This is a genomic window from Pseudomonas sp. RW407 (assembly GCF_003176655.1).
In the GTDB taxonomy this organism is placed as follows: domain Bacteria; phylum Pseudomonadota; class Gammaproteobacteria; order Pseudomonadales; family Pseudomonadaceae; genus Pseudomonas; species Pseudomonas delhiensis.
This window is the reverse complement of record NZ_QGSL01000107.1, coordinates 373,025-415,334: the sequence shown is the minus strand read 5'-3', so window position 1 is coordinate 415,334 and position 42,310 is coordinate 373,025. Positions and strand designations below refer to the sequence as shown.

Annotated in this window: 36 protein-coding genes; 29 read left to right on the top strand and 7 right to left on the bottom strand. The window is 61.2% G+C overall.

Annotated features, from left to right (window positions below; translation table 11 throughout):
* The first annotated feature begins 88 nt into the window (after window positions 1-88).
* The 3 genes from map to dapC all read left to right on the top strand — a co-directional run bounded on the left by map (window position 89) and on the right by dapC (window position 4,924).
* On the top strand, window positions 89-871 hold the full coding sequence (gene map / locus DK254_RS25840; protein ID WP_109936107.1) for a type I methionyl aminopeptidase: 783 nt from the start codon (window positions 89-91) through the stop codon (window positions 869-871).
* 141 nt (window positions 872-1,012) lie between these two features.
* The gene (locus tag DK254_RS25835; RefSeq protein WP_109936106.1) at window positions 1,013-3,715 is read left to right on the top strand and encodes a [protein-PII] uridylyltransferase; all 2,703 of its coding nucleotides are present in this window, start codon (window positions 1,013-1,015) and stop codon (window positions 3,713-3,715) included.
* Window positions 3,716-3,727: 12 nt separating this feature from the next.
* Complete coding sequence (gene dapC / locus DK254_RS25830; RefSeq protein WP_109936105.1) at window positions 3,728-4,924, top strand: succinyldiaminopimelate transaminase; 1,197 nt, start codon at window positions 3,728-3,730, stop codon at window positions 4,922-4,924.
* A 282-nt stretch (window positions 4,925-5,206) separates the two neighbouring features.
* Here the strand turns inward: dapC and DK254_RS25825 are convergent, their stop codons facing one another.
* Window positions 5,207-6,868: a Na+/H+ antiporter gene (locus DK254_RS25825; RefSeq protein WP_109936104.1), complete on the bottom strand. Its 1,662-nt coding sequence runs from the start codon at window positions 6,866-6,868 to the stop codon at window positions 5,207-5,209.
* 189 nt (window positions 6,869-7,057) lie between these two features.
* Here DK254_RS25825 and DK254_RS25820 point away from each other — a divergent pair, with 189 nt between their 5' ends.
* The 4 genes from DK254_RS25820 to DK254_RS25805 all read left to right on the top strand — a co-directional run bounded on the left by DK254_RS25820 (window position 7,058) and on the right by DK254_RS25805 (window position 10,177).
* The gene (locus DK254_RS25820; protein ID WP_109936103.1) at window positions 7,058-7,408 is read left to right on the top strand and encodes an ArsC family reductase; all 351 of its coding nucleotides are present in this window, start codon (window positions 7,058-7,060) and stop codon (window positions 7,406-7,408) included.
* Between the two features lie 30 nt (window positions 7,409-7,438).
* Complete coding sequence (dapD, locus tag DK254_RS25815) at window positions 7,439-8,473, top strand: 2,3,4,5-tetrahydropyridine-2,6-dicarboxylate N-succinyltransferase (protein WP_109936102.1); 1,035 nt, start codon at window positions 7,439-7,441, stop codon at window positions 8,471-8,473.
* 82 nt (window positions 8,474-8,555) lie between these two features.
* Window positions 8,556-9,761, top strand: a complete 1,206-nt coding sequence (locus DK254_RS25810; protein WP_109936101.1) for an aminotransferase class V-fold PLP-dependent enzyme — start codon at window positions 8,556-8,558, stop codon at window positions 9,759-9,761.
* The gene (locus DK254_RS25805) at window positions 9,758-10,177 is read left to right on the top strand and encodes a SufE family protein (RefSeq protein WP_109936100.1); all 420 of its coding nucleotides are present in this window, start codon (window positions 9,758-9,760) and stop codon (window positions 10,175-10,177) included. The genes DK254_RS25810 and DK254_RS25805 overlap by 4 nt, the downstream gene beginning before the upstream one ends.
* A 277-nt stretch (window positions 10,178-10,454) precedes the next feature.
* On the opposite strand, the gene tcdA is transcribed toward DK254_RS25805, so the two are convergent.
* Window positions 10,455-11,273, bottom strand: a complete 819-nt coding sequence (gene tcdA / locus DK254_RS25800) for a tRNA cyclic N6-threonylcarbamoyladenosine(37) synthase TcdA (RefSeq protein WP_109936099.1) — start codon at window positions 11,271-11,273, stop codon at window positions 10,455-10,457.
* 215 nt (window positions 11,274-11,488) lie between these two features.
* On the opposite strand from tcdA, the gene DK254_RS25795 reads away from it, so the two are divergent.
* From DK254_RS25795 to DK254_RS25780, 5 genes are all read left to right on the top strand, one after another.
* Window positions 11,489-14,098: a glycosyltransferase gene (locus DK254_RS25795; protein WP_109936098.1), complete on the top strand. Its 2,610-nt coding sequence runs from the start codon at window positions 11,489-11,491 to the stop codon at window positions 14,096-14,098.
* Between the two features lie 337 nt (window positions 14,099-14,435).
* On the top strand, window positions 14,436-15,584 hold the full coding sequence (dapE, locus tag DK254_RS25790) for a succinyl-diaminopimelate desuccinylase (RefSeq protein WP_109936097.1): 1,149 nt from the start codon (window positions 14,436-14,438) through the stop codon (window positions 15,582-15,584).
* Entirely contained in the window at window positions 15,581-15,754 is a 174-nt protein-coding gene (locus DK254_RS34435; RefSeq protein ID WP_177412115.1) for a hypothetical protein, read from the top strand. The genes dapE and DK254_RS34435 overlap by 4 nt, the downstream gene beginning before the upstream one ends.
* Window position 15,755: 1 nt before the next feature.
* On the top strand, window positions 15,756-16,565 hold the full coding sequence (locus DK254_RS25785; RefSeq protein WP_109936096.1) for a putative RNA methyltransferase: 810 nt from the start codon (window positions 15,756-15,758) through the stop codon (window positions 16,563-16,565).
* Window positions 16,566-16,576: 11 nt separating this feature from the next.
* Window positions 16,577-16,960, top strand: a complete 384-nt coding sequence (locus DK254_RS25780) for a hypothetical protein (RefSeq protein WP_109936095.1) — start codon at window positions 16,577-16,579, stop codon at window positions 16,958-16,960.
* A 112-nt stretch (window positions 16,961-17,072) separates the two neighbouring features.
* Here the strand turns inward: DK254_RS25780 and DK254_RS25775 are convergent, their stop codons facing one another.
* From DK254_RS25775 to DK254_RS25755, 5 genes are all read right to left on the bottom strand, one after another.
* Window positions 17,073-17,282, bottom strand: coding sequence for a cold-shock protein (locus DK254_RS25775; protein ID WP_043249868.1), 210 nt, complete (start codon window positions 17,280-17,282; stop codon window positions 17,073-17,075).
* A gap of 387 nt (window positions 17,283-17,669) precedes the next feature.
* Window positions 17,670-18,641, bottom strand: coding sequence for a DUF4340 domain-containing protein (locus tag DK254_RS25770; protein ID WP_109936094.1), 972 nt, complete (start codon window positions 18,639-18,641; stop codon window positions 17,670-17,672).
* Window positions 18,642-18,651: 10 nt separating this feature from the next.
* Window positions 18,652-20,487 carry a Gldg family protein gene (locus DK254_RS25765; protein WP_109936093.1) on the bottom strand — a complete coding sequence of 612 codons (1,836 nt, stop codon included), beginning with the start codon at window positions 20,485-20,487 and terminating at the stop codon, window positions 18,652-18,654.
* A 10-nt stretch (window positions 20,488-20,497) separates the two neighbouring features.
* Window positions 20,498-21,232, bottom strand: a complete 735-nt coding sequence (locus tag DK254_RS25760) for an ABC transporter permease subunit (RefSeq protein ID WP_109936092.1) — start codon at window positions 21,230-21,232, stop codon at window positions 20,498-20,500.
* Window positions 21,229-22,152: an ABC transporter ATP-binding protein gene (locus tag DK254_RS25755; RefSeq protein WP_109936091.1), complete on the bottom strand. Its 924-nt coding sequence runs from the start codon at window positions 22,150-22,152 to the stop codon at window positions 21,229-21,231. Before DK254_RS25755 ends, DK254_RS25760 begins: the two co-directional genes overlap by 4 nt.
* A 301-nt stretch (window positions 22,153-22,453) precedes the next feature.
* Between DK254_RS25755 and plsB the strand changes: the two genes are divergently transcribed.
* The 17 genes from plsB to DK254_RS34920 form a co-directional block, all read left to right on the top strand.
* Complete coding sequence (gene plsB / locus DK254_RS25750) at window positions 22,454-24,946, top strand: glycerol-3-phosphate 1-O-acyltransferase PlsB (RefSeq protein WP_109936090.1); 2,493 nt, start codon at window positions 22,454-22,456, stop codon at window positions 24,944-24,946.
* Between the two features lie 196 nt (window positions 24,947-25,142).
* Window positions 25,143-25,610 carry a low molecular weight protein-tyrosine-phosphatase gene (locus tag DK254_RS25745; protein WP_109936089.1) on the top strand — a complete coding sequence of 156 codons (468 nt, stop codon included), beginning with the start codon at window positions 25,143-25,145 and terminating at the stop codon, window positions 25,608-25,610.
* A gap of 13 nt (window positions 25,611-25,623) precedes the next feature.
* Window positions 25,624-27,852 carry a polysaccharide biosynthesis tyrosine autokinase gene (locus DK254_RS25740; RefSeq protein WP_109936088.1) on the top strand — a complete coding sequence of 743 codons (2,229 nt, stop codon included), beginning with the start codon at window positions 25,624-25,626 and terminating at the stop codon, window positions 27,850-27,852.
* Between the two features lie 95 nt (window positions 27,853-27,947).
* The gene (rfaH, locus tag DK254_RS25735) at window positions 27,948-28,448 is read left to right on the top strand and encodes a transcription/translation regulatory transformer protein RfaH (protein ID WP_109936087.1); all 501 of its coding nucleotides are present in this window, start codon (window positions 27,948-27,950) and stop codon (window positions 28,446-28,448) included.
* Between the two features lie 410 nt (window positions 28,449-28,858).
* The gene (locus tag DK254_RS25730; RefSeq protein ID WP_109936086.1) at window positions 28,859-30,094 is read left to right on the top strand and encodes an oligosaccharide flippase family protein; all 1,236 of its coding nucleotides are present in this window, start codon (window positions 28,859-28,861) and stop codon (window positions 30,092-30,094) included.
* 2 nt (window positions 30,095-30,096) lie between these two features.
* Window positions 30,097-31,491 carry a bifunctional cytidylyltransferase/SDR family oxidoreductase gene (locus DK254_RS25725; RefSeq protein ID WP_218281455.1) on the top strand — a complete coding sequence of 465 codons (1,395 nt, stop codon included), beginning with the start codon at window positions 30,097-30,099 and terminating at the stop codon, window positions 31,489-31,491.
* Complete coding sequence (locus tag DK254_RS25720; RefSeq protein WP_109936085.1) at window positions 31,488-32,354, top strand: phosphorylcholine transferase LicD; 867 nt, start codon at window positions 31,488-31,490, stop codon at window positions 32,352-32,354. The genes DK254_RS25725 and DK254_RS25720 overlap by 4 nt, the downstream gene beginning before the upstream one ends.
* Window positions 32,351-33,568, top strand: coding sequence for an O-antigen ligase (locus DK254_RS25715; protein WP_146219647.1), 1,218 nt, complete (start codon window positions 32,351-32,353; stop codon window positions 33,566-33,568). Before DK254_RS25720 ends, DK254_RS25715 begins: the two co-directional genes overlap by 4 nt.
* Window positions 33,565-34,653 carry a glycosyltransferase family 4 protein gene (locus DK254_RS25710; protein WP_109936083.1) on the top strand — a complete coding sequence of 363 codons (1,089 nt, stop codon included), beginning with the start codon at window positions 33,565-33,567 and terminating at the stop codon, window positions 34,651-34,653. Before DK254_RS25715 ends, DK254_RS25710 begins: the two co-directional genes overlap by 4 nt.
* Window positions 34,650-35,465: a glycosyltransferase family 2 protein gene (locus DK254_RS25705; protein ID WP_109936082.1), complete on the top strand. Its 816-nt coding sequence runs from the start codon at window positions 34,650-34,652 to the stop codon at window positions 35,463-35,465. Before DK254_RS25710 ends, DK254_RS25705 begins: the two co-directional genes overlap by 4 nt.
* 49 nt (window positions 35,466-35,514) lie before the next feature.
* Window positions 35,515-36,930, top strand: a complete 1,416-nt coding sequence (locus DK254_RS25700) for an undecaprenyl-phosphate glucose phosphotransferase (RefSeq protein ID WP_109936081.1) — start codon at window positions 35,515-35,517, stop codon at window positions 36,928-36,930.
* Window positions 36,931-37,099: 169 nt separating this feature from the next.
* Window positions 37,100-37,372 carry a hypothetical protein gene (locus tag DK254_RS25695; RefSeq protein WP_089391546.1) on the top strand — a complete coding sequence of 91 codons (273 nt, stop codon included), beginning with the start codon at window positions 37,100-37,102 and terminating at the stop codon, window positions 37,370-37,372.
* A 139-nt stretch (window positions 37,373-37,511) separates the two neighbouring features.
* A complete protein-coding gene (locus DK254_RS25690; protein ID WP_177412114.1) occupies window positions 37,512-38,618 on the top strand; it encodes a polysaccharide biosynthesis/export family protein in 1,107 nt (368 codons plus the stop codon).
* Window positions 38,619-38,642: 24 nt separating this feature from the next.
* Window positions 38,643-39,302, top strand: a complete 660-nt coding sequence (locus tag DK254_RS25685; RefSeq protein ID WP_109936079.1) for a YjbF family lipoprotein — start codon at window positions 38,643-38,645, stop codon at window positions 39,300-39,302.
* Entirely contained in the window at window positions 39,299-40,066 is a 768-nt protein-coding gene (locus DK254_RS25680) for a capsule biosynthesis GfcC family protein (RefSeq protein WP_109936078.1), read from the top strand. The genes DK254_RS25685 and DK254_RS25680 overlap by 4 nt, the downstream gene beginning before the upstream one ends.
* Complete coding sequence (locus tag DK254_RS25675; RefSeq protein WP_109936077.1) at window positions 40,063-42,159, top strand: YjbH domain-containing protein; 2,097 nt, start codon at window positions 40,063-40,065, stop codon at window positions 42,157-42,159. Before DK254_RS25680 ends, DK254_RS25675 begins: the two co-directional genes overlap by 4 nt.
* Window positions 42,160-42,244: 85 nt before the next feature.
* Window positions 42,245-42,310: hypothetical protein (locus DK254_RS34920; RefSeq protein WP_256595931.1), on the top strand; the 66-nt coding region annotated here is incomplete at its 3' end.

The window sequence follows — 42,310 nt, the reverse complement described above, 5'->3', positions numbered from 1 at the left end:
CTCCAGCCTCCAGCCTCCAGCCCCATAGAGCCTGCCGCCCGTGAAAATGGTAAGCTATCGCTTTTGCCGTCCGCCCCAGGAAATCCCAATGACCGTCACCATCAAGACGCCCGAAGACATCGAGAAAATGCGCATCGCCGGCCGCCTGGCCGCCGAGGTGCTGGAAATGATCGGCGAGCACGTCAAGCCCGGGGTCACCACCGACGAACTGGACCGCATCTGCCACGACTATATAGTCAACGTCCAGCAGGCTATCCCCGCGCCCCTGAACTACAAGGGCTTCCCCAAGTCCATCTGCACCTCGATCAACCACGTGGTCTGCCACGGCATTCCCAACGAGAAGCCGCTGAAGGAAGGCGACGTCGTCAATATCGACGTCACCGTGATCAAGGACGGCTACCACGGCGACACCAGCAAGATGTTCTCCGTCGGCAAGGTCGCCGAATGGGCCGAGCGCCTCAGCCAGATCACCCAGGAATGCATGTACAAGGGCATCGCCCTGGTGAAGCCGGGTGCGCACCTGGGCGACATTGGCGAGGTGATCCAGAAGTACGCCGAGAAGAATGGCTTCTCGGTGGTGCGCGAGTACTGCGGCCACGGCATCGGCAAGGTGTTCCACGAAGAGCCCCAGGTGCTGCACTACGGCCGCGCCGGTACCGGCCTGGAACTCAAGGAAGGAATGATCTTCACCATCGAGCCGATGATCAACCAGGGCCGCCCGGAAACCCGCCTGCTGGGCGACGGCTGGACCGCCATCACCAAGGACCGCAAGCTTTCCGCCCAGTGGGAGCACACCGTGCTGGTGACCGCCGACGGCTACGAGATCCTCACCCTGCGCAACGACGAGAGCTTCCCGCGCACCAACGCGTGAGCGGCGTTTGCAATCTCGCCGACGGCTGGGTAGAACATAGAAAACCCGGCCCGGCACCAGCGCCGGGCCTGGCGCCACGCGCCCAGGCCCGGCCGGTCTCTTGCCCCTGCCCTCCCCCATCCCAGCATTAGGAAGGCCGCCATGCCGCAGGTGGATCCCGAGTTGTTCGACCGCGGGCAGTTCCAGGCGGAACTGGCCCTGAAATCCAGCCCCATCCCCGCCTTCAAGAAGGCCATCCGCCAGGCCAACGAGGTGCTGGACGCGCGCTTCAACGGCGGCCGCGACATCCGCCGGCTGATCGAGGACCGCGCCTGGTTCGTCGACCAGATCCTGCAGCAGGCCTGGCAGCGCCTGGACTGGAGCGAGGACGCCGACATCGCCCTGGTGGCGGTGGGTGGCTACGGCCGTGGCGAACTGCACCCGCACTCGGACATCGACATCCTGATCCTGCTCGACAGCGAGGACCAGGAAGTCTTCCGCGAGCCCATCGAGGGCTTCCTCACCCTGCTCTGGGACATCGGCCTGGAAGTCGGCCAGAGCGTGCGCTCGGTGGCCGAATGCGCCGAGGAGGCGCGCGCCGACCTGACGGTGGTGACCAACCTGATGGAATGCCGGACCATCTCCGGCCCCGACCACCTGCGCCTGCGCATGCTCGAGGCCACCGCCAGCAGCCAGATGTGGCCGAGCGGGCAGTTCTTCATGGCCAAGCGCAAGGAACAGATCCACCGCCACACCAAGTACAACGACACCGAATACAACCTGGAGCCCAACGTGAAGGGCTCCCCCGGCGGGCTGCGCGACATCCAGACCATCCTCTGGGTGGCCCGCCGCCATTTCGGCAGCCTCAACCTGCACGCGCTGGTCAAGGAAGGCTTCCTGGTGGAAAGCGAGTCCAGCGTGCTGGCCTCCTGCCAGGAGTTCCTCTGGAAGGTCCGCTATGCCCTGCACATGCTCGCCGGGCGCGCCGAGGACCGCCTGCTGTTCGACCACCAGCGGCGCATCGCCGGCATGCTCGGCTACCAGGACAGCGACGCCAAGCTGGCCGTCGAGCGCTTCATGCAGAAGTACTACCGGGTGGTGATGGCGGTCTCCGAGCTGAACGACCTGATCATGCAGCACTTCGAGGAGGTCATCCTGCGCGCCGGCGAAGGCGGCAATGTGACGCCGCTGAACAGCCGCTTCCAGGTCCGCGACGGCTACCTGGAGGTGACCAACGCCAACGTCTTCAAGCGCACCCCCTTCGCCCTCCTGGAAATCTTCGTGCTGATGGCCCAGCACCCGGAGATCAAGGGCGTGCGCGCCGACACCATCCGCCTGCTGCGCGACAGCCGGCACCTGATCGACGACGACTTCCGCCACGACATCCGCAACACCAGCCTGTTCATCGAGCTGTTCAAGTGCAAGGAAGGCATCCACCGCAACCTGCGGCGGATGAACCGCTACGGCATCCTCGGCCGCTACCTGCCGGAGTTCGGCCTGATCATCGGGCAGATGCAGCACGACCTGTTCCACATCTATACGGTGGACGCCCACACCCTCAACCTGATCAAGCACCTGCGCAAGCTGCAGCGCCCGGACATGGCCGAGAAGTACCCGCTGGCCAGCAAGATCATGGAGCGCCTGCCCAAGCCGGAGCTGATCTACCTCGCCGGGCTCTACCACGACATCGCCAAGGGCCGCGGCGGCGACCATTCGGAGCTGGGCGCGGTGGACGCCGAGCTGTTCTGCCAGCGCCACCAGTTGCCGCAGTGGGACACCCAGTTGGTCAGCTGGCTGGTGCAGAACCACCTGGTGATGTCCACCACCGCGCAGCGCAAGGACCTCTCCGACCCGCAGGTGATCTTCGACTTCGCCCAGCTGGTGGGCGACCAGACGCGCCTGGACTACCTCTATGTGCTCACCGTGGCCGATATCAACGCCACCAACCCGAGCCTGTGGAACTCCTGGCGCGCCAGCCTGCTGCGCCAGCTCTACACCGAGACCAAGCGCGCCCTGCGCCGCGGCCTGGAGAACCCGCTGGACCGCGAGGAGCAGATCCGCCAGACGCAGAGCGCGGCCATCGACATCCTGGTCCGCGACGGCATCGACCAGGACGACGCCGAGCAGCTCTGGAGCCAGCTGGGTGACGACTACTTCCTGCGCCACAGCGCCGCGGACGTGGCCTGGCACACCGAGGCCATCCTCCAGCACCCGCACGACGGCACGCCGCTGGTGCTGATCAAGGAAACCACCCAGCGCGAGTTCGAGGGCGGCACCCAGATATTCATCTACGCCGCCGACCAGCACGACTTCTTCGCCGTGACCGTGGCGGCGATGGACCAGTTGAACCTGAACATCCAGGACGCGCGGATCATCACCTCCACCAGCCTGTTCACCCTCGACACCTACATAGTGCTGGACGCCGATGGCGGCTCGATCGGCGACAATCCCCAGCGGATCGCCGAAATCCGCCAGGGCCTGGTGGACGCGCTGAAGAACCCCGACGACTACCCGACCATCATCCAGCGCCGCGTGCCCCGGCAGCTCAAGCACTTCGCCTTCGCGCCGCTGGTGACCATCTCCACCGACGCCTCGCGCCAGGTCAGCGTGCTCGAGGTCATCGCCCCCGACCGCCCGGGCCTGCTGGCGCGCATCGGAGGGCTGTTCCTGGACTTCGACCTGTCGGTGCAGAACGCCAAGATCGCCACCCTCGGCGAGCGCGTGGAGGACGTGTTCTACGTCACCGACGCGCACAACCAGCCACTCTCCGACCCGGACCTGTGCAAGCGACTGCAGGCAGCCCTGGTCGAACAACTGTCACAGGCCAACGGCCAGGAAACCGTTCCGGTCCGCATCAGCATCTGACGAGCGACTTACATGAACCCAGACCTCGACCTGCTCCAGCCCTACCCCTTCGAGAAGCTCCGCGCCCTGCTCGCCGGCGCCCAGCCACCGGCCGGGCTGCCGCACATCGCGCTGTCCATCGGCGAGCCCAAGCACCGCTCGCCCGCGTTCGTGGCCAAGGCCCTGGCCGACAACCTCGACCAACTGGCGGTATACCCGACCACCCTGGGCCTGCCGGCCCTGCGCGAAGCCATCGCCGCCTGGTGCGGGCGCCGCTTCGGCGTCCCCGCCGGCTGGCTGGACGCGGCGCGCCACGTGCTGCCGGTGAACGGCACCCGCGAGGCGCTGTTCGCCTTCACCCAGGCCGTGGTCGACCGCGGCCGGCAGGGCCTGGTGGTCAGCCCCAACCCCTTCTACCAGATCTACGAAGGCGCGGCCCTGCTGGCCGGCGCCCAGCCGCACTACCTGGCCTGCCGCGCCGGGAACGGCTTCAACCCGGACTTCGACGCGGTGCCGGCGGAGGTCTGGCAGCGCTGCCAGATCCTCTTCCTCTGCTCCCCGGGCAACCCCACCGGCGCGCTGGTGCCCATGGACACCCTGAAGAAGCTGATCGCCCTGGCCGACCGGTACGACTTCCTGATCGCCGCCGACGAGTGCTACAGCGAGCTGTACTTCGACGAAGGCAACCCGCCGCCCGGCCTGCTCAGCGCCTGCGCCGAGCTGGGCCGCTCGGACTTCGGGCGCTGCGTGGTGTTCCACAGCCTGTCCAAGCGCTCCAACCTGCCGGGCCTGCGCTCGGGCTTCGTCGCCGGCGACGCCGAGGTGCTGAAGAAATTCCTCCTCTACCGCACCTACCACGGCTGCGCCATGCCGGTGCAGACGCAACTGGCCAGCATCGCCGCCTGGCAGGACGAGGACCACGTGCGCGCCAACCGCGACCTGTACCGCGAGAAGTTCGACGCGGTGCTGGACATCCTCCAGGGCGTGCTCGACGTGCAGCGCCCGGACGGCAGCTTCTACCTGTGGGCGAAGACGCCCATCGCCGACACCGAGTTCTGCCGCGGCCTGTTCGACCAACAGCACGTCACCGTGGTGCCGGGCTCCTACCTGTCGCGCGAAGTGGACGGCGAGAACCCCGGCGCCAACCGCGTGCGCATGGCCCTGGTGGCCCCGCTGGCCGAGTGCGTGGAAGCGGCCGAGCGGATCAAGCGGTTCGTCCAGGCCAGATAACGCCCTCCCCGCCCCTGTAGGAGCGAGCTTGCTCGCGAACGGACCCGCAGCGGAGTCTGTTCGCGAGCAAGCTCGCTCCTACGAAGAGCCTCCTACGCCCAGGTCAACCTCGGAGCCGCCTGTAGCCAAGGCCAAACGGCGGATAACGCGGAGCGTTATTCGCCCTACGCCGAGCCCACCCTTGACGTAGGGCGTATAACCGTTCGCGGTTATACGCCGTTTCACCTGGGCTTCAGCCCGCGCCGTGGTCAAGCTCGAAGCCGCCTGCCGCCTGTAGCCGCCCTACACCCACCGCGCGGCCTTGCTGGTCAGCCAGGCCTCCTGGGAGTCCAGGTCGGCCAGCACCTTGCGCATGGTCTCGTCGTCCACCAGGTTCTCCCGGCGCAGGCGGTACAACTCCAGGCGCTGGGTACGCAGCGCCTTGATGCGCAGGGCCTGGTCGGCCACCTCCAGGCTGCGCGCGCGCTGCCGGGCCTCGGCGCTGTCCGGCGCCGGGTCCAGCTGCTGGCGGTACTCGGCCATCAGCCGCGCCTTCACCTCCGCCAGCCGCGTCGCCTCCTCGGCATCCACCTTCTCGCCGGCCGGCATTTCCTCCTTCTCCAGCATGTGGATGGCCGCCACCGCCGTGCGCCGCCATACCGAGCGGAACTCCAGCTCCGACTGGTCGTTGCTGGCCACCGGCAGGCCCTTGAGCAGGACCGGCAGGCCCAGGGTGGCCGCCAGCAGCGAGACCAGGATCACCCCGGCGGCGATGAAGATGATCAGGTCGCGCTGCGGGAAGGGCTCGCCACTGCCCAGCAGCAGCGGCACCGAGAGCACGCCGGCGAGGGTCACCGCCCCGCGCACCCCGCCCAGCGCCGAGATCGCCGACAGCCGCAGCACCGGCTCGCCGGGCTTGCCGCCCAGCTCGATGCCCCACCAGCGCTCGAAGCGCAGCGACAGCTTCCAGTAGCACCAGACCCAGGCGAAGCGCAGCAGGATCAGCACCGCGTACACCGCCAGCACGTAGAACAGCAGCAGCGAGGAACGCCACAGGCTGTCGCCGGCGTGGTGCGTCACCGACTTGAGGATGTCCGGCAGCTGCAGGCCCAGCAGCAGGAACACCACGCCGTTGAAGGCGAACTCCAGCATCGACCAGACGCTGCGGTTGAGCACGCGGGTGTTGGTCTGCCGCGGCAGCAGGTCGGTCCAGCTCTGCATCATGCCCGCCGCCACCGCCGCGAGAATGCCGGACACGCCGAACTCCTCGGCGACCATGTACACGGCGAACGGCAGCAGCAGCATCAGCACCACGTGGGTGGCCGGGTCGTCCCAGCCGCGGCGGATCATCCAGCCGCGGATGCGCCCCAGCAGCCAGCTCAGCACCACGCCGCAGGCCAGGCCGCCGATGGCCACGAGGAGGAAGCTGAGGCTGGCGTCGAGCAGCGAGAAGGCCCCGGTCATGGCCGCCGCGATGGCGAACTTGAAGGCCACCAGGCCCGAGGCGTCGTTCATCAGCGCCTCGCCCTGCAGCACGTGCATCAGCCGCCGCGGCAGGCGGTTCTGGGCGATGGCCGACACCGCCAGGGCGTCGGTGGGCGACAGCACCGCGGCCAGGGCGAAGGCGGCGGCCCAGGGAATCTCGGGAATCAGCAGGTGGATGAAGGCCCCGCCGCCGGCCACGGTGAACAGCACCAGGGCGAAGGCCAGCGTCAGGATCGGCCAGCGCATCTGCCAGAACTCGCCCTTGGGCATGCGCCAGCCGTCGGCGAACAGCAGCGGCGGGATGAACAGGAACATGAACAGTTCCGGGTCCAGCGCCACGTGCAACCCCAGGCTGGGCCAGGCCAGGATCGCCCCCGAGGCGATCTGGATCAGCGGCAGCGGCAAGGGCAGCAACTGCGCCACCAGGCGGGTGCCCCCGACCACCAGCAGCAGGATGAGCACGGTATACACGGTTTGCATCGACGATCTCCCGGTCGTCAGTTCGCGGCGCCACATTGAAACATCCAGAGATGCTTTCCATCAGCTCCCGGTCGAGCAATAGACTATTGCAATGACGAAAGGTCCGCCGCGCCTTCCCCGCCACCCGCAACTTCACGGGAAAATGGCATAATCCCGCGCTTGCCAAAGGAACGACGAGGAGCGCCGCCCGTGACCCAGCGGACCATCTACGGAATCAAGGCCTGCGACACCATGAAGAAAGCCCGCACCTGGCTGGAGGAACATGGCGTCGACTATGCCTTCCACGACTACAAGACTAGCGGAATAGACCGCGCGCACCTGCAGCAATGGTGCGCCGAGCACGGCTGGCAGACGGTCCTCAACCGCGCCGGCACCACCTTCCGCAAGCTCGACGAGGCGCAGAAGGCCGACCTCGACGAAGCCCGCGCCATCGAGCTGATGCTCGCCCAGCCGTCGATGATCAAGCGCCCGGTGCTCGACCTCGGCGACCGCACCCTGGTCGGCTTCAAGCCCGACGCCTATGCCGCTGCGCTGGCCTGACACCTTCCACCGTTTTTCGAGGAACCGCACATGTCCCAATCCCTGTTCAGCCTGGCCTTCGGCGTCGGCACCCAGAACCGCCAGGACGCCTGGCTGGAAGTCTTCTACGCGCAACCGCTGCTGAACCCGGCCGCCGAGCTGGTCGCCGCCGTCGCGCCGATCCTCGGCTACGAAGCCGGCAACCAGGCCATCGCGTTCAGCAACCAGCAGGCCTACCAGCTGGCCGACGCCCTGAAGACCCTGGCCCCGGCCCAGGCCGCGCTGCTCAACCGCCTGGCCGAGAGCCAGAAGCCGCTGGTCGCCACCCTGCTGGCCGAAGACGCGGCCCCCGCCTCCACCCCCGAGGCCTACCTGAAGCTGCACCTGCTCTCGCACCGCCTGGTCAAGCCGCACGGCGTCAACCTGTCGGGCATCTTCCCGCTGCTGCCGAACGTGGCCTGGACCAACATCGGCGCGGTCGACCTGGCCGAGTTGGCCGAGCTGCAACTGGAAGCGCGCCTGAAGGGCAAGCTGCTGGAAGTCTTCTCGGTGGACAAGTTCCCGAAAATGACCGACTACGTGGTCCCGGCCGGCGTGCGCATCGCCGACACCGCCCGCGTGCGCCTGGGTGCCTACATCGGTGAAGGCACCACCGTGATGCACGAAGGCTTCGTCAACTTCAACGCCGGTACCCAAGGCCCGGGCATGATCGAAGGCCGCGTCTCCGCCGGCGTGTTCGTCGGCAAGGGCTCGGACCTGGGCGGCGGCTGCTCGACCATGGGCACCCTGTCCGGCGGCGGCAACATCGTCATCAGCGTCGGCGAAGGCTGCCTGATCGGCGCCAACGCCGGCATCGGCATCCCGCTGGGCGACCGCAACATCGTCGAGGCCGGCCTGTACGTCACCGCCGGCACCAAGATCGCCCTGCTGGACGACCAGAACAACCTGGTCAAGGTGGTCAAGGGCCGCGAGCTGGCCGGCCAGCCGGACCTGCTGTTCCGCCGCAACTCCCAGACCGGCGCGGTGGAGTGCAAGACCAACAAGACCGCCATCGAGCTGAACGAAGCGCTGCACGCGCATAACTGACGAGCGGCGACAGGCTGCAGGCTGCAAGCGCCAGGCAAGAGCGCTTTTGCCTGCAGCCTGGGGCCTGCAGCCTGAGGCCAGCATGTCCATTCATTCCCCCTGGCGCTCCGCCTTCCCTGCCCTCGCCGCGCTGGCGGCCGAGGAGCAGACCTACCTGGACAGCGCCGCCACCGCGCAGAAGCCCCAGGCCATGCTCGATGCCCTGGCCGGCTACTACGCCAGCGGCGCCGCCAACGTGCACCGCGCCCAGCACCTGCCCGGCGAGCGCGCCACCCGCGCCTTCGAGGCGACGCGTACGCGCCTGGCGCACTGGCTGGATGCGGGCAGCCCGGAACAGCTGGTGTTCACCCATGGCGCCACCGAGGCACTGAACCTGCTGGCCTACGGCCTGGAGCCGCTGTTCGGCGAAGGCGACGAGATCGCCGTCAGCGCCCTGGAGCACCACGCCAACCTGCTGCCCTGGCAGCAACTGGCGCTGCGCCGCGGGGCGAAGCTGGTGGTGCTGCCGCTGGACGACCGCGGGGTAATCGACCTCGAGGTCGCCCGGCAACTGATCGGCCCGCGCACCCGGCTGCTGGCCGTCAGCCAGTTATCCAACGTACTCGGCACCTGGCAGCCCCTGCCGGAACTGCTGGCCCTGGCCCGCGCCCAGGGTGCGCTGAGCGTGGTGGACGGCGCCCAGGGCGTGGTCCATGGCCGCCACAGCCTGTCCGCCCTGGGTTGCGACTTCTACGTGTTCTCCAGCCACAAGCTCTACGGCCCCGAGGGCCTGGGCGTGCTCTGGGGCCGCACGGAGGCGCTGGCGCGCCTGCGCCACTGGCAGTTCGGTGGCGAGATGGTGCAGAACGCCGACTACCAGAACGCGCACTTCCGCCCGGCACCGCTGGGCTTCGAGGCCGGTACCCCGGCCATTGGCGCGGTGATCGGCCTGGGCGCCAGCCTGGACTGGCTGGCCCGCCAGGACGCCGCGGAGCTGGCCGCCCACGAGGCCGTGCTGCATGCGCAACTGCTGGCTGGCCTGCGCGCCCGCGACGGCGTGCGCCTGCTGGGCGAGCCCCAGGTGGCGCTGGCCAGCTTCGTGGTGCGGGACGTGCATAGCGCCGACCTCGCCCACCTGCTCACCGAACAGGGCGTGGCGGTGCGTGCCGGGCACCACTGCGCCATGCCGCTGCTCAAGCGCCTGGGCCTGCCCGGCGCCATCCGCGTCTCCCTGGGCCCGTACAACGACGGCACCGACCTGGAACGCTTCTTCCATGCCCTGGACGGCGCCCTGGAGCTGCTGCGATGAGCCTGCCCGAAGCTGCCCTCCAGGCGCTGGGGGCCTTCACCGGCCAGCCTTCCTGGGAACAGCGCGCGCGCCTGCTGATGCAGTGGGGCGACAAGCTGGAACCCCTCGCCGAGGAAGAGCGCAACGAAGCCAACCGCGTCCACGGCTGCGAAAGCCTGGTGTGGCTGGTGGCGGAGCAGCGCGATGGCGCCTGGCATTTCCGGGCGAGCAGCGATGCGCGGCTGTTGCGCGGGCTGATCGCGCTGCTGCTGGTGCGGGTGCAGGGATTGCCCGGCGAAGAACTGGCGCAACTGGACCTGGGGCAGTGGTTCAGCGACCTCGGCCTGGGCCGCCAACTCTCCCCGTCACGCAGCAATGGCTTGAATGCGGTGCTGAAACGGATGCAGGAGCTGATCGGTACACACCGCCGTTCGTAGGAGCGAGCTTGCTCGCGAACGGTATTCGCCGGCTATCAAAGTGCTGGCTGGTACATCGCCCCTCTCCCTAACCCTCTCCCTGAAGGGAGAGGGGACCGTTGGGCAGAGTCGGATATCTCGGTATTAGCCGGACACGAAACTGCAGGTTGAAACCATGCCTGCCCGTCGGCACGGATATACCCCCTCTCCCTTCAGGGAGAGGGCTGGGGAGAGGGTGCAGACTTCGACATCGCTCCGGAGCCGAGCTTGACGTCGCCATTCGCGAGCAGGCTCGCTTCTACAAGGGATTTCCAGCCGCGCTACGCTCCGAAGGCCGCCGCGCCCCCGCCACCAACTTATCCACAGCCCTCGCCGCCGCAGCCATGCCAAAGGTCGCCGTAACCATCATCACCGCCCCGAAACCACCCGCGCAGTCCAGCTTCACCCCTTCGCCGACGAAGCCCTTGGCCTGGCAGACGCTGCCGTCCGGCTTGGGGTAGCGCAGCTGCTCGGTGGAGAACACGCAGGGCACGCTGTAGTGGCGGCCCGGCGTGCGCGAGAAGTTGTAGTCGCGGCGCAGCAGCGAGCGCACCTTGGCCGCCAGCGGGTCGTTGAAGGTCTTGTTCAGGTCGGTCACCTGGACCTGGGTCGGGTCGACCTGGCCGCCGGCGCCGCCGGTGGTGACGATCTGGATCTTGCGCCGCTTGCACCAGGCGATCAGCGCCGCCTTGGCCGGCACGCTGTCGATGCAGTCGATGACGAAGTCCATGTCGGGGGTGATGCACTCGGCCATGGTCTCGCGGGTGACGAAGTCGGCCACCGCGTGGACCTTGCACGCCGGGTTGATGGCGCGGATGCGTTCGGCCATCACCTCCACTTTGGGCTTGCCCACGGCGCCGTCCAGGGCATGGACCTGGCGGTTGGTGTTGGTCACGCAGACGTCGTCCAGGTCGAACAGGGAAATCTCGCCGACGCCGCTGCGCGCCAGGGCCTCGGCCGCCCAGGAGCCGACACCGCCGATGCCGACCACCGCCACGTGGGCCGCGGCCAGGCGCTCCAGCCCCTGGGTGCCGTAGAGGCGGGCGATGCCCCCGAAACGCTGATCGTCCACTACCATCACAGTGTCTCCGCAAAAAACGCCCGGCATTCTATAGGAAGGCGGGCGCCAGGGCCGACCGAATTGACCCCCGGCAAGACCGCTGCCGGGCGCTGCTGACATTCTACGCCGGCCCCGGGGCGCCGGACGGGAGCTATACACCCAGGGGGGTGCGGGGTAGGATGCGCGCCGACCCGTTCCCGGCCCCGAAACACCGACAGGAACCCGATCGCTCCATGCCATCACGCAAATTCGGCCTCAACCTGGTCGTCCTGGTCGCCCTGGCCGCCCTGCTCACCGGCGTCTGGGCCCTGTACAACCGCCCGGTGAGCGCGCCGGACTGGCCGGAAAGCATCTCCGGCTTCTCCTTCTCGCCCTTCCGCCTGGACCAGAGCCCGCAGAGCGGCCGCTTCCCCAGCGACGAGGAAATCCGCTCGGACCTGGAGCTGGTCTCGCGGATGACCGAGAACATCCGTACCTACTCGACCAAGGGCAGCCTGGCCGACATCCCCTTCCTCGCCGAGGAGTACGGGATGCGCGTCAGCCTGGGCATCTGGATCAGCGCCGACGAGGCCGAGAACGAGGCGGAGATCGCCCGCGGCATCGAGATCGCCAACCGCTCGCGCAGCGTGGTGCGGGTGATAGTCGGCAACGAGGCGCTGTTCCGCCGCGAAGTCACCAAGGACCAGCTGATCGGCTACCTCGACCGCGTCCGCGCCGCGGTGAAGGTGCCGGTGACCACCGCCGAGCAGTGGCACATCTACGAGAAGTACCCGGAACTGGCCCGGCACGTCGACCTGATCGCCGCCCACGTACTGCCCTACTGGGAATTCGTGCCCATGCAGGACTCGGTGCAGTTCGTCCTGGAGCGCGCCCGCGACCTGCGCCTGAAGTTCCCGAAAAAACCGCTGCTGCTGGCCGAGGTCGGCTGGCCCAGCAACGGCCGCATGCGCGGCGGCGCCACCGCCACCCAGGCGGACCAGGCCATCTTCCTGCGCGAGCTGACCAACGCGCTGAACAAGAAGGGCTACAACTACTTCGTGGTCGAAGCCTTCGACCAGCCGTGGAAGTACACCGACGAAGGCTCGGTGGGCGCCTACTGGGGCGTGTTCAACGCCGCGCGCCAGCCCAAGTTCAACTTCCAGGGCCCGGTGGTGGCCATTCCCAAGTGGCGCGTGCTGGCCATCGCCTCGGTGGTGCTGGCGCTGCTCACCTTCACCCTGCTGCTGATCGACAGCAGCGCCCTGCGCCAGCGCGGGCGGACCTTCCTCGCCGTGGTCTCGTTCGTCTGCGCGTCCATCCTGGTGTGGATCGGCTACGACTACAGTCAGCAGTACAGCACCTGGTTCAGCATCACCGTCGGCGTGCTGCTGGGCATCGGTGCGCTGGGCGTGGTGATAGTGCTGTTCACCGAGGCCCACGAGCTGGCCGAGGCGGTGTGGACGCGCAAGCGCCGCCGCCTGTTCCTCCCGGTCACCGCGGCCGACGCCTACCGGCCCAAGGTCTCCATCCACGTGCCCTGCTACAACGAGCCGCCGGAGATGCTCAAGGAGACGCTGAACGCCCTGGCGAAGCTCGACTACCCGGACTTCGAGGTCCTGGTGATCGACAACAACACCAAGGACCCGGCGGTGTGGGAGCCGGTGCAGGCCCATTGCGAGCTGCTCGGCCCGCGCTTCCGCTTCTTCCACGTGGCGCCCCTGGCCGGCTTCAAGGGTGGCGCGCTGAACTACGCGCTGCAGTTCGTCGCGCCCGACGCCGAAGTGATCGCGGTGATCGACTCCGACTACTGCGTCGAGCCGGACTGGCTCAAGCACATGGTGCCGCACTTCGCCGACCCGCAGATCGCCGTGGTGCAGTCGCCCCAGGACTACCGCGACCAGCACGAGAGCACCTTCAAGCGCCTGTGCTACGCCGAGTACAAGGGCTTCTTCCACATCGGCATGGTCACCCGCAACGACCGCGACGCCATCATCGAGCACGGCACCATGACCATGGTCCGGCGCCAGGTGCTGGACGAGCTGAAGTGGGCCGAATGGTGCATCACCGAGGACGCCGAGCTGGGCCTGCGGGTGTTCGAGCGCGGCCTCTCGGCGGCCTACTTCGAACGCAGCTACGGCAAGGGCCTGATGCCCGACACCTTCATCGACTTCAAGAAACAGCGCTTCCGCTGGGCCTACGGCGCCATCCAGATCATGAAGCGCCACACCGACGCCCTGCTGCGCGGCCGCGGCCCGGACGGCAGCAAGCTGACCGGCGGCCAGCGCTACCACTTCGTGGCCGGCTGGCTGCCGTGGATCGCCGACGGCATGAACATCTTCTTCACCCTCGGCGCGCTGCTCTGGTCGGCGGCGATGATCATCGTGCCCAAGCGCGTCGACCCGCCGCTGCTGATCTTCGCGATCCTGCCGCTGACGCTGTTCGCCTTCAAGGTCGGCAAGATCCTCTTCCTCTACCGCCGCACCGTGGGCGTGAACCTGCGCGACGCACTGTTCGCCGCGCTGGCCGGGCTGTCGCTGTCGCACACCATCGCCAAGGCGGTGCTGTACGGCTTCGTCACCCGCTCAATCCCCTTCTTCCGCACGCCGAAGATGCGCTCCAGCCACGGCCTGCTGGTGGCCCTGGCGGAGGCCCGCGAGGAAGTGTTCATCATGCTCCTGCTGTGGGGCGCGGCCCTGGGCATCGTGCTGGTGCAGGGCGTGCCCAGCCCGGACCTGATGTTCTGGGTGGTGATGCTGCTGGTGCAGTCGCTGCCCTACCTGGCGGCGCTGATCATGGCCCTGCTCTCCTCGCTGCCGCGCCCACGCGAGGAAGAGGTGCTGAGCGGGTCCGAGCAGGTGGGTTGAGCACCGTGCCTCTGTAGGAGCGCGCCCTGCGCGCGAAATCGCGGGCAGGGCCCGCTCCTACAATCCGCCGTGAGGCACGGTATCCCCCTGTAGGAGCGGACTTTGTCCGCGATACCCGGCGGTTCCGGCGCGTTTCGCGGATAAGATCCGCTCCTACGCCACCCCACCGCACCATTCCCCTGTAGGAGCGCGCCCTGCGCGCGAAATCGCGGACAAGGTCCGCGCCACCCGACACAGCGCGCACGTTGTAGGCCCCGGTGCGACCGGACGACGCGCCGGCCCCGCGCTTTTGCTTTAAGATGTGCGCCTTTTCCGTTTCACCCTGGATGCCTTGCCCATGTCCCTGTCGCCGACCCTGGCCCTCGCCTGCGAGCTGATCCGCCGGCCCTCCGTCACCCCCGTCGATGCCGACTGCCAGCAGCTGATGATGCAGCGCCTGGCCGCCTGCGGCTTCGACCTGGAGCCGATGCGCATCGAAGAAGTGGACAACTTCTGGGCCCGCCGCGCCGGCCGCGACGGTGGCGCAGGCCCGGTGCTGTGCTTCGCCGGGCACACCGACGTGGTCCCCACCGGCCCCGAGCAGGCCTGGCAGCACCTGCCGTTCGACGCCCTGATCGACGCCGACGGCATGCTCTGCGGGCGCGGCGCGGCGGACATGAAGGGCAGCCTGGCGGCCATGATCATCGCCACCGAGCGCTTCGTCGCCGAGTACCCGGACCACCGCGGCAGCATCGCCTACCTGATCACCAGCGACGAGGAAGGCCCGGCCCAGCACGGCACCAAGGCCGTGGTCGAGCGCCTGCGCGCGCGCAACGAGCGCCTGGACTGGTGCATCGTCGGCGAACCCTCGAGCACCACCCTGGTGGGCGACGTGGTGAAGAACGGCCGCCGCGGCTCCCTCGGCGCCGTCCTCAGGGTACGCGGCGTACAGGGCCACGTGGCCTACCCGCACCTGGCGAAGAACCCCATCCACCTGGCCGCCCCGGCCCTGGCCGAACTGGCCGCCGAGCACTGGGACGACGGCAACGCCTTCTTCCCGCCGACCAGCTTCCAGATTTCCAACATCAACGGCGGCACCGGCGCCACCAACGTCATCCCCGGCGAGCTGGTGGTGGTGTTCAACTTCCGCTTCTCCACCGAATCCACCCCGGAGGGGCTGCAGCAGCGCGTCGCCGCCATCCTCGACAAGCACGGCCTGGACTGGCACATCGACTGGGCGCTTTCCGGCCTGCCGTTCCTCACCGAACCGGGCGAGCTGCTCGACGCCGTGGCCGCCAGCATCCAGGCGGTGACCGGGCGCAAGACCCAGCCCTCCACCTCCGGCGGCACCTCCGACGGCCGCTTCATCGCCACCCTGGGTACCCAGGTGGTCGAGCTGGGCCCGGTCAACGCCACCATCCACCAGGTCAACGAGCGGGTGCTGGCCAGCGACCTCGACCTGCTCAGCGAAATCTACTACCAGACCCTGGTGCGGCTGCTGGCATGAGCGACGTGAAGAAAGGCTTCTGCCTGGCCGCCACCCAACCCGACATCCCACCGCCGACGCCGGCCCCCGAGCGCCGCTACGCCCTGCGCAGCTACCAGCTCAACCTGCGCCAGCGCAGCCTGCCGCTGCTCACGGTGCTGAGCCCGCTGCGCACGGAGCGCAAGGACTGAAATGCTCACCTGCCCGATCTGCCAGGCGCCCCTGGAGCGCCTCGACAACGGCGTGAAGTGCCCCGCCGGGCACAGCTTCGACCGCGCCCGCCAGGGCTACCTGAACCTGCTGCCGGTGCAGCACAAGAAGAGCCGCGACCCGGGCGACAACGCCGCCATGGTCGAGGCCCGCCGCCAGTTCCTCGGCGCCGGCCACTACGCCCCGCTGGCCCGGCGCCTGGCCGAGCTTGCCGCCGAACGCGCGCCGGCGCGCTGGCTCGACATCGGCTGCGGCGAGGGCTACTACACCGCGCAACTGGCCCAGGCCCTGCCCGACAGCGACGGCTACGCCCTGGACATCTCCCGCGAGGCGGTGAAGGCCGCCTGCCGCCGCGCCCCGCAACTGACCTGGATGGTCGCCAGCATGGCCCGGGTGCCCCTGGCCGACGCCAGCTGCCAGTTGCTGGCCAGCGTGTTCAGCCCCATCGACTGGAACGAGGCGGCCCGCCTGCTGCCGGCCGGTGGCGGCGTGCTGCGCCTGGGCCCGGCCCGCGACCACCTGCTGGAACTGCGCCAGCGCCTGTACGACGAGGTGCGCGAGTACGTCGACGACAAGCACCTGGCCGACCTGCCGCCGAGCCTGGCCCTGGCCCATACGGAAAGCCTGAATTTCCGCCTGGCCCTGGACAGCCGCGAAGCCCGCGAGACACTGCTGGCGATGACGCCGCACGGCTGGCGGGTCAACCCGCAGCGCCGCGAGCGCATCCTCGCCGAGCCCTTCGAGGTCACGGTGGCGGTACGCTACGATTGGCTGGAACGCCAAACCCCCTGACGAGGACGCCCATGCGCCAACCGGATATCGAGATCTACCTGAAGGACGCCGACCAGGCCGCCGTCGGCGCCTGGCTGGCCGAGGCGCTGGGCCCCTGCAGCGACTGGCGGCGCCAGGGCGAGACCTTCAAGTGCCTGGCCGACAGCCCGCGCGGGATGATCCCGCTGACCTGGCTGCCACAGGCGGTGGGCAAGTGGCACAGCCTGTTCATCGACAGCGACGCCACGCCCTGGGACGACGACCTGGCCTGCGCGAAGGCGGCCAACGCCGCGCTGGGCGTGGAGGTGCGCTGCGCGCCGGGCGGCTGGAGCGAGGAACAGGGCGAGGAAGACGCCGACCTCTGGCTGAAGGTGACCGCCGAGGGCGTGGCCGAGATCACCTGGCGTACCGGCTGAAGCACGAAAGCGGCGCTTCCGCGGTACGCGGCGCCGTCATTGAACAGCCGTGCGCCAGGCGCCGGCTGGAAAACAAAGGCCCGTCTCGCGACGGGCCTTTGATTTCGGGGGCTCAGACCTTGGCGACGTCTTCCGCCTGGAGGCCTTTCTGACCCTGGATCACCGAGAACTCCACTTTCTGGCCTTCGACCAGGGAGCGGTGACCTTCGCCACGAATGGCGCGGTAGTGGACGAAAACGTCCGGACCGCTGTCGCGTTGAATGAATCCATAACCCTTGGCGTCATTGAACCACTTGACGGTTCCGACCTCACGATCAGCCATTACCACACTCTCCAACTTGCTATTATTTTTTGGGTGGCCCCCGGGAATGAGGACTGCAACGGCTCGACAGGCGGAAGGTTGTCCGCGTTGACCGTCCAGGACCTTAGCCGCTGGAAGGCAATTCGAATAACACCCCAATGACGACCGCGATCCCGAGTATATAAATCAAAAGTTACAGCTGGAAAGCACTTTTTCGTCTTCGTGCCGGCACCCTCGCCAATCTGGCCAAAGTGCCATTCTACGGGGCTTCCAAGGCCATTTTGGTGCGTTCTGGCGATATAAGGGAGATGTAAGTTTTGTCATTCCGAGTGTGCTGTAGTGCACATTTACGCACTGCCAGGCAACGGCTGCCGGCCGGAATTTCCTCCGGCCGGCAATGCCGGACACTCAGGGTTTCTTCGTGGTGAAATCGGCCAGGTGCCGGGCCAGCGCCTCGTATTGATTGGGCTCGATGCGATAGGCCCAGCCCTTGCGCGCCTGGATCTGCCCGTCGGCGAAGCCCTCGATGCGCTCCAGCAACAGCCAGTTCTGCCCGCCCTGCTCCAGCACGCGCCCACCCAGGCTGCCGCCGTCGAGGGTCCTGAGCGCCAGGTTCAACCGCGTCGGCCCCTTGAACTGCACCTGGTCCAGCGGCGCCGTTTCGCTGAAGGTCAGCCCGCCGAAGGGCGTGGCCATGCCGTTGGCGATGGACTCGTAGGCGAGCTTGGCATCCCTGGGCAACTGGCGCACCCGCAGGTTGGGCTCCCCGGCCTGGTCGCGGAACACCGTCAGGGTTTCCCCGCCGGGGTAGCTCACCGACACCTCGGCGATCTTCTCGAAGGGGATGCTGGTGATGCGCCGGTCCAGCCAGTCCAGCTCGTCGGGCGGCAGGCGCAGGTCCTTGTCGATCAGCCAGACCTGTTCGTCGCCGGGTTGGCGCACCAGGCGCCCGCCCTGCTGGGCGGCCTTGCCCACCAACAGGTCCAGGGGCGCGCCGCCGCTGCGTTCCAGGCTCAGGCGCACGGCGGCGCCCTCGCCCTGGTCGGCGACGCCGAGCTGGGCGAAGTTGGCCGGCTCGCGGGTCTTCGCCTCGACCTTGCGCGCCTGCGCCAGGTCGTGCAGCAGGTCGCCGACCAGGCGCCCGGCCGCCGGGTAGCCGGCCTTGGCCGGCATCACCCAGCGCCCGTCCTGGCGCGCCACGCGGATGTCCGGCTGGCCGGGGCGGCGCACCGTCACCGCGCTCACCTGCTGCGCATCCAGGCCCGGGAAATAGCGCGCCTCCTTCGGCGCCACGCGCTCCGGCTCGCGCTGCAGCCAGGCGTAAAGGCCGCCGAGCGCCAGCACCAGGGCCACCAGCAGGATCAGACTCTTGCGCTGCATGGCCGCCTCCTCAGGCCTGGCGCCGGCGGCGCCACCACCACAGGGCGAGCACGCCCAGGGTCAGCAGCAGCGGCACGGCGGCGATGTTGACGATCTTCAGGGTGCGGCCCAGGGACTCGATGTCCGCGTTGAGCTGGAACTGCACGTCGCGCAGCTCCTTGCGGATGCGCACCCGCTCCTGGATGAACTGCTGCACCGCGCCCTGCTGCTCGGGGGTCAGCTCCAGGACCTTGGCCGGGTCCTGGTTCTGCAGCGCGGCGAGCTTCTGCTCGGTGTCCGCCAGGCGCGCCTTGAGCGCGTCGGCCTTCTCGCGGAAGCGCGTCTCGGCCTGGCGCTGCAGTTCGTCCACCACCGTGAACGGGCGGCTGAAGCGCCCGCGCGAGCGCACGCTGATCAGCGCGTCGGAGCCGGCCAGGTTGTCCAGCGCGTTGATCACGAAGCTGGCGTTGTCGGCCCAGGGCTGCGGCACGCGCTGGCCGAAGAAGTCCTGCACCTGCACCCACATGCGGTCGGTGAGCAGGTCGGTGTCGGCCACGGCGATGACGTTGATGTTGTCGGCGCTCTTCAGGCCATCCTTGCGGCCTTCGATGCCATTGGGGAAGGCGCTCTGCGCCGGCCCCTGGATCCGTGCGGCCATGGCGTAGCGCTGGCCGGTGGGCTTGAGCTGGGCCATCAGCTCGCCGGGATCGCGCAGGCCGGCGAAGCGCTGGGCGTCGAAGGGCATGGCGAGGGTCGAGCTGCGGACCAACGGAGTGAAGCGGGTCTTAGCGTCCTTGAGCGGCTCCAGGATGCCGGCGGTGGCCAGGGTCAGGTTCTCCAGCCCGGCGGTGCTCACGTCGTCGGCGTCCAGGGCCCTGGCGTCGAGGTTCAGCCAGGCCGGGTGGTGCGCGGCGCGCTGGCCCTGGCCCATGCTCACCGACATGGCGTAGCTGCCGTCGCCCAGCACCTTGCCCGGCAGCAGCTGCACGCCCCACGCCCTGAACAGCGGTTCGAGGTCCGAAGCCTGGTCGCCGGGGCCGTCCAGCGCGGCCATGGGCGAGGACTTGTCGGCTTCGCTGAAGGGGTCGACGAAGACCAGCAGCTTGCCGCCACGCAGCACGAACTGGTCGATGGCGTAGAGCGTCTGCTGCGGCAGGTGCTTGGGGTGCACCAGCAACAGCACGCCGACGTCGTCCGGGATGGCGTCGACGTCGGGCTTGAGGCTCTTCAGGTCGAACTGCTGGCGCACCTCGTCGAGCAGCATCCAGGGCGAGCTGGGCTGCTGCGTCTGCATGTCGAAGCCGCCGGTCATCTGCAGGGTGCTGAGCACTCCCACCACTGGCCGCTTGGGGTGCGCCAGGGCGTTGACCAGGCGGCTGACGTCGTACTCCAGGAATTCCTCGTGGTCCGGCTGGAAGAACGGGATCACCTGGGTGTTGTCCAGGGCATCGGTGCCGGCCAGGCCGAAGTACAGGGTGTCGCCGCCCTGGTTCAGCGGCACCGCCTGCAGGCCGAACTCGGCGGCCTTGTCCTCTTCCTCGGAGAACGGCTGCGGGTCGATGACGTGCAGGCGGATCTTGCCGCCGGCCTCGCGCTCGTAGGCCTTGAGCAGCTCCTCCACGCGCTTGGCGTAGTTGCGCAGCGGGACCAGGTCCTTGCTGCCCTTGTCGGAGAAGAAGAAGTACAGGTTGATCGGCTCGCCGATGGAGCCCAGGACCTTCTTCGTGCCGTCGGAGATGGTGTAGAGCTTCTGCTGCGTCAGGTCCAGGCGCGCGCCGGTGAACGCCAGCCCGGAGACCAGGTTGAAGGCCAGGAACAGCAGGGCGATGACCAGCAGCCCGGCGGCGGAATACATCAGTTTCTTCATGCGGGCTTCCTCAGTCGGCTTTCTTCAGGTCGACCACCACCGCGGTGGCGGCGAGCCAGGCGACGATCAGGCTGGCGAAGAACAGCAGGTCGCGCAGGTCGATGACGCCCTTGCTGATCGCGTCGAAGCGCGTCAGGAAGCTCATCGAGGCCACCGCGTCCAGCAGCCATTGCGGGGCCCAGGCGTTGAAGGCGTCGAGCACCAGGGGGAAGCCGCTGACGATGAACACGAAGCACATCACCACGGCGAGGATGAAGGCGATCACCTGGTTCTTGGCCAGCGCCGACATGCACGAGCCGATGGCCAGGTAGCCGCCGGCCAGCAGCCAGCTGCCGAGGTAGCCGGCGAGGATGGCGCCGTTGTCCGGCTCGCCCAGGTAGTTGACCGTGAGCACCATGGGGAAGGTCAGCAGCAGGGCGATGCCGGCGAACACCCAGGCGGCGAGGAACTTGCCGGTGACCACCTCGAAGCGGGTGATCGGCAGGGTCATCAGCAGCTCGATGGAGCCGGACTTGCGCTCCTCGGCCCACAGGCGCATGGCCAGCGCCGGGATGAGGAACAGATAGAGCCAGGGATGGAAATTGAAAAAGGCCGTCAGATCCGCCTGGTTACGCTCGTAGAAATTGCCCAGGTAGAAGGTGAAAACCCCTGACAGGACCAGGAAGATGACGATGAAGACGTAGGCCAGCGGGGTGGCGAAGTAGCTCGCCAGCTCGCGCCTGAAGATCACCGGCAACTGCTTCATGCCGCTTCCCCCCTGGTCAGGCTGCGGAACACCTCGTCGAGGCGGCCACGCTCCACGTCCAGTTCGCGGATGCGCCAGCCACGCTCGGCGATCAGCGCGTTCACCTGCGGGAAGATCACCTCGCCCGGCCTGGCCAGCAGCGTCAGGCTGCGCTCCAGCGGGTTCTCCTCCAGCGCCGCCACGCCCGGCAGGGCGGCCAGGGCCGCGCGGTCCAGCTCGTCGTCGGCGACCAGGGTCACCGCCTGGTGGTAGCGCGAGCGGCTTTCCAGCTCGAAGGGCGTGCCGTCTGCCAGCAGGCGGCCGTTGGCGATCACCACGGCGCGGGTGCAGACCGCGGTGACCTCCTCGAGGATGTGGGTGGAGATGATGACGATGCGGTCCCGCGCCAGGCCACGGATCAGCTCGCGGACCTGGTGCTTCTGGTTCGGGTCGAGGCCGTCGGTGGGCTCGTCGAGGATCAGCACCCGCGGGTCGTGGAGGATCGCCTGGGCCACGCCGACGCGGCGCTTGAAGCCCTTGGAGAGGGTCTCGATGGACTGCTCGCGGACGCGCTCCAGCTCCAGTTGCCCGACCACCCGCGCCACCCGCTCGCGCTTCTGCGCGCCGCGGTAGCCGCGCACCTCGGCGATGAACTCGAGGAAGCCGCGCACGCGCATGTCGCCATAGCAGGGCGCGCCCTCGGGCAGGTAGCCGATCAGGCGCTGGGCCTGCAGGGTCTGCGTCTGGATGTCGAAGCCATGGATGCTCGCGGTGCCCGAGGTGGGCGCGAGGAACCCGGTGAGCATCTTCATGGTGGTGGACTTGCCGGCGCCGTTGGGGCCGAGAAAGCCCAGGACTTCCCCCGGTTGCACACTGAAGGACAGGTCGTCCACCGCGGTGTGCTGCGCGAATCGCTTCGTGAGTCTGCTTATTTCGATCATTTCTCTCACCGTTGCGCCAAGAGCCCGCCCCGACACTCGAAATACACGGCGCAGACCCGCTCCCACAAATGCCGCCGGGACTATAGGAACCGACGGGCGGCAGTGCAAGATGGCGACTGTGACGAAAAAGTACGTCGCCGTGCATGAAATTTTTTTCAGGAATGCTGCCATCCTTTCAGGGAGAAGGCGCCGCGACCAGCCCCGGGGCCAGCCTTCCCGCCCTTTTGCCGGCGGTGCCGTTGCGGCACACTAGCGTCCGCTTGGTCGCCACCGAGCCCCGTTAAACTGCCTGCGAGCCCGTATGCCCCGTTACCCGTTCCGCCGCTTCGGTTTTGGCGTCCTGCGCCGCCTGCTCTACCTCTGGGTGCGCTCGGAAACCATCAACCAGTCGTCCCTGAGCCTGAAGATCGACCGCAGCAAGCCGGTGCTCTACGTGCTGCAGCAGCCTTCGGTGAGCGACCTGGCGGTAGTCGACACGGAATGCCGCAAGGCCGGCCTGCCGCGCCCGGTGATGCCGGTGGCGGTGGGCAGCAGCATCGAGCCGGCGGCCTTCTTCTACCTGACGCCGGAGCCCGACTGGCTCGGCCGCCAGGACAAGCGCGGGGCGCCGCCGGCGCTGGTGCGGATGCTCGCGGCCATCGGCCAGAACGGCGTGGACGATGCGCAGATCGTCCCGGTCAGCGTGTTCTGGGGGCAGTCCCCGGACAGCGAGAAGAGCGCCTGGAAGCTGCTGTTCGCCGACAACTGGGCGGTGACCGGGCGCCTGCGCAAGCTGGCGCGCATCCTCATCCTCGGGCGCAAGACGCGGGTGCAGTTCTCCGCCCCCATCCACCTGCGCGAGCTGGTCGACCAGGGCAAGGGCCAGGAGCGCACCCTGCGCATGGTCCAGCGCATCCTGCGGGTGCACTTCCGCAACCAGAAGACCGCGGTCATCGGCCCGGACCTCTCGCACCGCCGCACCCTGGTCAAGGGCCTGCTGCGCGCGCCCCTGGTGCGCCAGGCCATCCAGGAAGAGGTCGACACCCAGCACATCACCCAGGAAAAGGCCGAGGCCCTGGCCCTGCGCTACGCCAACGAGATCGCCGCGGACGTGTCCTACCCGGTGATCCGCTTCCTCGAAGTCACCCTCACCTGGTTCTGGAACAAGCTCTACGAGGGCGTGCGGGTCAACCACATCGAGCGCGTGCAGGACGTGGCCCAGGGCAACGAGATCGTCTACGTGCCCTGCCACCGCAGCCACATCGACTACCTGCTGCTGTCCTACCTGCTGTTCCGCAGCGGCCTGACGCCACCGCACATCGCCGCCGGCATCAACCTCAACATGCCGGTGGTGGGCTCCATCCTGCGCCGCGGCGGGGCCTTCTTCATGCGCCGCAGCTTCAAGGGCAACCAGCTGTACACCGCGGTGTTCAACGAGTACCTGCACACCCTGTTCAGCCGCGGCTTCTCCACCGAATACTTCGTCGAAGGCGGCCGCTCGCGCACCGGGCGCATGCTCCACCCGCGCACCGGCATGCTCGCCATCACCCTGCGCAGCTTCCTGCGCGACTCGCGCCGGCCGATCGTCTTCGTCCCGGTGTACATCGGCTACGAGCGCGTGCTCGAAGGCCGCACCTACCTGGGCGAGCTGCGCGGCGCGGCGAAGAAGAAGGAATCCATCTTCGACCTGTTCAAGGTGGTGGGCGCGCTGCGCCAGCGCTTCGGCCAGGTGTGGGTGAACTTCGGCGAGCCGATCCACCTGGACGGTTTCCTCGACCAGCACGAACCCGGCTGGCGCAAGCAGGAACTGGCGCCGGAATACCGCCCCGCCTGGCTGCCGGACGCCACCAACCAGCTGGCCCGCGAAGTGGCCCGCCACCTCAACGACGCGGCGGCCATCAACCCGGTCAACCTGGTGGCCCTGGCGCTGCTCTCCACCAGCCGCCTGGCCCTGGACGAACGCGCCCTGGAGCGTGTGCTCGACCTCTACCTGGCGCTGCTGCGCAAGGTGCCCTACTCGCCCAGCGCCACCCTGCCCGACGGCGACGGCAAGGCGCTGATCGAATACGTGAAGAGCATGAACCTGCTGTCCGAACAGAAGGACGCCCTGGGCCGCATCCTCTACCTGGACGAGCAGAACGCCGTCCTCATGACCTACTACCGCAACAACGTCCTGCACGTATTCGCCCTGCCGGCGCTGATCGCCAGCTTCTTCCAGAGCAACGCGCGGATCAGCCGCGAGCAGTTGCTGAACTACACCCGCGCGCTCTACCCCTTCCTGCAGCAGGAACTGTTCATCCGCTGGGACCTGGACCAACTCGACGCCGTGATCGACCAGTGGCTGGCTGCGCTGGTGGAGCAGAACCTGCTGAAGCAGGACGGCGACGCCTACGTGCGCCCGGCCCCCAGCTCGCGCGAATACGTGCTGCTGACGCTGCTGGCCCGCGCCATCACCCAGACGCTGCAACGCTTCTACATGGCCATCGCCCTGCTGCTCAACGCCGGCCAGCGCCAGCTCAGCGCCGAGGAGCTGGAGAACCTGTGCACCGTCATGGCCCAGCGCCTGTCCATCCTCCACGGCCTGAACGCTCCGGAGTTCTTCGACAAGACGCTGTTCCGCAACTTCATCCAGGCCCTGCTCGAACAGCGCGTGCTGCGCAAGGACGAGGCAGGCAAGCTGAGCTACCACGAGAAGCTCGGCGAAGTCGTCGAAGGCGCCGCCAAGCGGGTGCTGCCGGCGGAGATTCGCCTGTCGATCCGGCAGGTGGCGTTGGAACGGCCGCCCCAGGAGGCCCCTCAGGCAAGCGCCGAATAGGCATCCCCCTCCCCCCGCGGACAGCCACCCGACAAACGGCTGTCCGCGCTGTAAGGCAGCAACGGCATGGCACATGGCCACGCCTGGAAGAATCTGAAACTCGTCACATTCCGATTGCCAGCCTTGACTCAGAAAGCCCCGACTCTTACATTCCCCGCCTTCATGCATACACGTCTGTAGGATCAAGGAAGTCCCTGTGTTCAAACGGATTCTGGTCGTCTGCGTCGGCAACATATGCCGCAGCCCTACCGCAGAACATCTGCTGCGCCAGCGCCTGGCCGGCAGCGACATCCAGGTCAGCTCCGCTGGCCTCGGCGCCTTGGTCGACAAACCCATCGAAAAACATGCCCTGGCCGTTCTCCAGCAACACGGCGAGGAGCCGCACGAACACCGTGCCCGCCAACTGACTTCCAGCCTGCTGCGCGAATCCGACCTGGTCCTGGTCATGGAAAAGCGCCACCTGCAAGGCGTCACCCAGATCGCCCCGGAAGCCCGCGGCAAGACCTTCCTGCTCGGCAAGTGGCAGGAAGACCTGGAAATCCCCGACCCCTACCGCCAGAGCACAGCCGTGTTCGAGCACGCCTACGCGTTGATCGAACAGGGCGTCGACGCCTGGGCCAAACGCATTCGCCCGAACCGCCAAGCCTCACTGACGAAGAAGTAAAAGAAGCACGCCCATGCAACAGCAAGCCCCGGTAGCCATTCACGACAAAGACGATGACGAGATCGACCTGCTAGGTCTGCTCGGCACCCTGATCGACCACAAATGGCTGATCGCCGGCATCACCGCGGGCTTCATGGCCGTGGGCGTTGCCTATGCGCTGCTGGCTACGCCGATCTATCGATCGGATGCGATCGTGCAGGTGGAGCAGAAAAAGCCCAGCATTCCCGGGCTATCGGATATGGGCGACCTGCTGGGGGCGCAGTCGGAGGCCATTACAGAGATTCAGCTGCTGACTTCGCGCGCGGTCATTGGCAAGGCAGTGGATAACCTCAAGCTGAATATCGTGGTGGAGCCGTCGCGGTTTCCGGTGATCGGGGGCTTCCTGGCCCGACATTTCAGTCCGGAAACTCCGGATGAAATCGCGACACCGCTGTTCGGCCTGAGCCGTTTTGGCTGGGGTGGGGAGGAACTGAAGGTCTTCCAGCTCGATGTGCCGACTGCTCTGCTGGAAAAAACTCTCACGCTGATCGCTGGCGAGCATGGCACCTATACCCTGCTGGACGATGACGACAATGTGCTTGTCGAGGGCAAGGTAGGCGAAGCCTATGACCAGCATGGCGTAAAAATCCAGGTCGAGGCGCTGCATGCCAACCCCGGCACGCACTTCAATGTGACGCGCGAACGCCGCCTGACCACCATCCTGCGCTACCAGGACAACCTGAACGTCGCCGAGACCGGCAAGGAGTCCGGCATCATCAGCCTGTCGCTGGAAAACGACGAGCCGGCCCGCGCCCTGCAGGTACTGGATGAGATCAGCAAGCTCTACGTCCGGCAGAACGTGGAGCGTGCTTCCGCGGAGGCAGCTTCCAGCCTGGAATTCCTGCGAGGCCAACTGCCCGATGTACGCCGCGAGTTGGAGAAGGCCGAGGATGCCCTGAGCGCCTATCAAACCAAGTCCAAGTCCGCGGACATCAGCCTGGAAACCAAGGCCCTGCTCGACCAGATTGTGGCGCTGGACACCAACATCTCCGAACTGAAACTGCAGCAAGCGGAAATGGACCGCAAGTTCACTCGCCAGCACCCGGCTTACCAAGCCCTGCAGACCCAGATCGGCGAATTGACTTCGAAACAGAACGGTCTCACCCACAAAGTCGAAGGTTTACCGGAAACCCAGCAGGAACTGTTGCGCCTGACTCGCGACGTTGAAGTCAGCACCGCCATCTATACCCAGTTGCTGAACAAGGCCCAGGAGTTGGACGTCATGCGCGCAGGCGCAGTAGGTAACGTCCGCATCATTGACTCCGCGGATGTCGATATCACTAAGCCAGTCAAACCCAAGAAAGCCATGATTGTCCTAGTAGCCACGCTACTGGGCCTGTTCTTCGCCGTCGGCCTGGTCCTGCTGCGCAAGGCATTGAATCGCGGTATCGAAACGCCAGACGCCATCGAGCAACTGGGCCTGCCCGTCTATGCCTCGATCCCCTACAGCGTTCTGCAGAAGGCCGAGGAAGACAGACGCGACAAGGGCCGTGGCCGCGCAGCCAAAGCAGCTCCTCTGCTCGCCATCAGCCACCCCACCGATCTGGCCATCGAGTCCCTGCGCAGCCTGCGTACCAGCCTGCACTTCGCCATGCTGGAAGCCGGCAACAACCGCCTGATGATTTCCGGCCCCAGCCCCGCGGTGGGCAAGACCTTCGTTTCCTCCAACCTGGCGGCCGTCATCGCCCAAACTGGCCAGCGTGTGCTGCTGGTGGACGTGGACATGCGCAAGGGCTACCTGCACAAGGTGCTCAATAGCGGGGAAGAGAATGGTCTGTCCGACATCCTGGTCAAGCGCTGCGACTTCAATACCGCTGTGCGCACCACCGAGATCGAGGGCTTCCACTTCATCCCGCGCGGCCAGATCCCGCCGAACCCATCCGAACTGCTGATGCACCCCAACTTCACGGCCTTCCTCGAAGAGGCCAGCCAGCATTTCGATCTGGTGATCCTGGATACTCCGCCGCTGCTGGCGGTCACCGACGCAGCCATCGTCGGCCGTCAGTCCGGCACCAGCCTGATCGTCACCCGCTTCGGCCTGAACCCGGCACGGGAAATCGAATTGACCATCCGCCGCTTCGCGCAGAACGGTATCGAACTCAAGGGCGCCATCTTCAACGGCGTAGAGAAACGTGCCTCGGCCTCCTACGGCTATGGCGGTTACGGCTATTACCACTACGAATATAAATCAGACAAAGCCTGATTGAGGAAAGGCCAAGGAAGGCCTTATCCATATACCCGTCCGCATAGCGGGCATCGGAAAGCCGCAGGAGCAGTCAGTCCTGCAACGAGGGAATCATGCCGGACGCAACCGGAAAACGCTGGTACCTGGTCCAATGCAAACCACGCCAGGCCCCAAGGGCCTTGGAGCATCTGGAACGCCAGGGATACGAGTGCCTACTCCCCATGCATCAGATCGAGTACCTGCACAAGGGACAGTTGCAGCAGCTCAGCGAGCCCCTGTTCCCCGGCTATCTGTTCATCCATTTGGACAAAGTGGAAGACAACTGGTTGCCCATCCGCTCTACCCGCGGGGTGAGTCAGATCGTTAGCTTTGGCGGCAGCCCTACACCGGTCCCTGATATGGTCATCAGTCAACTGGCCAATAGAAAAGCGTCTGTACTACCTGCGCTTTCACCGGGCGACCAAGTTCTAATAGACGATTCTAACTTGCAGCAACTAGAAGCCATATTCCTGAGCAAGGATGGCGACGATCGAGTATTGCTTTTGCTCAATATATTGCAGCGAGAACTCACTATCAGTCTTCCCATTGTCCGACTGAAAAAAATAGAGGCCTGAACTGTAATCGCCAACCAAAGGACTATCACTAAATACCAAGCTTTCCGTAGTTGCGAAATGCTTCATAATCCAAAGGATAAATTTAAGCTCATAAAATATTTTTTCCGCATGTAATTCACAAGTGGAAAACTCCCGAAAAGGGTAAACCAGACATTAAGGACGATCTGCCCCCTGCAAATCCTCCTATTACTGTGCACTTCTGCAGTCAGAGGTCATGCAGAATATGCACTATATCCCTACTATCTTGCGTCCTCAGGAAGCCTGACCATAAATCCTGGGGCGGTAGCGTGTCCGAAATACTCCTGATGGCTAGCCACTGTATCGTCCTTGTTTAGGCCTTCAGATTAGACAGTTATCCGTGTGCCTATTTGCACCATTAGCAGCCATCTTCTCTAGCGCAAGCCTCAAACATGAGCATAAAGAAAGTTGCCAGCAACGCTGGTGCATTATTGGCAATTCAGTTTGCAAATTATCTATTACCTTTTGTCCTAGCTCCCTATTTAACCAGGGTACTTGATACAGAAAGCTATGGTGTAAGCGCCCTAGGATCTTCAATAATACAAATAGCAGGCATATTCATTGACTATGGGTTTAGCATCTCCGCAACCTATCTAATTGCAAAGGCAAAAGAAAAAAAACAAATAGAGAAAATAATCGGAGCAGTTTATTGCTGCAAGATCATTTTATTAATTCCAGTATTAGCATTAGTTTTTCTCTACCCAATCATAATGGAGAACTATGAAAAGCATACCAGCTTCTTTTGGCTTCTATCGCTCTCCATTACAGGCCTAGCATTACAACCAGTATGGCTTTTTCAAGGGCTGGAAAAAATGAAAGCCATAACTATATATACCGTATTCTGCAGGCTCTCCTTGGTAATTCTGACCATTTTCCTCGTTAACTCTCCGGACGATCTTTACTTATTCGCATTAGCCAATGGAATATCCCAACTAACTGCCGCCGCAATTGGAATATTCCTAATACACAAAATAGGATACACCCCACGATGGACTGGCTGGCGATATACAATATCCATACTTAGAGACTCAACAGAGTTCTTTTGGTCAAGAGCAGCTGTCGGTACTTACGGCGCTGGTGCCACTTTTTTTCTTGGGGCGACATCGTCTCCAATTCAAGTTGCTTACTACGCCGTCGCCGAACAACTATTCAGGGGAGCGATTGCTATATACAGCCCAATTACTCAAGCCCTGTTTCCTCACATGGCTAAGCATCGCGACCTAAATACATTCAAAAAAGTCTTTCTACTATCTATGAGCACTGCCCTGCTAGGTATAACAATAGGCATCCTGGCAGGAAAGCCGATAATTGAGTTTATTTACGGACCAGAATATATCGCTGCTTACCATATACTTTTCGTTTTCATGATAACACTTTGCGCAACTATTCCTTCTATATTTATTGGCTACCCCCTTCTTGGTGCATTTGGAAACACAAAAGCAGCAAATTACAGCGTAATATATGCAGGACTAGTTCAACTCGCAGCGCTAACCTTATGTTTAGCATTAGGAAAAACAACGGCCTTCAGCGTTGTGTGTACAGTGTTCACTGCTGAACTCTCAGCGCTTCTCTATAGGTCATTCTCAGTTAGAAAGACCATTAATAAATCTCAGTTATCTCGGGCGTAAAATTGAACAAGCCGACCAAAAATATCGCAGTCATCCTAGCCGGCGGGCAAGGTACTCGTAGCAAGTTCCTAAAACCAAAGCAGCTGATGAAGCTTGCTGGGCGACCAATAGTCGAGCACACAATAGACTCATTTAACTCAAGCTCAGAAATTGATGAAATCGTCATAGTCTCAAATAGAGCATGTATAGAGACCATTGAAAATATTGTACTTCACGGAAGATTCAATAAAGTAAAGTCAATTATTTTTGGTGGCACCGAACGCTATGAATCTTCACTTTCAGCAATCCAGGCAACCGAACATTACTGCTCATCATATGAGGTCAGGTTAATTTTTCACGATGCAGTTCGCCCACTTATTAGCCAGAGAATCATAAAAGATGTGGTACAAGCACTAGACAGTTATAATGCTGTCGATGTAGTCGTAAAGACCACGGACACAATTATCGTATCAGAACCACTGACTAATACGATATCGAGTATCCCCGACAGATCAAATCTGAGAAATGGGCAAACACCTCAAGCATTTTCACACAAAGTTATTAAGAAGGCTTACGAATTAGCTAGGCAAGACCCCAACTTCTCTACAACAGATGACTGCGGTGTAATTTTAAAGTACCTCCCTGACGAAAAGATATATTTAGTAGAGGGGGACAACAGCAATATAAAACTTACATATGAAGAAGATCTTCATATACTAGACAAGCTTTGCCAACTTCGCTCTATCGAACATCAGAAAATCCAAAACCTCAGTTTCTCTCTCTCTTCGCTTAAAGAGAAAATCATGGTGGTCTTTGGCGGAACTAGTGGTATCGGCGAAGAAATAGTAAAAATTAGTGATGCTTATCAAGCAAAAGTTATACCGATTGGTTCCAGAACCGGGGTAGACATTACTAATTTTGATCAAGTAAAAAAAGCTCTAGCGGATATTTATCGAGATTACAAACGGATTGATTATGTTGTAAATACTGCCGCAGTTCTTAGCAAGCAACCTCTGATCGATATGTCTTCCGAAGAAATAAATAGGTCAATTCTCGTGAACTACAACGGAGCGGTAAACATCTCCGTCGCTAGTTTCGAATACCTTAGAGAAAGTCAAGGCCAGCTTCTTAATTTTACTTCTAGCTCCTATACCTACGGTCGAGCTCTATATAGCCTTTATAGTTCATCCAAAGCTGCAGTAGTAAACCTCACACAAGCACTTGCTGATGAATGGCACTCTTATCACATCAGAGTGAATTGCATAAACCCCGAACGAACCGCAACTCCGATGAGAACTAAAGCCTTTGGTGTAGAACCCATTGAGTCGCTGCTATCAGCAAAGGAAGTTGCAGAACGCGCGCTACTAGTTTTGGTCAGCGGGCATACTGGGCAAATATTTGACATAAAGAAACTATGAAAATCAAATTAGAAGAAGATGAAAACTCACTAGTTCAAGCAAAAATATTAAGCATACTGAAAGCAGTACATGATCTATGTGAAAAGAACGGAATAAATTACTTTATGATCGGAGGCACCTTAATCGGTGCAGTACGTCACCAAGGTTTTATTCCGTGGGATGACGATATTGATATAGGTATGTTACGAGAGGATTATGACAATTTCTTGAAGGTAGCGCACCTGCTACCTTCACCATTATCAGTTCAACATCCTCAGAATAATCAAGACTATGTCTTTCCATTTGCAAAATGCTATGACACATCTACAACCGTCATAGAAAAAACAACTCGCCCTTTTGTAAGAGGTGTTTGGATAGACATATTCCCTTTAGATGCATGTTTTAAAAGGCCACTTGCACAATACCTTCACTATAGCTTTATAAAAATACTTAGACTCCTAGTGAGCCACAAAACGGGGAACTACCGAACAGAGAGCGATAAAAAAATAAAGGCATTTATACGTCATAGTGCTTATTATTTATTAAAAGCAACCCCCTCTCGACCTCTCTTTTATATATTAGATAAGTCCTTGAGACTTAATAAGATGAGAGAGCCAAGCCATGTAGGAAATTTATTAGGTCGATGGGGGATTAAAGAAATTGCAAGAGCAACTGTGTTTTCTAAGAAGCAGATATTTAATTTTTCCGGAAACTCATTTTACGGGCCAGCAGGCTACGATGAATATCTTAGAAAAATATATAAAGACTATATGACACCCCCTCCGGCATCAAAGCAGACTCCCGAGCATTTAAAGGAGTTCATTGACCTAAGTTCTCCGTATGCTAACTATGTCCACCCCTTAAATCGAGACCAAAATAGTTGATTGAAGCAATATTAATAAGCCGCTTCATTGTTGATTACTTCTGGGCCTTTAAAGCTCTAAGTATATTACATTGCATTCTTGCACTAGCTCTAACCCTAATAATGCTAACGGGCATAAAGCATAAAAAAATTAAAATATGCAATGCTGATATAGTACTTCTAGTATTCACATCTTTTGTTCTTGCAGTGACACTCAGGAGTCCAACTCAAGACTCCATTGTTGAAATGTCAAAATTTCTTAGCTATCTATTATTTTATTTTATAGGAAGAACGCTTCCTGCTCGAATAGGAAACCCTACCCTCCTAGGGGCTGCTGCTGTTTTCTTTCTAGTCACACTTTCGTCTATGGCACTTATTGGTGTTGGTTACAAGCAATGGGGTAACGCTTACACATTTACCGGGGGTTACTATTTCAAAACAGACTTAGCCATTGCTGCACTCATATTCCTGACAATAGCAATTGCCACGCTTCGACAAAAAACGCTCTTGCTGATATCCATTGTCTGCGCTGGATACCTAGTATTCAAATCCAATGCAAGAATCGCACTACCACTGGTATTAATAATTCCCGCGACAATTATCATTGCTCGTCGAAAGTCCCCCACGAAGCTTAACTTAAAAACGACAGCCCTGATTGGAGTTTCAGCGTTAATTGGTATATTAAGCTTTGCCTTGATAGATTTTAAAAGCCTCGGAATGCTTGGGTTCGACTTTACGGACCCTCTCTCAGCCGCAAATACTCAAGGCCGGACTGTAATATGGTCCGCAATTATCAAATCCTACATAGAGTCAGATTATCTCAGCAAGTTATTTGGCCAGGGTCTAGATGCCGATATAAAAGCGACAAGTGCCTTCTCTGAAAGTGCTGATGTGGAAGGTTTCAGAGCGCATAACAGCTACCTCTACCTGCTAATTTCTGTTGGAATAATAGGTAGCCTTACATTCTACTTAGCTCTAATATCATTCCTGAAAATCTCATTGAAAACACTAAAGTTTAAAGAGAAAAATCATAAATTAATTGCGAGCATCTCTATTTGCTTTATCATTCTATTCACTTGGCTATCCCTAACAACAGAGATAATAATTAGGGCGCAACTTATGATTCCACTTTTCCTTTTCCTAGGAATGAACACAAAAATATATCTAAATTCTAGCAGTAAAAAACTCAATACTTCTATTGTCTCCCCCTCGAATACATATAGTAATAAAACATGAAATCTGGACTTTTCATTCTACACTTAAGAGGAAGTACAAACGGCGCAAAGGTGGTCTCAAAACTGATTTCAGAGAGATATAGTTCAGAAAATGACATAATAGATATCGCCACTTCTTATGGGCCATCAAATGGGAAACTCTCTGCACAGAAGGTAGTAGAGTCCATCCTCTTCTGTTTGCAGGTAATTTATAAGTCTTTAGTTAAGAAATATACCTTTATATACTACTCCATAACCCCGCACGGCTTTGCTTTTTACCGAGATGTAGCATCACTCCTTATCATAAAATCTCTCACAGCAAAAAAAATCACTCTACACTTCCATGTAGAAATCAAGAATAATTTTCTAGTTAAAGCTCTTAAGAAAATTAATTTTTTTAAAGAAATATTTGCCATTTGCATTAATCAGTCACAAAAAGAGAGGCTAGTTTTATTAACCGGAATTCCTGCCGAACACATAAGAGTGATACCCAATAGGATCCTCCCGTGTAAGAACATAGATTTTCTATCTAAGCATGAAAATATTAGTCAGAAAATTCGGCGACATCGAAAAATAATTCTCTGTATATCAAACTTCCTAGAGGGGAAGGGAATCGAAGATACAGTTTCGGCATATTTAGAGATCAGGAATAATCATCCCTCAAGCTACCTGATAATTGCCGGAAACATTGTTGATGAAGCATATTTCAAAAAAATAATGAAAAAGATCGACTTAATAGACCCAAACAGAGAGAGAATAAAGGTCTTTATTAATCTTAAAGGGAAAGCAAAAGAAAAGGCGCTCAAGCATGCTAGCGTTCTTTTATTTCCGAGCAAGCTTCCAGAAACTTTTGGTTTAGTAAATCTTGAAGCCCTTGAAGCGGGACTAGCAATAATCTCTTACAAAACGCCTTCCTCTCATTATTTTATCGACGAGAAGGTGAATGGCTATACGGCAGACTCAGTGGAAGGGCTTGCAAAGCACTTAGAATATATACTCTCTCAACCATCAGCCTTTGAGAGCATGATGAGATCATCTTTAGAAAAGTCAAAAAAATTTGATACCGAAATCTTCTTCAAGGAATTAGAAAGCGCATTATCACTATGAATCACTCCTCAGAACATGCAATATTAATAGTCACCCATAACCATTCAGGGTACATATCAAAACTCATAGATTCCTGTAGAGAAATAAAGCATATAAAGAAATACATCTGCGATGCAGCCTCAACAGATGGAACAGATTTATTATTGGAAGCAGCCATTCGAGATGACGACAGTTTCGAACTCATAAAAAAGTCCGAACTAGAAGGCTTTTCAAAAAACAACAATGACTTAGTTAGAGAATTCTTTCTTCAAGGCAAGAACCTTATTCTAATTAACCCGGATTGCTATTTTGAAAAAGATTCGCTACTAAAATTCTTAGACACTATATCTACACTGGAAGAACTGGGCGTTGCCGCCCCTACTCTTCACTACCAAAACGGAGTGATTCAGAACTCTTGGCGGAGATTTCCCTCTTTTTGGGGCTTCGTTAAGAATCGATTTTCAAAAAGCAAGGCAACAACAAATAACCATATATTGAGAGAAATAAAAAGAGATATATTCGAGATCGAGTGGGCACTAGGAGCTTTTCTTTATATATCTAGTACTTTGACAAAGCAACCTCCTCTCGATGAAAGATATCGTCTGTACTGTGAAGACTCAGATATTTGCATGAAAGCTCACTCTCTAGGCCTAAAAGTTATTGGAATTAATATTCCAGGCTTCTATCATGCCTTACAAGAAAAAAGCTCGACAAAACTTCTCTCAAAATACAACTACTGGAACATCTGCAGTGGCTTCCTATTCGCGGCTAAATGGAATGCCACCTATTTAAAAATAAATGGAACCTTAAAAAGAAAAATGAGCGTTACTTAGAGAAACCCACTGATATAACGCTATCAACGGCTTCAGCAAGGATCGTTCCATGAATGGTAAGGACCGCGGAATACTGCGCGCACATCAAGCCAGCATCTCAGTGCTCCAGCGACTTCTGGATTTGATAGTTATTACAACAGGGATGGCAATTGTTATTCTCATCCATTCACGTACATTAAGCGAAGAGCACATAATCGCTACCTTGCTTGCCTTGGTTGTATATTATTTAGCTAGCGACTTCAGTCAGCTATATGCATCTTGGCGTGGAGAGCGGATTCGCGAAGAAGTAAGAAAGGCAGGTGGGATATGGGCAATTAGTTTCATTACTGTATTCCTATACGAAAATTTCTTACTTGGCATGCCATTTTTAGAGGACTCTTTGCTCCTACAATGGTTTACTCTTGTATTACTCGGACTTTGCAGCTATAGGGTTTTCCTTCGAATTACTCTAAATGCCTTACGCCGCAAGGGATTTAATACTAGATCAGTTGCCATAGCTGGTGCTGGGCCAGTTGGTCAGCGTCTTGCAAATAATGTGACAAGCGCTCCCTGGATGGGATTAGACTTACTCGGGTTCTTTGATGACAATAGGTGCACTCCCATACGCTTGGCAAATAGCAAAGTAAGCATCCCAATATCTGGATCATTGGATGTATTGGTTGATCAGGCGCGAGCTCAGCAGATTGATCGAGTTTATATAACGCTACCGATGCGTAGCGAAGAACGTATTAAATGGTTGGTTGAGCAGCTAAGCGATACAACTGCTTCTGTCTATATAGTTCCAGACATCTTCGTATTTGAATTACTTCACTCTAGAACTCAAAATATTAATGGAATCCCTACCATTAGTATCTTTGATAGCCCAATGACGGGAGCCAACTCCGTCATAAAGCGTTTGGAAGACATCATTCTTTCAACACTGATCTTGAGTTTTATTGCTATACCTATGCTATTGATATCCGCCATAGTTAAAGCGACATCACCAGGACCAGTGTTCTTTCGTCAGAAGCGCTATGGCATCGATGGTCGTCCTATTGAAGTCTGGAAATTCCGTAGTATGAGAGTAATGGAGAATGGCGATAATGTCATACAAGCAACCCGAGGCGACAATCGTATTACTCCCGTGGGTGCCTTCCTCCGCAAAACATCTCTGGACGAATTACCACAATTCATTAATGTGTTACTCGGTGATATGTCTATCGTCGGTCCACGTCCCCATGCCGTTGCACATAATGAGCAATATCGCAGCCAGATAAATAGCTATATGCTTCGTCACAAGGTTAAACCCGGTATTACAGGCTGGGCCCAAGTCAATGGCTGGCGTGGTGAAACAGATACTCTAGACAAGATGCAAAAGCGTGTTGAGCACGATCTAGCCTACATCCACAACTGGTCCCTCTGGTGGGACCTGAAAATCGTTTTTCTCACGGTGTTTAAGGGATTCATCCACAAGAACGCCTATTGAGAGAACAGAAGGCTGAAGAGCTCCGGACCAAACTGTGGGTTCTGGCAAGCCAAAGGCTTGGCTGGATTCAATGTCTGCAATGGTGCCGGGGCTTTTCTGCTTGCACTGGCCTCGTGCCAGCCTTAACCTTCCTTCTTTCTGAAGGAACGACCCCACAAGGAGTCTCAACGTGAAAAAACTGCTGACGTTCGCCGCCCTGGCGACCCTGAGCACGTCGCTGCTGGCGGCGGAAGCACCGGCCGACGCGCCGGCTTCTTCCGAGCCGCTGACCCTGTCTACCCCGGTTGCCGGCGGTGTCACCGTAGGTGGCGCCATTGGTATCGGTGCTGCCGTAGTGGCAGCGGGCGTTGCCGCTTCCAATAGCGGTGGCGGCGGTGGCCATGACGGTACCCCGGGCACTACTGGCACCACCGGTACCACTGGTACCACCGGCACTCACTGATATCAGTCTGTAGCCGCTGAACCCTGTCGCCACGTCATAGTGGCGGCAGGGTTCACCTCATTCCGTTTCCTATCAATTCCGTTCACGGCTCCCGGTCTTCAGGGTGTTGCCGTCTCGGCTTGCTGCGTAGTTCCTTCCCATGATCCGCTCTTTATCCGTTGCCGTTGTCGCCGCTCTTTCGCTCCAGGGCTGCATGTTCGCCCCTGGCCAGAATATGGACACCAGCCGCATCGTTCGCGATGACTCCGCCGAGAGCAGCCGCGTCGAGCTGGTGCAGATCACCCCCAAGCTGCTGGCGGTGAACGCCGCGACGGAGACCGGGAGCCAGGTGCCGGCCGAGTTGCTGGCGTACCATCCGCAGGACTACCAGATCGGGCCGACCGATGTCCTCTACATCACAGTCTGGGACCACCCGGAACTGACTGCGCCTTCCGGCCAGCAGCAACAGATTGACGCCAACGGTCGTCTGGTCCGCCCTGACGGCACCTTGTTCTATCCCTATATCGGCACCGTCAAAGTCGCAGGTCGAACCATCGAGGAAGTGCGCTCGGAAATTTCCAGCCGCCTGTCCCAGTATGTGGAAAGCCCGCAAGTTGACCTGGCGATCATGCGCTTTTCCAGCCAGAAGGTGATCCTCAGCGGCGCCTTCGGCAAAGCCGGCCCGCAGGCCATTACCGCTACCCCGCTCAGCCTGATGGAAGCGGTCAGCACCGCAAGCGTGAACACTGGTTCTGCCGACCTCTCCAACATGGTCCTCAAGCGCGATGGCCACGAGTACAAGCTCAACCTCGACGCGCTCAACGACCAACAGCAAAGCCAGCTGTACAGCGTCTACCTGAAGGACGGCGACCAGATCTACCTGCCCTACAACGACCGCAAGAAGGTCTACCTGATGGGCGAGGTAAACAGTCCGCGCGCCATCACCTACAAGACCAAGTACCTGAACCTGGCCGATGCCCTGGGCAGCGTCGGTGGCCTGAACCAAGCCAGCTCCAACGGCAAGGCCGTCTATGTGATTCGCGGCGTCGAAGACCTGGAGCGCGAACCCGCCAAGGTATTCCAACTGGACGCCCAATCGCCTACCGCTTTCATCCTCGCCCAGCGCTTCAACCTGGAGCCACAGGATGTGGTCTATGTCGGCCCGGCTGGCGTTACCCGCTGGAACCGTTTCATCAGCCAGTTGGTGCCGTCTACCACCATTCTTGGTACTGGTGCCAACATCAAGAACGACCTGAACGACGAATAAACCACCGAACTCAGGTCGACCGACGTGAAACTCCTCCAATTCGCCGCCCTGGCCGGGGCGGCCTTGTCGCTATCCGCCTGCAACCCTCTGATGCAGGCGTCGTGGGACACCCTGCGCGCCGCCACCCAGGGCCCGAAGCCGCTTGAGCTGACCCAGGCCCAGGTAGATGCGGTGCCCTACTACCAGATCAAGCTGCAGACTCAGGGCGGCGAAGCCGTAATGGCGCTGGTGCGCCAGCAGGGCGACCTGCAGTACTGGCTCGCCTCTACCCGCCAGGTGCTGATGATGCGAGATGGCCTGGTGGTACGCACCACCGGCTTCGGCGACAACCTCGCCGGCACGCGCCTGGGTGTCGACTCGCCCTTCCATACCGGCCTGCACAAGCTGGCGGATGGGCAGCGCAGCGAGCGCTGGATCGACCTGGCGAGCGGTTATCGCCTGGGTATTCCCGTGCAGAGCAGCTTCCACAAGGTCGGCCTGGAGCGCGTAAGTATTCTCGAGCGCGACTACGACCTGCTGCGCGTCGATGAAGACATCCGCGCGCCGCTGCTGGGCTTCAGCGCCACCAACAAATACTGGGTCGACCCCAGGGACGGCTTCGTGATGCAGAGCCTGCAACAGGTCACGCCCGACCTGCAGGTTGCGATCACCCAACTGCGCCCATATCGGGGGGCAGGCAAATGAGCATTCGCCTTCTCGCCCTGATTAGCTTGCTGCTGGTCGGCCCCGCCATGGCCGGCGACTCCGTCGAAGTTCGCGGCGATGCGGCCAAGCCCGGCCCCGTGGCTATCACCTCGACGACCCGCCTCGCCGACGTCTTCCGTGCCACCCAGGTCAATGCCGAGGGCTATTGGCTGGGTGCCGCGTGGCTGCAGTCGAAGCTGCTGCCGGAGCAGAAGCGCCTGAAGGCCGGCATTCTGTTCGACCTGTCCATGCTGCAACAGAAAGCCCTGCTGGACGATCAACCCGCACTTTCCAGCCTGGCCAAGCGCCTCTACGACCAGGTCGCCAGCCAGCCGGTCAGTGGTCGGCGCCTGCACCTGATGGACCCCGTCGAGGTGGAAGTCACCCCGGCGCAGAACAGCCTGGTGTCACCTGGCGACATTTTCATTTTCCCCACCCGACCAAGTGCGGTCCGTGTGCTGGGAGCCGTGGCGGCCGACTGCTACCTGGCCTATGTGCCGATGCAACAGGCACGGGACTATTCCGCTGCGTGCCCGTCGCTGCCGGAAGCCGATCCCGACTATGTCTATCTGATCCAGCCGGACGGCCAGGTCAGTCACCTCGGCATCGCCCTGTGGAACCTCCAGAAGGGCATACCCGCCGCGCCGGGGGCAACCATCCTGGTACCGATCAAGGCCGCCGGCCCGGATAGCGCCGTCCCGGATCTGAATGAAGAAATGGCCGAATTCATCGCCACCCAACCGTTGTCCGAGGTGGCGCAATGAAACTCCGCTATTCCCTCTGCCTGCTGCTGCCCTGGGCAGTGGCCCATGCCGAACCCCGCGATACCAGAAACGACTTCGGCATCATGGGTCTGATGCAAACGCCTACTGCACGCATGGCGCCAGCCGGGGACGTCGCTGTCACTGCCAACCGCGTCGATCCCTATTCGCGCTATAGCTTCTCGCTGCAGCCATTCGACTGGCTGGAAACATCGTTCCGCTACACATCCGTCAGCAACCGTCGGTACGGTGCAGAGGATTTCAGTGGCGACCAGAGCTACAAGGACAAGGCGGTAGACGCCAAATTCCGTCTGCTCCAGGAAAGCCGCTGGACACCGGAATTAGCGGTAGGTGCACTGGACATCGGCGGTACCGGCCTGTTCTCCAGCGAATACTTCGTCGGCAACAAGCGATTCGGGAATTTCGACCTCAGCCTGGGCATCGCCTGGGGCTACCTCGGCAACCGCGGTGATTTCAGCAACCCACTCGGCTGGGTGGACGACAAGTTCGATGATCGTCCGATCCCCACCAGTGACGTGGCCAATGCGGGCTCCTTCGACGCCAGCAATTACTTCCGGGGCTCGCCTGGGATTTTCGGCGGAGTGCTTTGGCAAACGCCATGGGACCGTCTGGCCGTCAAACTGGAATACGACGGCAATGACTACAAGCGGGAACCTCTGAGCAACAACCAGGACCAAAGCTCCCCCATCAACCTGGGCCTCGTCTTCAAGGCCAGCGACTCGGTAGACCTGACCGCCGGCTGGGAACGTGGCAACACCGCCATGTTCGGCATCACCCTGCACACCAACTTCGCTTCCCGCTCGGCGCCGGCCAAGACCTTCGACCCGCCGGCCGAGCCGCTGCCGGCCAAGGCGCCGGACCTGCATCCGGACCAGGTGGACTGGGCGAACGTGTCCAGGCGCCTGCAGAACAATGCCGGCTACAAGGTCGAGCGCATCGCCCAGCGCGACAAGGAAATCGTCGTCTACGGCGAGCAGACCCGCTACCTCTACCCGCCCAAGGCGGTGGGCCGCGCGGCGCGCATCCTCGACAACAGCGTGGATGACGACATCAAGTACTTCACCGTGGTGGACAAGCGCTACGACCTGCCGGTCATCGAGACCAGCGTGCCGCGCGAGACCTTCCGCGAAGTGGTGAACAACGACCGTCCGCTGGACGACCTGCGCCGCGGCACCGAGAGCAACTGGCCGCTGCCGCACCAGGAAAAGGTGCTCTACACGCAGAAGCCGGATCCATTCAGCTACGGCCTCGGCCTGGGCTACAAGCAGAACGTCGGCGGCCCCGACGGCTTCCTGCTCTACCAGTTCACCGCCGACCTGAATGGCGAATACCGCTTCACCCCGGATACCTGGTGGAGCGGCTCGCTCAGCGCCAACCTGCTGAACAACTTCGACAAGTTCAAGTACGACGCGCCCAGCAACCTGCCGCGCGTGCGCACCTACCTGCGCGAGTACTGGACCACCTCGGACGTGACCATGCCGACCTTTCAGCTGAACAAGGTCAAGCGCCTGGACGAGGACATGTACGGCATGGTCTACGGCGGCTACCTAGAGTCGATGTTCGCCGGCGTCGGTGGCGAGCTGCTGTATCGCCCGCTCAACGAGCGCTGGGCCATCGGTGGCGACCTCAACTACGTGCGCCAGCGTGACTTCGAGCAGGACTTCGGCCTGCGCGACTACAAGGTGCTCACCGGCCACGTCACCGGCTACCTGAAGACCGATTTCCAGGACGTGCTGGCCGCGGTCAGCGTGGGCCGCTACCTGGCCCGCGACTGGGGTACCACCATCGACCTGTCCCGCGAGTTCAGCAACGGCGTGCGCTTCGGCGGCTGGGTGACCCTCACCACCGCCTCCAAGGAAGAGTACGGCGAAGGTAGCTTCGACAAGGGCATCTACGTGTCGATTCCGTTCGACGAGATCATGAGCAGCTCGACCATGCGCCGCGCCAACCTGGCCTGGGCCCCGCTGACCCGTGACGGTGGTGCGCGCCTGGGCCGCAGCTACTCGCTGTATACCCTTACCGACGGGCGCAACGTCGACATGTTCGACGGCAGCTTCAGCAAGATCACCGAATAGCGCTCCCCTGCCGATACGAGCTGCAGAACTCAACCTCTGCGGCTCGTATCGGCTGCCTGGACTCTTTCTGATAAGGATATTTCCCTTGACCATCCTCGTGACCGGCAGCGCCGGCTTCATCGGCGCCAACTTCGTTCTCGACTGGCTGGCA

Bases quoted from the DNA above. Each gene is read 5' to 3' on its own strand.
- DK254_RS25675 (WP_109936077.1), top strand. From the start codon at position 40,063: ATGAAACTCCGCTATTCCCTCTGCCTGCTGCTGCCCTGGGCAGTGGCC.
- DK254_RS25705 (WP_109936082.1), top strand. From the start codon at position 34,650: ATGAATCACTCCTCAGAACATGCAATATTAATAGTCACCCATAACCAT.
- dapC (WP_109936105.1), top strand. From the start codon at position 3,728: ATGAACCCAGACCTCGACCTGCTCCAGCCCTACCCCTTCGAGAAGCTC.
- DK254_RS25690 (WP_177412114.1), top strand. From the start codon at position 37,512: ATGATCCGCTCTTTATCCGTTGCCGTTGTCGCCGCTCTTTCGCTCCAG.
- DK254_RS25765 (WP_109936093.1), bottom strand. From the start codon at position 20,487: ATGAAGAAACTGATGTATTCCGCCGCCGGGCTGCTGGTCATCGCCCTG.
- DK254_RS25755 (WP_109936091.1), bottom strand. From the start codon at position 22,152: ATGATCGAAATAAGCAGACTCACGAAGCGATTCGCGCAGCACACCGCG.
- DK254_RS25710 (WP_109936083.1), top strand. From the start codon at position 33,565: ATGAAATCTGGACTTTTCATTCTACACTTAAGAGGAAGTACAAACGGC.
- DK254_RS25740 (WP_109936088.1), top strand. From the start codon at position 25,624: ATGCAACAGCAAGCCCCGGTAGCCATTCACGACAAAGACGATGACGAG.
- map (WP_109936107.1), top strand. From the start codon at position 89: ATGACCGTCACCATCAAGACGCCCGAAGACATCGAGAAAATGCGCATC.
- DK254_RS25770 (WP_109936094.1), bottom strand. From the start codon at position 18,641: ATGCAGCGCAAGAGTCTGATCCTGCTGGTGGCCCTGGTGCTGGCGCTC.
- DK254_RS25785 (WP_109936096.1), top strand. From the start codon at position 15,756: ATGCTCACCTGCCCGATCTGCCAGGCGCCCCTGGAGCGCCTCGACAAC.
- DK254_RS25780 (WP_109936095.1), top strand. From the start codon at position 16,577: ATGCGCCAACCGGATATCGAGATCTACCTGAAGGACGCCGACCAGGCC.
- DK254_RS34435 (WP_177412115.1), top strand. From the start codon at position 15,581: ATGAGCGACGTGAAGAAAGGCTTCTGCCTGGCCGCCACCCAACCCGAC.
- DK254_RS25825 (WP_109936104.1), bottom strand. From the start codon at position 6,868: ATGCAAACCGTGTATACCGTGCTCATCCTGCTGCTGGTGGTCGGGGGC.
- dapE (WP_109936097.1), top strand. From the start codon at position 14,436: ATGTCCCTGTCGCCGACCCTGGCCCTCGCCTGCGAGCTGATCCGCCGG.
- DK254_RS25810 (WP_109936101.1), top strand. From the start codon at position 8,556: ATGTCCATTCATTCCCCCTGGCGCTCCGCCTTCCCTGCCCTCGCCGCG.
- rfaH (WP_109936087.1), top strand. From the start codon at position 27,948: ATGCCGGACGCAACCGGAAAACGCTGGTACCTGGTCCAATGCAAACCA.
- DK254_RS25835 (WP_109936106.1), top strand. From the start codon at position 1,013: ATGCCGCAGGTGGATCCCGAGTTGTTCGACCGCGGGCAGTTCCAGGCG.
- DK254_RS25720 (WP_109936085.1), top strand. From the start codon at position 31,488: ATGAAAATCAAATTAGAAGAAGATGAAAACTCACTAGTTCAAGCAAAA.
- plsB (WP_109936090.1), top strand. From the start codon at position 22,454: ATGCCCCGTTACCCGTTCCGCCGCTTCGGTTTTGGCGTCCTGCGCCGC.
- DK254_RS25730 (WP_109936086.1), top strand. From the start codon at position 28,859: ATGAGCATAAAGAAAGTTGCCAGCAACGCTGGTGCATTATTGGCAATT.
- DK254_RS25760 (WP_109936092.1), bottom strand. From the start codon at position 21,232: ATGAAGCAGTTGCCGGTGATCTTCAGGCGCGAGCTGGCGAGCTACTTC.
- DK254_RS25700 (WP_109936081.1), top strand. From the start codon at position 35,515: ATGAATGGTAAGGACCGCGGAATACTGCGCGCACATCAAGCCAGCATC.
- DK254_RS25795 (WP_109936098.1), top strand. From the start codon at position 11,489: ATGCCATCACGCAAATTCGGCCTCAACCTGGTCGTCCTGGTCGCCCTG.
- tcdA (WP_109936099.1), bottom strand. From the start codon at position 11,273: ATGGTAGTGGACGATCAGCGTTTCGGGGGCATCGCCCGCCTCTACGGC.
- DK254_RS25805 (WP_109936100.1), top strand. From the start codon at position 9,758: ATGAGCCTGCCCGAAGCTGCCCTCCAGGCGCTGGGGGCCTTCACCGGC.
- DK254_RS25680 (WP_109936078.1), top strand. From the start codon at position 39,299: ATGAGCATTCGCCTTCTCGCCCTGATTAGCTTGCTGCTGGTCGGCCCC.
- dapD (WP_109936102.1), top strand. From the start codon at position 7,439: ATGTCCCAATCCCTGTTCAGCCTGGCCTTCGGCGTCGGCACCCAGAAC.
- DK254_RS25775 (WP_043249868.1), bottom strand. From the start codon at position 17,282: ATGGCTGATCGTGAGGTCGGAACCGTCAAGTGGTTCAATGACGCCAAG.